54 protein-coding genes (2 of these 54 cut by a window edge) are annotated in these 55,948 nt (G+C 65.5%); 26 read left to right on the top strand and 28 right to left on the bottom strand.

The window, feature by feature from the left end; translation table 11 throughout:
* On the top strand, positions 1 to 818 hold the final stretch of the coding sequence (locus GJV37_RS16940) for a M48 family metallopeptidase (protein WP_193452765.1). It extends 1,093 nt beyond the left edge of the window; 818 of the gene's 1,911 nt are visible here — the last part of the coding sequence; its start codon lies beyond the left edge, outside the window; it ends in the stop codon at positions 816 to 818.
* Positions 819 to 1,319: 501 nt separating this feature from the next.
* The gene (locus GJV37_RS16935) at positions 1,320 to 1,694 is read left to right on the top strand and encodes a 5-carboxymethyl-2-hydroxymuconate Delta-isomerase (protein ID WP_170859114.1); all 375 of its coding nucleotides are present in this window, start codon (positions 1,320 to 1,322) and stop codon (positions 1,692 to 1,694) included.
* A gap of 60 nt (positions 1,695 to 1,754) precedes the next feature.
* On the opposite strand, the gene GJV37_RS16930 is transcribed toward GJV37_RS16935, so the two are convergent.
* From GJV37_RS16930 to GJV37_RS16920, 3 genes are all read right to left on the bottom strand, one after another.
* On the bottom strand, positions 1,755 to 3,134 hold the full coding sequence (locus GJV37_RS16930) for an amino acid permease (RefSeq protein WP_051445677.1): 1,380 nt from the start codon (positions 3,132 to 3,134) through the stop codon (positions 1,755 to 1,757).
* A gap of 325 nt (positions 3,135 to 3,459) precedes the next feature.
* Complete coding sequence (locus tag GJV37_RS16925; RefSeq protein WP_170859116.1) at positions 3,460 to 4,137, bottom strand: class I SAM-dependent methyltransferase; 678 nt, start codon at positions 4,135 to 4,137, stop codon at positions 3,460 to 3,462.
* 62 nt (positions 4,138 to 4,199) lie between these two features.
* Positions 4,200 to 4,445: a hypothetical protein gene (locus GJV37_RS16920; protein ID WP_024765560.1), complete on the bottom strand. Its 246-nt coding sequence runs from the start codon at positions 4,443 to 4,445 to the stop codon at positions 4,200 to 4,202.
* 230 nt (positions 4,446 to 4,675) lie between these two features.
* Between GJV37_RS16920 and GJV37_RS16915 the strand changes: the two genes are divergently transcribed.
* On the top strand, positions 4,676 to 7,792 hold the full coding sequence (locus tag GJV37_RS16915) for a transglycosylase domain-containing protein (protein ID WP_193452764.1): 3,117 nt from the start codon (positions 4,676 to 4,678) through the stop codon (positions 7,790 to 7,792).
* A 181-nt stretch (positions 7,793 to 7,973) separates the two neighbouring features.
* On the opposite strand, the gene GJV37_RS16910 is transcribed toward GJV37_RS16915, so the two are convergent.
* From GJV37_RS16910 to GJV37_RS16900, 3 genes are read right to left on the bottom strand one after another with little or no spacing between them, the layout of a single operon-like run.
* Positions 7,974 to 8,195: a VF530 family protein gene (locus GJV37_RS16910; RefSeq protein WP_170859118.1), complete on the bottom strand. Its 222-nt coding sequence runs from the start codon at positions 8,193 to 8,195 to the stop codon at positions 7,974 to 7,976.
* 39 nt (positions 8,196 to 8,234) lie between these two features.
* On the bottom strand, positions 8,235 to 8,543 hold the full coding sequence (locus GJV37_RS16905; protein ID WP_084359646.1) for a DMT family transporter: 309 nt from the start codon (positions 8,541 to 8,543) through the stop codon (positions 8,235 to 8,237).
* Entirely contained in the window at positions 8,543 to 9,181 is a 639-nt protein-coding gene (locus GJV37_RS16900) for an FMN-dependent NADH-azoreductase (protein ID WP_193452763.1), read from the bottom strand. The genes GJV37_RS16905 and GJV37_RS16900 overlap by 1 nt, the downstream gene beginning before the upstream one ends.
* Positions 9,182 to 9,332: 151 nt before the next feature.
* Here GJV37_RS16900 and GJV37_RS16895 point away from each other — a divergent pair, with 151 nt between their 5' ends.
* Positions 9,333 to 10,247, top strand: a complete 915-nt coding sequence (locus tag GJV37_RS16895) for a LysR substrate-binding domain-containing protein (RefSeq protein WP_193452762.1) — start codon at positions 9,333 to 9,335, stop codon at positions 10,245 to 10,247.
* 160 nt (positions 10,248 to 10,407) lie between these two features.
* Positions 10,408 to 11,601 (top strand): sugar transporter, encoded by a 1,194-nt coding sequence (locus GJV37_RS16890; RefSeq protein WP_193452761.1) that lies wholly within the window; start codon positions 10,408 to 10,410, stop codon positions 11,599 to 11,601.
* A 137-nt stretch (positions 11,602 to 11,738) separates the two neighbouring features.
* On the opposite strand, the gene putP is transcribed toward GJV37_RS16890, so the two are convergent.
* Together putP and GJV37_RS16880 are read right to left on the bottom strand one after the other, a co-directional pair.
* Positions 11,739 to 13,256, bottom strand: a complete 1,518-nt coding sequence (gene putP / locus GJV37_RS16885) for a sodium/proline symporter PutP (RefSeq protein WP_193452760.1) — start codon at positions 13,254 to 13,256, stop codon at positions 11,739 to 11,741.
* A 786-nt stretch (positions 13,257 to 14,042) separates the two neighbouring features.
* Positions 14,043 to 14,792, bottom strand: a complete 750-nt coding sequence (locus GJV37_RS16880) for a helix-turn-helix transcriptional regulator (RefSeq protein WP_193452759.1) — start codon at positions 14,790 to 14,792, stop codon at positions 14,043 to 14,045.
* A gap of 249 nt (positions 14,793 to 15,041) precedes the next feature.
* On the opposite strand from GJV37_RS16880, the gene GJV37_RS16875 reads away from it, so the two are divergent.
* Positions 15,042 to 17,090, top strand: coding sequence for a TonB-dependent receptor (locus tag GJV37_RS16875; protein ID WP_193452758.1), 2,049 nt, complete (start codon positions 15,042 to 15,044; stop codon positions 17,088 to 17,090).
* Positions 17,091 to 17,093: 3 nt separating this feature from the next.
* Here GJV37_RS16875 and GJV37_RS16870 read toward each other — a convergent pair whose 3' ends face one another.
* On the bottom strand, positions 17,094 to 17,957 hold the full coding sequence (locus tag GJV37_RS16870) for an ATP-binding protein (protein WP_193452757.1): 864 nt from the start codon (positions 17,955 to 17,957) through the stop codon (positions 17,094 to 17,096).
* Between the two features lie 84 nt (positions 17,958 to 18,041).
* On the opposite strand from GJV37_RS16870, the gene GJV37_RS16865 reads away from it, so the two are divergent.
* From GJV37_RS16865 to cmoB, 8 genes are all read left to right on the top strand, one after another.
* Positions 18,042 to 18,836: an AraC family transcriptional regulator gene (locus GJV37_RS16865; protein WP_024765552.1), complete on the top strand. Its 795-nt coding sequence runs from the start codon at positions 18,042 to 18,044 to the stop codon at positions 18,834 to 18,836.
* Between the two features lie 129 nt (positions 18,837 to 18,965).
* The gene (lon, locus tag GJV37_RS16860; RefSeq protein WP_084359651.1) at positions 18,966 to 21,365 is read left to right on the top strand and encodes an endopeptidase La; all 2,400 of its coding nucleotides are present in this window, start codon (positions 18,966 to 18,968) and stop codon (positions 21,363 to 21,365) included.
* A 558-nt stretch (positions 21,366 to 21,923) separates the two neighbouring features.
* The gene (locus tag GJV37_RS16855) at positions 21,924 to 22,319 is read left to right on the top strand and encodes a protease inhibitor I42 family protein (protein ID WP_024765550.1); all 396 of its coding nucleotides are present in this window, start codon (positions 21,924 to 21,926) and stop codon (positions 22,317 to 22,319) included.
* A gap of 107 nt (positions 22,320 to 22,426) precedes the next feature.
* A complete protein-coding gene (locus GJV37_RS16850; protein WP_084359652.1) occupies positions 22,427 to 23,101 on the top strand; it encodes a lysoplasmalogenase in 675 nt (224 codons plus the stop codon).
* A gap of 1 nt (position 23,102) precedes the next feature.
* Entirely contained in the window at positions 23,103 to 23,849 is a 747-nt protein-coding gene (locus GJV37_RS16845; RefSeq protein ID WP_193452756.1) for a substrate-binding periplasmic protein, read from the top strand.
* Positions 23,850 to 23,936: 87 nt separating this feature from the next.
* A complete protein-coding gene (locus tag GJV37_RS16840; RefSeq protein ID WP_026078837.1) occupies positions 23,937 to 24,509 on the top strand; it encodes a hypothetical protein in 573 nt (190 codons plus the stop codon).
* A gap of 113 nt (positions 24,510 to 24,622) precedes the next feature.
* A complete protein-coding gene (cmoA, locus tag GJV37_RS16835) occupies positions 24,623 to 25,363 on the top strand; it encodes a carboxy-S-adenosyl-L-methionine synthase CmoA (protein WP_024765547.1) in 741 nt (246 codons plus the stop codon).
* Positions 25,360 to 26,328 (top strand): tRNA 5-methoxyuridine(34)/uridine 5-oxyacetic acid(34) synthase CmoB, encoded by a 969-nt coding sequence (cmoB, locus tag GJV37_RS16830; RefSeq protein ID WP_170859126.1) that lies wholly within the window; start codon positions 25,360 to 25,362, stop codon positions 26,326 to 26,328. Before cmoA ends, cmoB begins: the two co-directional genes overlap by 4 nt.
* Before the next feature lie 97 nt (positions 26,329 to 26,425).
* Here cmoB and pdxJ read toward each other — a convergent pair whose 3' ends face one another.
* The 12 genes from pdxJ to rpoE all read right to left on the bottom strand — a co-directional run bounded on the left by pdxJ (position 26,426) and on the right by rpoE (position 36,990).
* Positions 26,426 to 27,169: a pyridoxine 5'-phosphate synthase gene (pdxJ, locus tag GJV37_RS16825; protein WP_024765545.1), complete on the bottom strand. Its 744-nt coding sequence runs from the start codon at positions 27,167 to 27,169 to the stop codon at positions 26,426 to 26,428.
* Positions 27,162 to 27,866, bottom strand: a complete 705-nt coding sequence (recO, locus tag GJV37_RS16820) for a DNA repair protein RecO (RefSeq protein ID WP_024765544.1) — start codon at positions 27,864 to 27,866, stop codon at positions 27,162 to 27,164. Before recO ends, pdxJ begins: the two co-directional genes overlap by 8 nt.
* An 88-nt stretch (positions 27,867 to 27,954) precedes the next feature.
* Entirely contained in the window at positions 27,955 to 28,896 is a 942-nt protein-coding gene (era, locus tag GJV37_RS16815; RefSeq protein WP_193452755.1) for a GTPase Era, read from the bottom strand.
* Complete coding sequence (gene rnc, locus GJV37_RS16810; protein WP_024765542.1) at positions 28,889 to 29,581, bottom strand: ribonuclease III; 693 nt, start codon at positions 29,579 to 29,581, stop codon at positions 28,889 to 28,891. Before rnc ends, era begins: the two co-directional genes overlap by 8 nt.
* Positions 29,578 to 29,955: a DUF4845 domain-containing protein gene (locus GJV37_RS16805; protein WP_170859127.1), complete on the bottom strand. Its 378-nt coding sequence runs from the start codon at positions 29,953 to 29,955 to the stop codon at positions 29,578 to 29,580. The genes rnc and GJV37_RS16805 overlap by 4 nt, the downstream gene beginning before the upstream one ends.
* 141 nt (positions 29,956 to 30,096) lie before the next feature.
* Positions 30,097 to 30,951 (bottom strand): signal peptidase I, encoded by an 855-nt coding sequence (gene lepB / locus GJV37_RS16800; protein WP_170859128.1) that lies wholly within the window; start codon positions 30,949 to 30,951, stop codon positions 30,097 to 30,099.
* Positions 30,952 to 30,956: 5 nt separating this feature from the next.
* Positions 30,957 to 32,756, bottom strand: a complete 1,800-nt coding sequence (gene lepA / locus GJV37_RS16795; protein ID WP_024765539.1) for a translation elongation factor 4 — start codon at positions 32,754 to 32,756, stop codon at positions 30,957 to 30,959.
* 148 nt (positions 32,757 to 32,904) lie between these two features.
* On the bottom strand, positions 32,905 to 34,335 hold the full coding sequence (locus GJV37_RS16790; protein ID WP_038803782.1) for a DegQ family serine endoprotease: 1,431 nt from the start codon (positions 34,333 to 34,335) through the stop codon (positions 32,905 to 32,907).
* A gap of 36 nt (positions 34,336 to 34,371) precedes the next feature.
* Entirely contained in the window at positions 34,372 to 34,827 is a 456-nt protein-coding gene (locus tag GJV37_RS16785; RefSeq protein WP_170859129.1) for a SoxR reducing system RseC family protein, read from the bottom strand.
* On the bottom strand, positions 34,824 to 35,768 hold the full coding sequence (locus GJV37_RS16780; RefSeq protein ID WP_024765537.1) for a MucB/RseB C-terminal domain-containing protein: 945 nt from the start codon (positions 35,766 to 35,768) through the stop codon (positions 34,824 to 34,826). Before GJV37_RS16780 ends, GJV37_RS16785 begins: the two co-directional genes overlap by 4 nt.
* Positions 35,769 to 35,789: 21 nt before the next feature.
* On the bottom strand, positions 35,790 to 36,374 hold the full coding sequence (locus GJV37_RS16775; RefSeq protein WP_024765536.1) for a sigma-E factor negative regulatory protein: 585 nt from the start codon (positions 36,372 to 36,374) through the stop codon (positions 35,790 to 35,792).
* A 31-nt stretch (positions 36,375 to 36,405) separates the two neighbouring features.
* Positions 36,406 to 36,990 carry an RNA polymerase sigma factor RpoE/AlgU gene (gene rpoE, locus GJV37_RS16770; protein ID WP_024765535.1) on the bottom strand — a complete coding sequence of 195 codons (585 nt, stop codon included), beginning with the start codon at positions 36,988 to 36,990 and terminating at the stop codon, positions 36,406 to 36,408.
* 460 nt (positions 36,991 to 37,450) lie between these two features.
* Here rpoE and nadB point away from each other — a divergent pair, with 460 nt between their 5' ends.
* A complete protein-coding gene (nadB, locus tag GJV37_RS16765; RefSeq protein ID WP_024765534.1) occupies positions 37,451 to 39,067 on the top strand; it encodes an L-aspartate oxidase in 1,617 nt (538 codons plus the stop codon).
* Here nadB and GJV37_RS16760 read toward each other — a convergent pair.
* Together GJV37_RS16760 and GJV37_RS16755 are read right to left on the bottom strand one after the other, a co-directional pair.
* A complete protein-coding gene (locus tag GJV37_RS16760) occupies positions 39,036 to 39,488 on the bottom strand; it encodes a protein YgfX (RefSeq protein WP_084359658.1) in 453 nt (150 codons plus the stop codon). The genes nadB and GJV37_RS16760 overlap by 32 nt on opposite strands.
* On the bottom strand, positions 39,472 to 39,726 hold the full coding sequence (locus GJV37_RS16755; RefSeq protein WP_024765533.1) for an FAD assembly factor SdhE: 255 nt from the start codon (positions 39,724 to 39,726) through the stop codon (positions 39,472 to 39,474). The genes GJV37_RS16760 and GJV37_RS16755 overlap by 17 nt, the downstream gene beginning before the upstream one ends.
* A 169-nt stretch (positions 39,727 to 39,895) precedes the next feature.
* On the opposite strand from GJV37_RS16755, the gene ygfZ reads away from it, so the two are divergent.
* Both ygfZ and GJV37_RS16745 read left to right on the top strand, forming a co-directional pair.
* Entirely contained in the window at positions 39,896 to 40,831 is a 936-nt protein-coding gene (ygfZ, locus tag GJV37_RS16750; RefSeq protein ID WP_065083966.1) for a CAF17-like 4Fe-4S cluster assembly/insertion protein YgfZ, read from the top strand.
* A gap of 45 nt (positions 40,832 to 40,876) precedes the next feature.
* Positions 40,877 to 41,713, top strand: coding sequence for an HDOD domain-containing protein (locus GJV37_RS16745; protein ID WP_193452754.1), 837 nt, complete (start codon positions 40,877 to 40,879; stop codon positions 41,711 to 41,713).
* 75 nt (positions 41,714 to 41,788) lie between these two features.
* On the opposite strand, the gene GJV37_RS16740 is transcribed toward GJV37_RS16745, so the two are convergent.
* A complete protein-coding gene (locus GJV37_RS16740; protein ID WP_024765530.1) occupies positions 41,789 to 43,195 on the bottom strand; it encodes a sensor histidine kinase in 1,407 nt (468 codons plus the stop codon).
* Positions 43,188 to 43,859, bottom strand: coding sequence for a response regulator (locus GJV37_RS16735; protein ID WP_193452753.1), 672 nt, complete (start codon positions 43,857 to 43,859; stop codon positions 43,188 to 43,190). The genes GJV37_RS16740 and GJV37_RS16735 overlap by 8 nt, the downstream gene beginning before the upstream one ends.
* Positions 43,860 to 44,146: 287 nt before the next feature.
* On the opposite strand from GJV37_RS16735, the gene GJV37_RS16730 reads away from it, so the two are divergent.
* From GJV37_RS16730 to GJV37_RS16715, 4 genes are read left to right on the top strand one after another with little or no spacing between them, the layout of a single operon-like run.
* Entirely contained in the window at positions 44,147 to 45,436 is a 1,290-nt protein-coding gene (locus GJV37_RS16730; RefSeq protein WP_024765528.1) for an OprD family porin, read from the top strand.
* Between the two features lie 29 nt (positions 45,437 to 45,465).
* Positions 45,466 to 46,443, top strand: coding sequence for a Bug family tripartite tricarboxylate transporter substrate binding protein (locus GJV37_RS16725; protein ID WP_084359661.1), 978 nt, complete (start codon positions 45,466 to 45,468; stop codon positions 46,441 to 46,443).
* Between the two features lie 49 nt (positions 46,444 to 46,492).
* The gene (locus GJV37_RS16720) at positions 46,493 to 46,960 is read left to right on the top strand and encodes a tripartite tricarboxylate transporter TctB family protein (protein WP_038803784.1); all 468 of its coding nucleotides are present in this window, start codon (positions 46,493 to 46,495) and stop codon (positions 46,958 to 46,960) included.
* 10 nt (positions 46,961 to 46,970) lie between these two features.
* Positions 46,971 to 48,491 carry a tripartite tricarboxylate transporter permease gene (locus GJV37_RS16715; protein ID WP_084359662.1) on the top strand — a complete coding sequence of 507 codons (1,521 nt, stop codon included), beginning with the start codon at positions 46,971 to 46,973 and terminating at the stop codon, positions 48,489 to 48,491.
* Positions 48,492 to 48,571: 80 nt separating this feature from the next.
* On the opposite strand, the gene ung is transcribed toward GJV37_RS16715, so the two are convergent.
* The 3 genes from ung to GJV37_RS16700 form a co-directional block, all read right to left on the bottom strand.
* Positions 48,572 to 49,264: a uracil-DNA glycosylase gene (gene ung / locus GJV37_RS16710; RefSeq protein WP_065083962.1), complete on the bottom strand. Its 693-nt coding sequence runs from the start codon at positions 49,262 to 49,264 to the stop codon at positions 48,572 to 48,574.
* 54 nt (positions 49,265 to 49,318) lie between these two features.
* Positions 49,319 to 49,885, bottom strand: a complete 567-nt coding sequence (locus GJV37_RS16705) for a hypothetical protein (protein WP_170859133.1) — start codon at positions 49,883 to 49,885, stop codon at positions 49,319 to 49,321.
* 95 nt (positions 49,886 to 49,980) lie between these two features.
* Positions 49,981 to 50,901 (bottom strand): AraC family transcriptional regulator, encoded by a 921-nt coding sequence (locus tag GJV37_RS16700; protein WP_051445676.1) that lies wholly within the window; start codon positions 50,899 to 50,901, stop codon positions 49,981 to 49,983.
* A 122-nt stretch (positions 50,902 to 51,023) separates the two neighbouring features.
* Between GJV37_RS16700 and GJV37_RS16695 the strand changes: the two genes are divergently transcribed.
* The 5 genes from GJV37_RS16695 to GJV37_RS16675 all read left to right on the top strand — a co-directional run.
* A complete protein-coding gene (locus GJV37_RS16695) occupies positions 51,024 to 52,187 on the top strand; it encodes an isobutyryl-CoA dehydrogenase (RefSeq protein WP_065083960.1) in 1,164 nt (387 codons plus the stop codon).
* Positions 52,188 to 52,311: 124 nt separating this feature from the next.
* The gene (locus GJV37_RS16690) at positions 52,312 to 53,130 is read left to right on the top strand and encodes an enoyl-CoA hydratase (RefSeq protein WP_065083959.1); all 819 of its coding nucleotides are present in this window, start codon (positions 52,312 to 52,314) and stop codon (positions 53,128 to 53,130) included.
* Between the two features lie 10 nt (positions 53,131 to 53,140).
* Positions 53,141 to 54,244: an enoyl-CoA hydratase/isomerase family protein gene (locus tag GJV37_RS16685; RefSeq protein ID WP_065083958.1), complete on the top strand. Its 1,104-nt coding sequence runs from the start codon at positions 53,141 to 53,143 to the stop codon at positions 54,242 to 54,244.
* A gap of 134 nt (positions 54,245 to 54,378) precedes the next feature.
* Positions 54,379 to 55,263: a 3-hydroxyisobutyrate dehydrogenase gene (gene mmsB / locus GJV37_RS16680; RefSeq protein WP_024765519.1), complete on the top strand. Its 885-nt coding sequence runs from the start codon at positions 54,379 to 54,381 to the stop codon at positions 55,261 to 55,263.
* Between the two features lie 123 nt (positions 55,264 to 55,386).
* Positions 55,387 to 55,948 carry the 5' portion of an NAD(P)-dependent oxidoreductase gene (locus tag GJV37_RS16675; protein WP_193452752.1) on the top strand. Its footprint extends 80 nt past the window's final position, so the window shows 562 of its 642 coding nt (coding positions 1-562); it begins with the start codon at positions 55,387 to 55,389; its stop codon lies off the right edge, out of view.

Genomic DNA, 55,948 nt, shown 5'->3' with positions numbered 1-55,948 from the left:
TCACCGGCCAGCCGTACCAGCCCAGCGCCGTGGACGTGGCAGTGGCCGCCGTCGGCGCACCCACCATCGCGCACCTGCAGGAAGCCCGCAGCACCCTGCAACGCCTGGACGAGCGCCTGCAGCGCGCCGCCCATGACAGCGAAGGCGCCGAAGCGCTGGTCTACGGCCTGCTGCTGGATAGCGACCCCGGCCTGCGGGCGCGCCAGCTGGAAGCGATCAAGCAACGCCTGAACCTCAGCCTGGCGCTACAACTGGACCTGCTGGAGGAGTCGCTGCTTCGACTCGATCCGGGCCAGCGCCTGCCCCTGCTCGACCTGGCCATGCCGGCGCTCAAGCAACTGGACGCCAAGGCCTTCCTCGCCCTGCGCGAGAACATGGCGCTACTGATCAAGCTGGACGGCAAGGTCAAGCTGCTGGAATGGACGCTGCTGCGCATCATCGAGCGCAACCTGCGGCCGGGCAGCGGCAAGATCAGCAACGTGGCACTGGCGGACCTGTCCGAAGCCTGCGCAACGCTGCTGGCCTTCCTCGCCCGCGTTGGCGAAACCAGCGACCTGCAGACCGAGCAGGCGTTCGCCGATGCCTGGAGCGGCCTGCCCTTCGCCCCCCGGCCGCTGCCGGGCGCCGCCAGCCTGCGCGAGCTGGAAACCGCACTGAAGCAGCTGGAACAACTGCGCCCGCTGCAGAAGCCGCAACTGCTCAAGGCGCTGGCGCGCTGCATCGAGCACGACGGGCGCATCACCGCTGGCGAAGCGGAGCTGATGCGCGCGGTGGCGGATATCCTGGATTGCCCGATGCCGCCGTTGCTGGCGACCTGAAGCGCCCTCAATCCAATCTGTAGGAACGAGCTTGCTCGCGAAACCGATTCCGCAACGGAGTCCGTTCGCGAGCAAGCTCGCTCCTACATAAAAGCCCCTCGCTCTGGTTCTGGTTCTGGCTTTAAAGGATTTCCAGAGAAACATCCGCACGCTCCGGAATGCCCCTTTCAGGAGGCCTCGTTGAAGCGGAGTTTCAGGGGTTGAGCGACATGGATGTCGCGAGAGCCACGATGGGCCAGGGATGGCCCGTCGTGGCGTGCCCCTGAAACTTCGCTTCAACGAGGGAATTTTTCGCCCCAAGCGAAAAACCGGATGGAGGGGCAAGCGCTTTGGTTACTTTCTGGCGTTTGAGAAAGTAACTCGCCCGAGGGGGCGAAACCCAATACATCCGAACACACCGAAGCGACGCAGAAACACCCAACCCCAACTAAGTAATCACCCGTATGTCCCGAGCAAACAAGTCGCTCTAGGATGGCCCCACCTGCGCTCCGGACAAACTCAATGCCCCACATCGCCATCGACTACACCGCCAACCTCACCAACGACCTGCTGTCCCTGGAACTGCCTGAAAAACTCCATGAAGCCGCAAAAGGCCTGGGCGTGTTCCCCAGCAACGGCCTGCGCACCTTCGCCCGCGCCATCGACCAGTTCCACGTTGGCGCCAACACCCGGGACGAAGCCTTCATCAACATCCAGATCCGCATCGCCCCTGGCCGCCCCGAGGAGTTGCGCCAGCGCATCGTCGACACCCTGTTCGCCACCGCCGAACAGACCCTCGCCGAACTCATCGAAAAACGCCCCATCGGCCTGCAACTGGAAATCACCGAACTCGATCGCAGCCTGACGCGCATGGCCGGCAGCCTGCCCACGGCGTAATCACCCAGCAAAAGAAAAGGGCCTCCGAAGAGGCCCTTTTTTCAATCGTTCAACCGCACATCAGGCGCGACTGGCGACGCTGCCCTGCTCCTTGGGAGCAAGGTTGAGCGCAAAGTACAGCACCGTCAGCAGCACCAGGAAGGCCGGGCCGATATACAGCGCGATGCGCGTATCTTCGAAGAACGCCATCAGCACCACTACCAGCACCAGGAAGGCCATGGCCAGGTACGAGCTGATCGGGTACAGCCACATCCTGAACTGCAGCTTGCCGGCTTCGGCAGCGCTCAGCCCGCGGCGGAATTTCAACTGCGCCAGCAGGATCATCGCCCAGGTCCAGATGGCACCGAAGGTGGCGATGGAGGTCACCCAGGTGAACACCTTCTCGGGCACCAGATAGTTCAGCAGCACGCCCAGCAGCAGCGCGAAGATCGACAGCAGCAGCGCATTGCGCGGCACGCCGCCGCTGGAGGTCCTGGCGAACACAGCCGGGGCCTGGCCATGCTGGGCGAGGCTGTAGAGCATGCGGCCGGTGCTGAAGATGCCACCGTTGCAGGACGACAGCGCGGCGGTGATCACCACGAAGTTGATGATGCCGGCGGCGGTCTTGATGCCCATGCGCTCGAAGGTCATGACGAAGGGGCTGCCCTGGGTGCCGATCTCGTTCCACGGGTAGATCGACATGATCACGAACAGCGCGCCCACGTAGAACAGCAGGATGCGCCAGAACACCGAGTTGATCGCGCCCGGGATGGTCTTCTGCGGGTTCTTCGCTTCGCCGGCGGTGAGGCCGATCATCTCCACGCCCAGGTAGGCGAACATCACCATCTGCAGCGACATCAGCACGCCGGTGATGCCGTGGGGCATGAAGCCGCCGTTGCTCCAGAGGTTGGAGATGCCGGTGGCGATACCGCCGTTGCCCAGGCCGAAGAAGATCATGCCGGCGCCGGCCAGGATCATGGCGACGATGGTGACGATCTTGATCAGGGCGAACCAGAACTCGAACTCACCGAAGGCGCGCACGGCGATGAGGTTGATGGTGCCCATGCTCGCCAGCGCGGCCAGCGCCCAGATCCAGCGCGGCACGTCGGGGAACCAGATGCCCATGTAGATGGCCACCGCGGTGATCTCCGCGACGCAGGTCACCAGCCAGAGGAACCAGTAGTTCCAGCCGGTCAGGTAACCGGCCAGCGGGCCGAGGTAGTCCTGGGCGTAGCGGGCGAACGAGCCGGCCACGGGATTGTGCACGGCCATCTCGCCGAGGGCGCGCATGATCACGAGGATGGCGAGACCGCCAATGATGTAGGAAAGCATGATGGCCGGGCCGGCCATCTGGATGGCCTTGGCGGAGCCGAGGAACAGACCGACGCCGATGCAGGCGCCCAGGGCCATGAGACGGATGTGCCGCTCGTTGAGATCCCTTTGGAGATCGTGGGACGACATGGTGATGCAACCTCATTTTGTTCTTGGGAAATATCAGCCGAGGACTCTAAGTGCAGTCGGGATGCGGAACCGCCGAAAAGGCTTCGCCACCGCGCCGGGCGGCACGGAGGGAGAAGTGTCTGGCAGTTCCAGGACGGCACACCGGAAGAGGCTGCCCGCTCTTGTGAAGCGGACGTGGGCATTGCGGGAGGACCACGGCTGAGGTCGCGGGCGAGTGTTACACAAGTAGGAGGGAATCGTCTGCACCACCAAGGTGCAATGTGACCAAAGGGATAGCGGCGTATCGCCACATCTTCCCGCGCCACCAGGGCCGGTGTAGAGCGGTTCAGCCGCCCAGCGGCTGAAACTCCAGCAGCAGCGAGCAGGGCTTGCCGGTGTCCGGATGACGAGGCTCGCGCAGTTGCCGCAGGCGCCAGCCGCTGGCGGCCAGCAGCGCCAGCCAGGACTCCAGGGTGCGGAAGAACCAGGGCATCGGTGCGCTGAACTCACCGTCGAAGGCAGCGAAGTCTTCCAGGCGCCAGCCGTCCACATAGGGCGCGTCACCGCAGGCGGCCCACGGATGCACGGTCTGGATCAGCAGCCGCCCGCCGGGATTGAGCCGCTCGCGAAGTACGCCGAGCAATGGCGCGAGGTACTCGTCGAGCAAGGCGAAATTGCACACCAGGGCGTCGAACTGGCCGAGTGAATCTCCGGCTTCGATGAGTCCCGCGTAATCCATCACTTCATAGCGCCCACCGCCCGCCATCTGCGCGGCTTCAATGAGCGGTGCGGAAGCATCCACGCCGACACACTCGCTGCCCTTCTCGGCCAGCGCACGACACAACCAGCCTTCGCCGCAACCGATATCCAGCACACGGCGTGCCGGACCTTCGGCAATCGCGGCGAGGATCGCCGCGTCGGTGACCAGCCGTCGGCTCTCGATGCGCTGCTCGCGCACCGCGCGGGTCCAGGCATCGGCGTTGGCCTGCCAGCTCTGGCGGATTCGGGCGTCGTGGTCGGTCATGGCGATATCCGTGAGTGGGGAGAGGCGATCGCGGATCAATCCGCTCCTGTGCCGGTGACGGGCTACGGCGTCCTCAACGACTTGGGCACCGCCAGCCCCTTGGGCGGCGGCGTCTGCGGCAACGCCTTGCGGCACCCGGCATCACTGAACGGTCCGCCGATCTTCTGCCAGCCACTGCCCGGTGATGTCTGCTGGCAGGTATAGGCGCCATCGAGCTTGCTCTGCCATTTATAGAAGGGCATCGGCGCGGCGGCGAGGTTCAACGAAACGCCCAGCAGCGCGATCAGGGGCAAAAAGTACGAACGCATCGGCGGCCATTCCTGTCCAAATAATCACATTCCACCTGCTGGCCGTCGGCAAATCAATCCGGCGAGCCACGAACGGCACCTGGCGGCGCGCAGATTTTTCGCCGCCAACTACGCTGGAACTTAGGAAAGCCGCAGGTTAGGGGCTTTCGCGGCGCCGGGAGGGGCGTCGGCCATCACGTGGGCGGAGTTCGCTACCTGGGCTGTCGTACAAGCATGGGCGGGGCGTGAATATGGGCAACTCGAAGCATTCCGGTACGCAAGTGGCAGGCCAACCGGGAAGTCCGGGGCCCGGCCTTTCCCCCCAGAAAGTGCATCACCACCGCTTCCTTCTTCTCTTCCTGTTTCTCCTGCCTTTGCTTGCCGCCATGGGTGCGGCGCTGCTGTATGAGGCGCGCACCTCCAAGCTGCAGGCGCGCGAGCTGGCACGCTACGCCACCGGCCTGACCTGGCGCCTGGAACAGGGCAGCACCGACGATGTGGTTTATCCACAAGGCGGCCCCTTCGATCGGCGCCTGGGCTATCAGCAGTTGCCGACCTTCCTGGGCCGCCTGCACGAGCGCAACTTCGTCACCCTGAGCCAGGCGCGCTTCTCCGATCCGCTGATGCAGTACACCGGCCACGGGATGTTCCCGCCCTACCCGGAGAAGGCCCAGGCCGGCGTCGATATCGCCGACTGTCGCGGCCTGCCGATCTACAACTTCCGCTACCCGCAGCGGCTCTACGCCAACTTCGAGAGCATCTCCCCGGCCATCGTCAACAGCCTGCTGTACATCGAGAACCGCGACCTGCTCGATCCCGACCGCCCCTACCTGAACCCCGCCATCGACTGGAGCCGCTTCACCCAGGCCTCCGTGGCGCAGGTGGGCAAGCTGGTCGGGCTGGGCAACCACGCCCCCGGCGGCAGCACCCTGGCCACGCAGATCGAGAAGTACCGCCATTCCGAGGATGGCCGCACCAACTCCATCACCGACAAGCTGCGGCAGATGGCTTCGGCCAGCGTGCGCACCTACCAGAACGGCGCGGAGAACATGGCCGCACGGCGCAACGTCGCCCTCACCTACCTCAACTCCGTACCGCTCTCGGCGCAGCCGGGTTACGGCGAAGTGAGCGGCCTGCCCGATGGCCTGTGGATCTGGTACGGCGCCGACTACCAGCAGGTCAACAAGCTGCTCAACGCCCCGCCCGGCTCCGGTGCGGAGCTTGCCGCGCAGGGCAAGGCGCTGCGCCAGGTCGTTTCGCTGATGATTGCCCACCGCCGACCTTCCTGGTACCTCGCCCGTGGCCGCGACCAGTTGGCCGTGCTAACCGACAGCTACCTGCGCCTGCTCGCGCAGAACAACGTGATCGCCCCGGAACTTCGCGACGCGGCGCTCAAGCAGAAGCTGGTATTCCGCGATCCGCGCAGCGAGCCCAGCTTCACCCCGCTGGAAAACAACAAGGGCATCGGCCTTGCGCGCACCCGCCTGGCCGGCATGCTCGACGTACCGCTGTACGACCTCGATCGCTTCGACATGAGCTTCACCACGACCCTGCAGCATGAACTGCAGGAGCAGGTCACCGGCTACCTGCGGCACCTGTCCGACCCGGCCTTCGCCGAGCAGATCGGCCTGTTCGGCGAGCACCTGCTGTCCAAGGACAAGACCAGGGACGTGCGCTACAGCTTCACCCTGTTCGAGCGCACCCCCAGCGGCAACCGCGTGCGCGTGCAGACCGACAGCACCGAGCAGCCCTTCGACATCAACGAAGGCAGCAAGCTGGAGCTGGGCTCGACCGCCAAGCTGCGCGTGCTCGCCACCTACCTGGAAACCATCGCCGACCTGCACCAGCAGTACGCGCCGATGACGGTCGCCGAGCTGAAGAAGGTGGACATCGAACCGCTGGACATCCTCAGTCGCTGGTCCATCGATTACCTGATCGCCGCCAAGGACCGCAACCTGCCGGACATGCTCGCCGCCGCACTGCAGCGCAAGTACTCCGCCAGCCCCTATGAAAGCTTCTTCACCGGCGGCGGCGTGCACACCTTCAGCAACTTCCGCAAGGAGGACAACGGTCGCATTCCGACCCTGCAGGACGCGCTGCGCGAATCCATCAACCTGCCCTTCGTGCGCCTGCTGCGCGATCTGGTGCGCCACGACATCTACGCCAACGAAGGCAGCAAGGTTGCGGTGCTGGCCGACGACAAGGACCCGCGCCGGCAGGACTACCTGGACCGCTTCGTCGACAAGGAAAGCCAGGTCTACCTGTTGCGCTTCTGGCAGAAATACAAGGGCAAGGACAACGACGACCGCCTGAATACCTTCCTCGATGGCCTGCGCGCCTGGCCGGTGCGGCTGGCGGCGATCCATCGCTACCTGCAGCCCCAGGCCGATCTGCCGACCTTCACAGCCTTCCTGCAGGACCGCCTGAAGCAGGGCAAATACGCTGGCGACAAGCTCACCGACAAGCGCATCGAGGACCTCTACACCCGCTATGGACCGGGCGCCTTCGACCTCAATGACCAGGGCTACGTCGCCCGCGTGCACCCGCTGGAACTGTGGCTGCTGGGCTACCTGCAACGCCAGCCGGCGGCGACCTTCGCCGATGCCGTGGCCGCCAGCGGCGCCGAACGCAAGCAGGTCTACGGCTGGCTGTTCAAGTCGCGGCACAAGTACGCCCGCGACAAGCGCATCCGCATCATGCTGGAGGTGGAAGCCTTCCTCGACCTGCATGAACAGTGGAAGCGCCTGGGCTACCCGTTCGACCACCTGGTGCCATCGCTGGCCACCGCGCTGGGCAGCTCCGGGGACCGCCCCGCCGCGCTGGCGGAGCTGATGGGGATCATCCTCAACGATGGTGTGCGCCAGCCGACCCTGCGCATCGATAGCCTGCACTTCGCCGCCGCCACGCCCTATGAGGTCACCCTCGGCCCGGAATCCAACAATGGCCGCCAGGTGATGCGTTCGGAGGTCGCCCAGGCTCTGCGCACTGCGCTGTCGCAGGTGGTGGACGCGGGTACCGCACGGCGCTTGTCAGGCACCTTCAAGCTGGCCAATGGCAACGCACTGGTGATGGGCGGCAAGACCGGCACCGGCGACAACCGCATCGAGAGCGTGACCCGCAGCGGCTGGGTGAAGAGTTCCAAGGCGATGAACCGCACGGCGACCTTCGTCTTCTACATCGGCCCACGCCACTTCGGCACGCTGACCGCCTACGTGGCCGGCAGCGAGTCGGACAACTTCAAGTTCACCTCGGCACTGCCGGTACAGGTGCTCAAGGGCATGGCGCCGATGTTGTCGAGCTACCTGGAGCCCGGGATCAGCACCGGCTGCCAGGAGCGCCTGGATAACCTGCGGGTGAGCTGGCGGTAGGCGCTGCTGCATAGATCGGTTTCGCCCCCTCACCCCAGCCCTCTCCCTGGGGTGAGGGCTGGGGTGAGGGGATAGCCCAGATGCCTGAACCTGTAGGAGCGAGCTTGCTCGCGAACCGCTTCATGCCATGGGTAACCGGCCAGATTCGCGAGCAAGCTCGCTCCTACGAAGAGCCGCTCTGTCACTTGCCCTGCACGCTCTTCACGTACAACGTCTCGACCTGTTCCCGCGCCCAGGGCGTACGGCGCAGGAAGGTCAGGCTGGACTTGATGCTCGGGTCGTTCTTGAAGCAGCGGATATCGATGCGCTTGGCCAGCCCGTCCCAGCCGTACTGCGCTACCAGCTGGGTGAGGATCGCCTCCAGGGTCACGCCATGCAGCGGGTTCTTCGGTTTGTCGGTCATGTCGGTGTCGTCGTGCGGAGAATGCGCGGCACCTTAGCATCAGGCCCGCAGCCCGGCCACGCCGGCGATGATCAGGGCGACCGACGCCAGCTTGGTCAGCGTCAGCGCCTCGCCCAGCAGCAGGAAGCCGAAGAACACCGTGCCCAGGGTACCGATGGCGGTCCAGATCGGGTAGGCGATGCTCACCGGCAACTGGCGCATCGCCAGGGTGAGGAAGAAGATCCCGCCGATCACCGCGAACACCGTCACCACGGTCGGCAGCGGCCGGGTGAAGCCCTCGGCGTACTTCATCGACACCGCGAACATCACCTCGAACACCGCCGCCACCATCAGCATCGCCCAGGCCATCACGCACGCGCCCACTCGCTCTCGGCGAGGTCGGCCAGGGTTTGTTCAGCCTGTTGATAGGCAGCGCGGAAGGCCTCGGGATTGCCCTCCTCGCCCTCGGCGGCGATCACCTGTACGTCCTCGATGCCAAGGAACCCCAGCGCCACACGCAGCCACGCGTCGGCATGGTTCATCCACTCCAGCTCACCGCCCGGCCCCATGCCGGCGCCACCGCGGCTGGTGATGATCAGCGCCTTGCGGCCCTTGAGCAGCGGCTCGTATTCGGCCTCGCCATCCTTGATGTGCAGGTCGAAGGTGCGGCCGATACGGACGATCTGGTCGACCCAGGCTTTCAGGCCGCTGGGCACGCTGAAGTTGTACATGGGCGTGGAAATCACCAGCAGGTCGTGGGCAAGCAGCTCGTCCACCAGCTCATCGCTCAACGTCAGCTCCGCCTGAAGTTCGGCCGGACGATGCTCGCGCTGCGGATGGAAGGCCGCGGCGATGAAGCCTTCGCTGACGTGGGGCAGATTGGCTCGGCCCACTTCGCGGTGAGTAATGTCCGCGGACGGCAGGGCAGCGAGGAAGCCCTCGGCCAGGCGACGGGAATGGGAACGCTCGGCACGCGGGCTGGCGTGAATGGCAAGAATACGGTTCATCTGTGACTCCTTCGGTTCGACTTGTTCCAGGTGATTCATCCGTTACACTGGATTTCCACCCTGCTTGCCATCCACGGTATTTTCCGGCGGCTCCCCGGACAACTGAGGGAAACTGCACCCAGATGAGTTCAACTCATCCATGGAGATTTCGATGTTCGCCAACCTGCCCCTGCCCGCCCTGCGTACCTTCGAATCCGCTGCGCGCCAGCTGAGTTTCAAGGGCGCCGCCGAGGAACTGGCGGTGACGCCCACGGCGGTATCGCACCAGGTCCGCGCGCTGGAGGAATGGCTGGGCCTGCCGCTGTTCGAGCGCCTGCCACGCCAGGTGCGCCTGACCGAGGCCGGCGAGCGGTTGTTCCGCAGCCTGCACGGCGCGCTGCTGGAGGTCTCGCACTCAGTGGACAGCCTGCGTCCGCAGCGCAACGCCAGCAGCCTGACGATCTCCACCACCCCCGCGTTCGCGGCGCTCTGGCTGGTGCCGCGCCTGGGGCGCTTCTATGCGCGCCATCCGCACATCCGCCTGCGCCTGGACAGCCAGTGCGAACTGCTCGACCTGCAACAGGACGCCAGCGTCGATCTCGCGATCCGCTACGGTTTCGGCGAGTACCCGCGCATGCACAGCCAGTTCCTCTTGGCCGAACGCTTCGCCGTGTATGGCGCGCCGGCACTGGTGGCGACCGCCGACGTGGACGTGCCGGAGATGATCAGCGTGCGCTGGTACAACTCCGAGCTCTACGAGCGCGGCTGGAAGGCCTGGTGCGCGGCAGCCGGTGAAGAATGCCTGCTGACCCAGGCGGTACAGCGCGAGTACGAGGAGGAGTTCTACGCCCTGCAGGCGGCCATCGCCGGCCAGGGGCTGGTGCTGGCCAGTTCACTGCTGGTCTCGGAGAGCGTGGAGAAGGGACTGCTGGTGCCCTATCGCCCGGAGATCAACGTCCCTGGTGCCAGCTACACCGCGCTCTGCGTGCCCGGCCGCGAGCGCCATCCACCAGTGCGCGCGTTCCTCGACTGGCTGGCCGAGGAAGTGGCGCAGGCGGCCGATCCGCTGATCGACAACGCCGCCTGAGCCTGCCGCTGCGCCCGCGCAAGCGTCCCTTTGCCGTGCGCGGGCCGGGATGCGTGGTTAGAATTGCACTCCGCCGCAACAACAATTCTTCTTTGCCAGGGACGCGCTACAAGCGTGATCCCAAGGCACGGCCTGAGCCCCCTCTCACCTCAGGATTCCCATGACAACCGCGCAAGCCCCCCGTACCGGCAGCTGGCTGAACGTCATCGCCCTGGCCATCGCCGCCTTCATCTTCAACACCACCGAGTTCGTCCCCGTGGGCCTGCTCAGCGATATCGGGCGCAGTTTCGACATGCGTCCGGAACAGACCGGCCTGATGCTCACGCTGTACGCCTGGGTGGTGTCGCTGGCCTCGCTGCCGCTGATGCAGCTGACCCGCAACATGGAACGCCGGCGCCTGCTGGTGGTGATCTTCTGCCTGTTCATCGTCAGCCATGTGCTCTCCGGCTTTGCCTGGAACTTCACGGTGCTGATGATCAGCCGTTTCGGCATCGCCTTCGCCCACGCGGTGTTCTGGTCGATCACCGCCTCGCTCGCGGTGCGCGTGGCACCACCGGGCCAGCAGGCGAAGGCCCTCGGCCTGCTGGCCAGCGGGACCATCCTGGCGATGGTGCTGGGCATTCCGCTGGGCCGCGTGCTGGGTGAAGCGATGGGCTGGCGCACCACCTTCCTGGCGATTGCCGGCGTCTCGGTGGTCGTGGTGCTCTGGCTGGCCCGCGCGCTGCCGCTGCTGCCCAGCCAGAACTCCGGGTCGCTGCGCAGCCTGCCGCTGCTGCTGCGCCGCCCGGCGCTGGTGTCGATGTATGTGCTGACCGTGCTGGTGATCACCGCGCAATTCACCGCCTACAGCTACATCGAACCCTTCGCGCGGGAGATCGCCGCACTGGACAGCCAGAAGACCACGCTGCTCCTGCTGCTGTTCGGCGGCGCCGGGATGTTCGGTTCGATCCTCTTCAGCCGCTACAGCGAACGCTTCCCGCGCGCCTTCCCGTGCATGGCCATCGCCGTGCTCGGCGGCTCGCTCCTGCTGCTGATGCCGCTTTCCCATTCGCCCACGGCGCTGCTGGGCCTGAGCCTGTTCTGGGGCGCGGCGATCCTCTGCTTCGGCCTGGCGCTGCAGGCCAAGGTCCTGCAACTGGCCCACGACGCCACCGACGTGGCCATGGCGATGTTCTCCGGCCTGTACAACGTTGGTATCGGCGGCGGCGCGCTGCTGGGCAGCCGCGTGGCGGTGGGCATGGGGCTGGAGTGGATCGGCTATGTCGGCGGTGCGCTGGCGGTGGTCGGCCTGCTGCTCTGCCTGTTCGCCTGCTGGCGCTATGCGGCGGCGATGAGTGGCAACACCTCGCGTTGATCACCCCACGCCGGCGCTGCCGTTTCTCGTAGGCGCATAACGCGCCAGCATCATCCGCCCTGCGGCACCACAAGAACGTCAGAAACAAAAAGGCCGCCCCCCCTTTCGAGGCGCGGCCTTTTTCATTCAGCTCAGGATCAGCGGCTGGTCACAACAGCACCGGCCGGCTGAGTCGCCTCGGCGTATTCCGCCTCGGCTTCCTCGAAGCGCTGGATCATCGCCTTCGACGGTGCCGAGCCGATCAGGCTGAACACCACGATGGAGAGGCTGGAGAGAATGAAGCCCGGGATGATCTCGTACAGGCCGAGCCAGCCGAACTGCTTCCAGACGATCACGGTGACCGCACCGACGATGATGCCGGCCAGCGCGCCGTTGCGGGTCATGCCCTTCCAGAGCACGGAGAACAGCACCAGCGGACCGAAGGCGGCACCGAAGCCGGCCCAGGCGTAGGACACCAGGCCCAGGACGCGGTTTTCCGGGTTGGCAGCCAGTGCGATGGACACCAGCGCCACCAGCAGCACCATGGCGCGACCGACCCAGACCAGCTCGAGCTGGCTGGCGTTCTTGCGCAGGAAGGCCTTGTAGAAGTCTTCGGTCAGCGCCGAGGAGCACACCAGCAGTTGGCAGCTCAGGGTGCTCATTACCGCGGCGAGGATGGCGGACAGCAGCACGCCGGCGATCCACGGGTTGAACAGGATCTTCGCCAGTTCGATGAACACACGCTCGTGGTTTTCACCCACCGCGCCAGCCTGCTCCGGGTGCGCCTGGAAGTAGGCGATGCCGAAGAAGCCCACGGCGACTGCGCCACCCAGGCAGAGGATCATCCAGGTCATGGAGATGCGGCGGGCAGCCGGGATCGACTTCACCGAATCGGCGGCCATGAAGCGCGCCAGGATATGCGGCTGGCCGAAGTAGCCCAGGCCCCAGGCCATCAGCGACAGCACGCCGACGAAGGAAGCGCCCTTGAACATGTCGAAGTTGGCGGCGTCCTTGAGCTCGATGGCAGCGAAGGTCGGTTCCACGCCTCCGGTGGCGAACAGCACGATCACCGGGGTGAGGATCAGCGCGAAGATCATCAGCGAGGCCTGCACGGTGTCGGTCCAGCTCACCGCCAGGAAGCCCCCGACGAAGGTGTAGGCGATGGTCGCGGCGGCACCGGCCCACAGCGCAGTCTCGTAGGACATGCCGAAGGTGCTTTCGAACAGGCGGGCGCCGGCGACGATGCCGGAGGCGCAGTAGATGGTGAAGAACACCAGGATCACCAGCGCCGAGATCACCCGCAGGATGCGGCTGTTGTCCTCGAAGCGGGTGCTGAAGTAATCCGGCAGGGTCAGCGCGTTGCCGTTGTGCTCGGTGTGCACGCGCAGGCGCCCGGCGACGAACAGCCAGTTCAGGTAGGCGCCGCAGATCAGGCCGATGGCGATCCAGCTTTCCGAGATGCCCGACAGGTAGATGGCACCTGGCAGGCCCATCAGCAGCCAGCCGCTCATGTCCGAAGCACCGGCCGACAGCGCGGTGACGAAACTGCCGAGGCTGCGGCCACCGAGGATGTAGTCGGAGAAGTTGTTGGTCGAACGATAGGCGGCCAAGCCGATCAGAACCATGGCCGCGATGTAGATCACGAAGGTGATCAGTGTTGGCGTGTTGACGCTCATGGGGGCTCCCCTACAGCTTGTTTTTATCCAGGTTCGCGGGGTATCGCGGACCCTTGACTGGCAGCCGGCGTGGTTGACGCCGACCGGTTAGCGCTTGCTCACAGGCAAACCGGGTTGCGCGTGATGCCAAACAGGCACCGAACCTCTACGCGTCCCGACGCAGGCACGCCCTCATCCTTGCTGGCGTCATCCTGCAGCCGCCGTCTCACCACGGCGACTTCCGCCCCGCTTTCGCCGGTAGGCGAGGTGCGGGGCGTTTTCCGGGCGTTGCCCGGTCATCCTTCAGGCGCCGGAGTCGGCGTCCTGCTCCCGTCGAGTTATCTCCAGCCGCACAATACGGGGCTGGCGAGGAAGCTCGTCGGCAGTGACTGAAATTGAGCACACGCACGCATGAAGAAGCGGCAGGGAGTGGCCGGCGCGCGAGGGCGCGGATTGTACAGAAAGCAGGCGATGCGGTTGCACCGGTCCGACCGGTGACGGCGCGAGGCCACGGGCAGGCGCTGCAGGCCGGGCCGTGAAGGAAGTGGCGCGGCCAGGTGCAGGCGCGCGACAGGCAAAGACAGAACCGGTGATGGGCATGGCGCCCCTCCCGCGTATCGAGCTGGCTGTTGTTCTTGGTCTGACCGGGTTGCACCTTGGAACACCAGCAACGCGGTGGGCGGACTCTATGGGTTGCACCCAAAGGAATTCTTGCTGAAAGCTCTGGAGTTCTTGCAAAAGACTCCGGCGCCCGAAGGGCAATACCTGTCCATTCGATCAGTAATTCACGGTGCGCAGGCCCGCAGTTCAGCAGCGGCGCAGGTTGCCGGGGGTCAAACCCAGGTAACGACGCATCGCGGTGGTCAATGCGCTCTGGCTGGAGAACCCACATTCCCCGGCTACGCCGACCAATGGCAGCTCGGTTTCCCGCAGCAGGCGCGCGGCGCGGTCGAGGCGCTGGCGCAGCAGGTACTGGTGCGGCGTGAGGCCGACACGGTCCTTGAACTGCGCATGGAAATGGCTCGGACTCAGGCAGGCGACCTGCGCCAGCTCCGCCACGGTAATGCGCCGGGAAAGGTGCTCGGCGATATAGCCGTCCAGCCGCTCCAGGTCCAGCGGCCCGTTGCGCGGCGCACGGTCTTCGCCGAACAGCCGCAGGTGCAATGCTCGCAGCAACACGCCGCCCAGGGCACGGGCGAGCAGCGGGTCATCGCCGTAGCGGGCGATTTCCGCCCCGGCGTAGCTGAGCAGGTTCTGGAAGTCCGCATCCAGCGTCGGGTAGCGCGGCATTTCGAACAGCCTCGCCAGCAATTCGCGGTCCTGCTCGCCGGTACCTGCCGCGGTCAGATCGACGATCAGCATCCGGTTGTCGCCCAGCCCGGCGAACTGGTGCCCGACATCTCCTGGCACCAGGCATGCGCGCATACGGCAGACCTCGCCGGCGGTACCGCCTATCTCGAACTCCGCACGGCCGCTCAGAGACATCACCAACTGGTGATGGTCATGGGCGTGCTGGTCAGCCTGGTCGGGCAACGTGGCGAGACGGGTATCGAACATGGCGCGATCTGATCAAATTTTGAGCATGGTACGAAAATTCCATCGACCTGCCCAGCCAGCAGGTGCAACCCGGCGCAACTCGGCACCGGACTCCGCACGAAATCATCTAAGCAGGAAAGTCTTGCTAACCGATGAATATGTTATGTTATAACAAATAACACTTCCCCATTTTCCTCTTCCCGCCGCCTGGCACATCCCTGACCACGAGGGAGGGGTTCGCTTTGCCAGAAGAAAAACCAGGAGTTCGTCATGTCCCCATCCCTTCCCCGTCCACGCTGGCGTTTCGCACCGCTGGGCATCGCCCTCTGCGCCGGTGCGCCTTCGCTGGCCGATGCCGCCCCCACCGAACTGGAGCCGCAGGTGATTACCGCCAACCCGCTGGGCGATTCCTCCCCCGCGGCGCCCAGCAGCGTGCTGCAGGGCGACGAACTGACCCTGCGCCAGAAAGGCAGCCTGGGCGAAACCCTCAATGGCACGCCGGGCGTGTCCTCCACCTGGTTCGGCCCCGGCGCCAGCCGCCCGGTGATCCGCGGCATGGACGGCGACCGCATCCGCATCCTGCGCAATGGCGTCGGCACGCTGGACGCCTCGTCGCTGTCCTACGACCACGCCGTGCCGGAAGACCCCAACGTGGTCGAGCGCATCGAGGTCGTGCGCGGCCCGGCCGCCCTGCTCTACGGCGGCAACGCCATCGGCGGCGTGGTCAACAGTTTCGACAACCGCATTCCCAGCGAAGCGGTGGACGGCATCCACGGCCAGGGCGAGCTGCGCTACGGCGGCTCGGACACCACCCGCAGCGCTGCCGGCGCGCTCGAAGCCGGCGACGGCAACTTCGCCCTGCACCTCGACGCCGGCTCCCGCGAGTTCAACGACTTGCGTATCCCCGGCTACGCCCACTCGGCGCGCCAACGCCAAGTGGACGGCGACGACTCGAAGCACCGCGTCAACAATAGCGACGGCCGCCAGGACAGCGGCGCCATCGGTGGCAGCTACCACTGGGATCACGGCTATGCGGGCCTGTCCTACAGCGGCTACGACAGCAACTACGGCTCGCCCGCCGAGGACGACGTACGCCTGAAGATGCAACAGGATCGTTACGCCTTCGCCTCGGAAATCCGCGACCTCGACGGCCCCTTCAGCTCGGTGAAGCTGGACGCGGCCTACACCGAGTACCAGCACAAGGAAATCGAAGACGGCGAGACTGGCACCACCTTCAAGAACGACGGCTACGAGGCGCGTATCGAAGCCCGGCATAAACCGATCGGACCAGTGGAAGGCATCGTCGGCGCGCAGGTCGCCAACAGCCGCTTCTCCGCGCTGGGCGAAGAGGCCTTCGTGCCGCATACCGAGACCGACAGTGCAGCGCTGTTCTTCCTGGAGAACTGGCAGGCCACCGAGCGCCTGGCGCTGAACCTGGGCGGTCGCGCCGAGCACACGCGCATCGACCCCAATGCCAAGGACAACGAGCGTTTCGCCGAAAACGACGGTTCACGCAGCTTCACTGCCGGCAGCCTGTCCAGCGGCGCGGTGTACAAGCTGACGCCGATCTGGTCGCTGGCCGCCACCCTCGCCTACACCGAACGCGCACCGACCTTCTACGAGCTCTACGCCAACGGCGCTCACGCGGCGACCGGCACCTATGAAGTGGGCGACGCGGACGCGAGCAAGGAAAAAGCCGTTTCCACCGACCTCGCCCTGCGCTTCGACAGCGGCCGGCACAAGGGCAGCGTCGGCGTGTTCTACAGCCGCTTCTCCAACTACATCGGCCTGCTGGCCAGCGGTCGCTACCGCGACGAGGAAGGTGCGGTGGTGGATGCCGGTGACGACGAAGCGCTGCCCGAATATCTCTACAGCGGCGTGAAGGCCGACTTCTACGGCGTCGAGGCGCAGGACCGCATCCACCTGATGGACAGCCCCTACGGCCGCTTCGATCTGGAACTGTCCGGCGACTACACCCGAGCCAAGAACAAGGACACCGGCGAAGCGCTGCCGCGCATCGCCCCGCTGCGCCTGAACAGCGCACTGCTGTGGGAATTGCAGCAGTGGCAGGCGCGGGTCGATGTGGAATACGCCGCCGACCAGAACCGCGTGCCGGAGAACGAGCTGCGCACCGACGGCTATACCACCCTCGGCGCCAGCCTCGGCTACCGCTTCGACCTGGGCGACAGCCGCTGGCTGGCCTTCGTCAAGGGCGAGAACCTGACCAACCAGACCGTGCGCTACGCCAGCTCCATCCTGCGCGACAGCGTGCCGGCTGGCGGGCGTGGCATCCAGGCGGGGGTAAAAGTGGCGTTCTAAAGGCTAAGGCCGACGCCCGGCGAAATCCCGGGCGAACTGCGCGGCGATCCGCCCGGACCGCGACCCGCGATGGGTCGCCCAGCGGATCGCCGCCTGTTCCCACTCCTCCTGCGCAACGCCGCCCAGGCCGTGGTATTCCAGCCAGCGCGCGACCGCCTCCAGGTACTGCTCCTGGCTGAAGGCATAGAAAGATATCCACAGGCCGAATCGCTCGGAGAGCGAGATTTTCTCCTCCACCGCCTCGCCCGGGTGCAACTCGCCGCTCTCGCTGCGCTGGAAGGCCAGGTTGTCCTCGGCACGTTCGGCGAGCAGATGGCGGCGGTTGGAGGTCGCGTAGATCAGCACGTTGCCGGACTGCCCGGACACCGAGCCGTCGAGCACGGTCTTCAGGCCCTTGTAGCCGGTCTCGCCATCCTCGAAGGAAAGGTCATCGCAGAACAGGATGAAGCGCTCCTGGCGATGGCGCAGCAGGTCGATGATCTGCGGCAGGTCGGCCAGGTGTTCCTTGTCCACCTCGATCAGGCGCAGGCCTTCGGCATGAAAGGCGTGCAGGCAGGCCTTCACCAGCGAACTCTTGCCGGTGCCGCGCGCGCCGGTCAGCAGCACATTGTTGGCCGGGCGACCGGAGACGAACTGGCGGGTGTTCTGCTCGATCAGCGCCTTCTGCCGGTCGACATTGCGCAGGTCGTCAAAGGCGATCAGCACCGGCTCGATCACCGGCGTCAGGCGCGGCCGGCCCTGGCGGTATTCCCAGAGATGGGCGATAGCGCCCTCTTCCAGCGCCAGCTCGGCGCGCGCCGGCAGGGATTGTTCGAGCAGACTGGCGATACGAGCCAGTTGCTCGGCGATTACGGACAGGTCGGTCATGGCGGGATCATCGAAGCAGATGGGGACTGTTCATCAGCCTAACGATGGAGGAAAGTGGTCGTCTAACGACAAACAGGCATCCAGATGCTTAAAAAGGACATTCCACCTCAAGCCGTGGAAAACCACGGCGACGAACGGGCCGCCAGTCCGGTGGCCGCTGTCGCCCTGGATTTCCCCGACGGCCATCAGGTGCCCGCGCACAGCCATCACCGCGCGCAGCTGCTCTACGCCGTGCGCGGCGTGCTGGTAGTGGGTAGCGCCAGCGGTCAGTGGGTAGTGCCGGATAACCGTGGCCTGTGGATACCCGCCGGCGTGGAGCACTGGACGCGCATGGTCGGCGACGTGCGGGTACGCACGCTCTACGTGGAGCCGGGCAGCGCCCCGCACCTGCCGCCGGATTGCTGCGTGCTGGCGGTCTCGCCGTTGCTGCGCGAGCTGATCCTGGCGGCGCTGTCGATCAGTGGCGAGGTGCTCCCCGACTCCCGTGACGGTCGCATCCTCGGCCTGATGCTGGACGAGCTGCGTGAAGACCCCATGCTGCCCTTGCACCTGCCACTGCCCGCACATCCGCGGCTGCGCGCGCTCTGCCAGGCCATCCAGGCGCAGCCCGGCGACAACGCCAGCCTTGCCGACTGGGCGGCCCGGATGAGCGTCGACAGCAAGACGGTACAACGCTGGTTCTTCGCCGAAACCGGGCTGACCTTCGGCCAATGGCGGCAGCAGGCACGCCTGCTGACTGCGCTGGAGCGGCTGGCGCAGGGCGAGAGCGTGCTCAGGGTGGCACTGGAAGTGGGCTACAGCACACCCAGCGCTTTCAGCGCGATGTTCAGCCGCCAGTTCGGCCGCCCGCCCAGCGACTTCCTGCGGTCGCGCCGCTAATCCGCTCCTAAGCTCCACTCTCACACAATGGGTTGTAACACCTTCGGATACATCCATCGAAGCAATGGGATTGAAACCCTGGGTCGGTTTCCCCATCTAGACTGTCATGTTCAATCAGTCAGGTGCCTCATGAGCGACCACGACGAGATTCACGATATTCACAGCGCCGAAGAGGTCAGCAACACCGGGCTGGTGTTGCCGGGGCAGAACCTGCCGACCACGGTGTACGTCATCCCGATCCACAACCGCCCGTTCTTCCCGGCGCAGGTGCTGCCGGTGATCGTCAACGAGGAGCCGTGGGCGGAGACGCTGGAACTGGTCGCCAAGACCGAGCACCACAGCCTGGCGCTGTTCTTCATGGAGAACCCGCCCGACGACCCGCGCCACTTCGATCCGGACAGCCTCCCCGAGCACGGCACGCTGGTGCGCGTGCACCATGCGAGCCGCGAAGGCGGCAAGCTGCAGTTCGTCGCCCAGGGCCTGTCGCGCGTGCGCATCCGCGGCTGGATCAAGCGCCACCGGCCGCCCTTCCTGGTGGAGGTGGAGTATCCGCACACTCCCAGTGACCCCAGCGATGAGGTGAAGGCCTACGGCATGGCCCTGATCAATGCGATCAAGGAACTGCTGCCGCTCAACCCGTTGTACAGCGAAGAGCTGAAGAATTATCTCAACCGCTTCAACCCCAACGACCCGTCGCCGCTGACCGACTTCGCCGCTGCGCTGACCACGGCGCCGGGGTCCGAACTGCAAGGCGTGCTGGACACCGTGCCCATGCTCAAGCGCATGGAGAAGGTCCTGCCGCTGCTGCGCAAGGAAGTGGAAGTCGCGCGCTTGCAGAAGGAGCTGTCCGCCGAGGTCAACCGCAAGATCGGCGAGCGCCAGCGCGAGTTCTTCCTGCAGGAACAGCTGAAGATCATCCAGCAGGAACTGGGCATCACCAAGGACGACAAGAGCGCCGACTCCGACGAATTCCGCGCGCGCTTGGAAGGCAAGACCCTGCCCGAGCAGGCGAAGAAGCGCATCGACGAGGAACTGAACAAGCTGTCGATCCTGGAAACTGGTTCGCCGGAATATGCTGTCACGCGCAATTACCTCGACTGGGCGACCTCGGTGCCATGGGGCCTGATGGGTGTCGACAAGCTCGACCTCAAGCACGCGCGCAAGGTTCTGGACCGGCACCATTCGGGGCTGGAAGACGTGAAGGACCGAATCCTCGAGTTCCTCGCGGTGGGCACCTTCAAGGGCGAGATCGCCGGTTCCATCGTGCTATTGGTGGGCCCGCCCGGCGTCGGCAAGACCAGCATCGGCAAGTCCATCGCCGAGAGCCTGGGGCGGCCGTTCTATCGCTTCAGCGTCGGCGGCATGCGCGACGAGGCCGAGATCAAGGGCCACCGGCGCACCTACATCGGCGCCCTGCCCGGTAAGCTGGTGCAGGCGCTCAAGGACGTCGAGGTGATGAACCCGGTAATCATGCTCGACGAGATCGACAAGCTCGGCAGCAGCTACCAGGGCGACCCCGCCTCGGCGCTGCTGGAGACGCTCGATCCGGAGCAGAACGTGGAGTTCCTCGACCACTACCTGGACCTGCGCCTGGACCTGTCCAAGGTGCTGTTCGTCTGCACCGCCAACACCCTGGACTCCATCCCCGGCCCGCTGCTGGACCGCATGGAAGTCATCCGCCTGTCCGGCTACATCGCCGAGGAGAAGCTGGCCATCGCCAAGCGCCACCTGTGGCCCAAGCAGCTGGAAAAGGCCGGCGTGCCGAAGAATCGCCTGTCGATCAACGACGCTGCCCTGCGTGCCGTGATCGAGGGTTACGCCCGCGAGGCCGGTGTGCGCCAGCTGGAGAAAGTGCTCGGCAAGCTGGTGCGCAAGTCGGTGATGAAGCTGCTGGAAGACCCGGATTCGGTGGTGAAGATCGGCGCCAAGGACCTGGAGGAATACCTCGGCACGCCAGTGTTCCGCACCGAGCAGGTGCTCTCCGGCGTCGGCGTGATCACCGGCCTGGCCTGGACCAGCATGGGCGGCGCGACCCTGCCGATCGAAGCGACGCGTATTCATACGCTGAACCGCGGCTTCAAGCTCACCGGCCAACTGGGTGACGTGATGAAGGAATCGGCGGAAATCGCCTACAGCTACATCAGTTCGAACCTGAAGAAGTACGGCGGCGAGTCGACCTTCTTCGACCAGGCCTTCGTCCACGTGCACGTGCCGGAAGGCGCCACGCCCAAGGACGGGCCCAGCGCCGGCGTCACCATGGCCAGCGCCCTGCTGTCCCTGGCGCGCAACCAGGCGCCGAAGAAAGGCGTAGCGATGACCGGCGAGCTGACCCTCACCGGCCAGGTGCTGCCGATTGGCGGTGTCCGCGAGAAGGTCATCGCGGCACGCCGGCAGAAGATCTTTGAGCTGATCCTGCCCGAACCCAACCGCGGGGATTTCGAGGAACTGCCGGAGTATCTGAAGGAAGGGCTGACGGTGCATTTCGCCAAGCGCTATGGGGACGTGGCGAAGGTGTTGTTCCCGGGCTGACTGGCTGCGCCCAGCTGATCGCGGGCATGCCCCGCTCCTGCAGCGGATTCGAGCTGTAGGAGCAAGGGGGACGCCCAGTTCTTGCTCGCGAACCCGGCGCCGCTGCGATGCGGTTCGCGAGCAAGCTCCTACACGAAAGCATGCCCTGCCCGCTGGCTTTGGCTTTGGCTCTGGCTTGAGTGGACTTCCAGAGAAACCACCACACACTCCGAACTGCCCCTTTCAGGAGGCCTCGTTGAAGCGCAGTTTCAGGGGGCGAGCGACATGGATGTCGCGAGAGCCACGATGGGCCAGGGATGGCCCGCCGTGGCGGGCCCCTGAAACTTCGGTTCAACGAGGGCATTTTTCGCCCCAAGCGAAAAACCGGATGGAGGGGGCAAGACCTTTTGGTTCCTTTTGGGGCGTTTGCCAAAAGGGACTCGCCCGAGGGGGCGAAACAAAATCTTGCAGCACACACCGAGGCAACGCTGAATCACATCCCTACAAGGCGAACACAGTCCGCTTGAAACACCGATTGCGTTATCCTGCGGCCCAACCTGTCCCCTCCCAGGAGCCGTCATGCCGTCGTACCGCACATTGCTGCCCCTCTCCCTGGTCCTGCTCGCCGGCTGCGCCGGACAGACCAAACCCGTGGTCACCCTGGAAGACGCCAGTGACTGCAAGCCACTGAAACTGCACACCGGCCAGGAACTCGTGCTGATCCTGCCGAGCAACCCCACCACCGGCTTCCGCTGGGAACTGCGCAATGCCGCCAACGGCCTGCTGCGCGCCCTGGGCCCGGAGGTTTACAGCAACCCGGAAGACGCCGGCCTGGTCGGCAGCGCCGGCGAATCCACCTGGCGCTTTCGCGTGACCGCCGCCGGCGAGGACAAGCTGGAACTGGCATACCGCCGCCCGTGGGAAGCCGAAGTCGCCCCCGCACAGACCTTCGTCTGCCCCATCGCCGTGAAGTAACGCTGCGATACCCGGCGCCATAAGCCGCTCGCGCTGACGCCTTCGGCCTGTAGGCCAGGCACCGCGCTGCGGCACAGTGGGCGCTCATTTCCTCGGGAGGGAACCCCATGCGCTGGGCACTCTTGGCACTGATCGGCGGTGCCGCCTACCTGTTCGCCGTGACCTTCGACCTGCCCGCCCTGCGCATGCTGTGCAAACCGCTGCCGGTCCTCGCCATGCTCTTCTGGATTCTCGGTACACCTGCAGACGGCTATCGCCGCTGGGTTACCGTCGGCCTGGTGCTGTCGATGCTCGGCGACATCCTGCTGGAATGGCCGATCAACGCCTTCGTGCCTGGCCTGGCCGCCTTCCTGCTTGCGCATCTCGCCTACCTGGCCGCCTACCTGGGCGACACCCGCCGCCTAGCCCCGCTAGGCCTGCTGATCGCAGGTGGCGTGGGCGGCGCCCTGTTCGCCCTGCTCTACAGCCGCGGACTCGGCCCACTGCTGTTGCCGATCGCGCTGTATAGCCTGACCATCAGTGCCATGCTCTGGCGCGCCATCGCTCGTCTCGGCGTGCCGTCGATTGCCGGTGCCAGCCGGGTGTTCGCCGCCCTGGGCGCGCTGCTGTTCGTCAGCTCCGACTCGATGATCGGCATCAACCGCTTCGTCGCTGCCTTCGACGGTTCGTCCTACGCCATCATGCTCACTTACTGGCTCGGCCAACTTGGCATCGCCGCGTCGGTCACATCCCGTCATTTCGCTCTGCCATACTCGGAAGGACAAACCGCTTCCCGGGCCTGACATGCTGCGAATCGCTTCACCGCTGCTACTCCTCTGCTCGGCGCTGGCCAGCGCCGAACCCCTGCGCCTGGCCGGTGACGACTGGTGTCCCTACCTCTGCCCGGACGACCCGGACAAGCCCGGCTACCTGCTCGAAGCCCTCGGCCAGGTCCTGCCGCAGCCGCCGTTGTTCGAACCCCTGCCCTGGCCGCGCGCCCTGCAGATGGCCCGCGAGGGGCTGGTGGATGGCGTGGTCGGCGCCTATAGCGAAGAGTCAGAAGAACTGCTGATCGGCGAGGAGCCCATCGGTTGGGTGACCATGCGCTTCTACGTGCGCAACGACAACCCCTGGACCTGGCAAGGTCCGACCTCGCTGGGCAACCAGTCCATCGTTCTGGCCCAGGGCTACTCCTACGGCCGGGAGCTGGATGCCTGGCGCGACGAACACCTTTCCAACCATGAGCAGGTTCAGGTGCTCAGCGGAGAGAAAGTCCTCGAACGCAATATCCAGAAGCTGCTGCTGGGACGCATCACGGTACTGCTGGAGGACAGCCAGATCGTCGAGCATTACCTGCATCGCCACGGCCTGTCGGAGAGCATTCAAGCCGCCGGTGAACTCGCCGATAAACGTCCCATGTACGTCGCCTTGAATCCGCGCCTGGATGGCGTGCAGGATCGCCTGGCCGACCTCGACGAAGGCCTGCGTGAACTGCGTCGCACTGACCAGTGGAAACCCCTGATGCAGGGTTATGGCATCGCCGTTGACTAGTCCCACGAAGGCATGAGAAAAGTCCGGCAGAGCCCTCTGTCATCGGCTATAGATCAATTATAAGAGACTGGGAAAAAGGGGAGCTCCATGCGTGCAGTAGTTCGCTCGATGTTGTTGCTGGGAGCCTGCCTGACTCTCTCGGCCTGTGGCAGCCTGCTGCCCAGCGAACGCGCGGAAGTGCAGTCACCATTCCTGGATTACCAGGATGCACAGAGCCGCTACAACCAGGTCGATCCTGGAAAGACCACCAAGTCGCAGCTCTATGCGCTGGGCTTCGATCCGCTGTCCCAGGGCAACGCCAAGATGCTCTCGTTCATCGACGTGCGCCTGCTCTTCGTGCAACCCAACATCCCCATCGACTACCTGCCTGACGGTCTGGTCACCTGCCTGCAGGCCAAGGACCGCTGCATCGGCTACGCCTTCGACTTCAACAAGACCGACAGCCAGCGCGTCGGCAGTTTCTGGGCCGACATCTTCAACTTCCGCAAGCGCCGCCAGGTGCAGGGCTGGTCGTTCCGCCCGGTGTTCGTGCTGATCGACGACGTGGTCGTGCACAAGACCAGCAATGGCGAGCCGAACATCCGCCGCATGGAAGACAAGAAGAACCCGCTCGGCCCGCTGCAGGGTGCCGGCGAATACTTCTCCGACCAGCTCAAGTGACCCTTATCGGCTGACGCTTGGGCGCACTTCGCGCCTCGGCTACAATGCGCGCCCCGGCAAACCGGGCGCGCCGCGCCCCGTCGCCAGTCCAGCGTAACGAGGCCCCATCCAGCGTGAGCGAATCCGACCGCATCTTCGCCCAGCCGCAAGCCCAGGTTCCCGACTTTACCTTCAACGAAGACGTGGTGCGCGTCTTCCCGGACATGATCAAACGATCGGTGCCGGGCTACCCCACCATCGTCGAGAACATCGGCGTGCTCGGCGCGCGCTTCGCCACACCGAACAGCGTGCTCTACGATCTCGGCTGCTCGCTGGGTGCCGTGACCCAGGCGTTGCGCCGCCACGTGAAGACCGACGGCTGCCGCGTCATCGGCGTCGACAATTCCGCGCCGATGATCGAACGCTGCGGCGAATACCTGCGCGCCCAGGACGCCATGCACCAGGAACTGCTGCCGGTCGAACTGATCGAGGCGGACATCCTCAAACTGGACCTCGAGCCCTGCTCGCTGATCGCGCTGAACTTCACCCTGCAGTTCATCGCCCCCGAACAACGCCTGGAGCTGCTCACCCGCCTGCATGGCGCACTGCTGCCCGGCGGCGCGCTGATCCTCTCGGAGAAGCTGCGCTTCGCCGACGAGCAGGAACACGAGCTGCTCACCGACCTGCACATCGACTTCAAGCGCGCCAATGGCTACAGCGAACTGGAAATCGCCCAGAAGCGCACCGCCATCGAGAACGTCATGCGCCCCGATACCCTGGAAACCCACCGCGAGCGCCTGCTGGCCGCCGGTTTCTCCAAGGTCGTGCCCTGGTTCCAATGCCTCAACTTCGCATCCCTGATTGCCCTGCCATGATCGAACGCTTCGACCTCGACCGCCTCGGCCTTGAACTGGCCGGCACACCGCTGGAATCCTGGGCGGCCACGCTGCCCGCGCAACTGGCCGCCAAGGTCGACGACGGCCATGGCGACCTGGAACGCTGGCTGGCCGCGGTGGATCATCTGCCCGAACTGCAACCTGCCGCCGTCGAACTGCGCGAGCGCTTCAATCTGGAAGGCGCCTGCGACGAGGCCACCCGCGACCAGCTCAAGCTCGCCCTGCAAGGGCTGATCCCATGGCGCAAGGGACCGTTCCACCTGTTCGGCGTGCACATCGATACCGAATGGCGCTCGGATTGGAAATGGGAGCGTGTCTCGCCGCACCTCGACCTGACCGGCAAGCGCGTGCTGGATGTCGGCTGCGGCAACGGTTACTACCAGTGGCGCATGCTCGGCGCGGGCGCTCGCAGCGTGGTGGGCGTCGATCCGAACTGGCTGTTCTTCTGCCAGTTCCTCGCCATGAAGCGTTACCTGCCAGACCTGCCGGCGTGGCACCTGCCCTTCGCCCTGGAAGACCTGCCCGAAAAGCTGGAAGGCTTCGATACCGTGTTCTCCATGGGCGTGCTCTACCATCGCCGCTCCCCCATCGACCACCTGCTCGCGCTCAAGGATTGCCTGCGCAAGGGGGGCGAACTGGTGCTGGAGACCCTGGTGGTGGAAGGCGACGTGAACACCGTGCTGGTGCCCGAGGACCGCTACGCGCAGATGCGCAACGTGTGGTTCCTGCCGTCGGTGCCGGCGTTGGAGCTGTGGCTGCGCCGCGCGGGCTTCACTGACGTGCGCAGCGTGGACATCAGCCGCACCTCGGTGGAAGAACAGCGGGCGACCGAGTGGATGCGCTACCAGTCGCTACCGGATTTCCTCGATCCGGAAGATCACGGCCGCACCATCGAAGGCCTGCCGGCGCCGCTGCGCGCCACGCTGGTGGCACGCAAGCCCTAAATCTCGACAGCTTCGCGAGCAAGCTCGATCCTACGAAGAGCAGTGCTCCTTGTAGGACCGAAGGAGGCGTCTAGCCCTTGCTCGCGAACCACCCCAATCAGCGATTGGCCGCCGCCACGATCAGCGCCTTCATCTCGGCAACAGCCTGCTTGAAGCCCACGAACAGCGCGTGAGCGACGATGGCGTGGCCGATGTTCAGTTCGTTGATCCCGGCAATCGCCGCCACCGGCTCGGCGTTGTGGTAATGCAGGCCGTGGCCGGCGTTGACGATCAGGCCATGGGACAGGCCGAATTCCACGCCATCGCGAATGCGCGCCAGTTCATGGGCCGCTTCGGCCGGGTTGTGCGCGTCGGCGTAACGACCGGTGTGCAGTTCGACGGCCGGCGCACCGATGCGTGCCGAGGCCTCGATCTGAAGCGGGTCCGGGTCGATGAACAGCGACACTTCGCAACCAGCGGCCGCGAGGCGCTGCACCGCTTCGCGGATGCGCGCTTCCTGGCCGGCGACGTCCAGGCCGCCCTCGGTGGTCAGTTCCTGGCGGGTTTCCGGGACCAGGCATACATGGGCCGGACGGATGATCTCGGCGAACTTCATCATCTCCTCGGTCACACCCATCTCGAAGTTCATGCGCGTCTGCAGCACTTCGGCGAGCACGCGCACATCGCGGTCCTGGATGTGCCGGCGATCTTCGCGCAGGTGCACGGTGATGCCGTCGGCGCCGGCTTCCTCGGCGTCCAGCGCGGCTTTCACCGGGTCGGGATAACGGGTGCCGCGGGCCTGGCGCAGGGTGGCGACGTGGTCGATGTTCACGCCGAGCAGGATACGGTTGGCTTCAGTCACGGGAGTTGTCCTTGCGATTCATGAAGAGCTCGCGGCTGACCAGCGGTCGGCCGCCAAGATGGGGTGCCAGCGCCTGACGCATCAGGCGCTTGGCCGCCGCCAGGGCGCCCGGCGCGCTCCAGTCGGCTTCGGCCATGGCCAGCAGGTCGGCGCCGTGGAACAGGCCCGGCTGCAGGCTGCCGACCGGCTCGAGGCCCGAGTCGGGCAACAGGCGATAGAGACCGTCCGGCGCAACGCTCTGGCCGACGATATCGGTGTCCAGGGAAAAACCATAGCCCAGGTCGTCCAGCAGCCGCCATTCGAAGGAGCGCAGCAACGGCTCCAGCGGATTGCCGGCGGCCAGCAGCGGCAGGGTCGCGAGGTAGTGATCGAACAATGCGGGATGCGGATCCTCCGCCGGCAGCAGGCGGATCATCAGCTCGTTCAGGTACAGGCCGCTGAACAGCGCCTCGCCACTGAGCAGGTTGGGGATGCCGTTGGGTTCCAGGCGCACGACGTTCTTCAGCTCACTGCGTCCGCGGAACTCGACCTCCAGCGGCACGAACGGCCGCGCCAGCGCACCGGCCCTGCCCCGCGCGCCGCGCAGCACAGCACGCAGACGCCCCAGCGGGGTGAAGAAATCCACCAGCGCGCTGGTTTCCTTGTAGGGACGGCTGTGCAGGACGAAGGCGGCTTGGGCAGTGGAAGCGAGGCTCATGGCGCTACGCCTGGAGTGGAAGTCGGGAGGTGAGCGCCCTCAGGCGCCCGAAGGGTGCGCCCCGCAAAAGGTCGCGGGGCGCCGAGGGTCAGAGGTCGCCGTAGCCCAGCGAACGCAGTGCGCGCTCGTCGTCGGACCAGCCGCCTTTCACCTTCACCCAGAGATTGAGCATGACCTTGGAATCGAACAGCACTTCCATGTCCTTGCGCGCGTTCTGGCCGATGCTTTTGATGCGCTCGCCCTTCTCGCCGATGATGATCTTCTTCTGGCCGTCACGCTCGACCAGGATCAGCGCATGGATATGCAGGATAGGACCGTCCTGCTTGAATTCCTCGATCTCCACGGTGACCTGGTACGGCAGCTCCGCGCCCAGCTGGCGCATGATCTTCTCGCGCACCAGCTCGGCAGCGAGGAAACGGCTGCTGCGGTCGGTGATCTGGTCTTCCGGGAAGAAGTGCTCGCTCTCCGGCAGGCGCTCGGCCACCAGGGATTCCAGCACATCGAGATTCTGCCCGTGCTGGGCAGAGATCGGCACGACTTCGGCATTGGGCAGCTGTTCGGCCAGCCACTTCAGGTGCGGCAGCAACTCGCCCTTGTCTTCCATGCGGTCGACCTTGTTCACCGCCAGCAGGACCGGGCAACTCACGCATTTGACCTTGTCGTAGACCATCTGGTCTTCGTCGGTCCAGCGGTTGCGATCGACGACGAAGATCACCACGTCGACGTCCTTCAGCGCGGCGCTGGCCGAACGGTTCATGTAGCGGTTGAGGGCCTTGTCGTTGTCCTTGTGCAGGCCGGGGGTGTCGACATACACCGCCTGCACGTCACCCTCGGTCTTGATACCCAACAGGGTGTGGCGGGTGGTCTGCGGCTTGCGCGAGGTGATCGCCAGCTTCTGCCCGAGGATGTGGTTGAGCAGGGTCGACTTGCCGACGTTGGGGCGGCCGACGATGGCCACATAGCCGCAACGAACGACTCCTGCTTCATCGTGCTCGGATGGGTCGTGCTGGTCTTGCTCGTGCTCACTCATGGCCATTCTCCACGCCCAGGGCTGCCAGCGCGGCGGCGGCGGCCACCTGCTCGGCGATACGGCGGCTGCCGCCGTGCCCGTGGGTCTTGTCATTCAGCAGGGCCACCTCGCACTCGACGAAGAAGGTGCGGCAGTGCGGCTCGCCCTGGATATCCACCACGTCGTAGCGCGGCAGTTCGCACCCGCGGGACTGCAGGAACTCCTGCAGGCGGGTCTTGGGGTCCTTGTTGGTATCCACCGGGGTCAGCTCACGCAACTGCGGGCCGAGCCAGGCCATGATCCGCTCGCGGGCGGAATCCATGCCGGTGTCCAGATAGATGGCGCCGATCAGCGCCTCCATGGCGTCAGCCAGAATCGACTCACGGCGATACCCGCCGCTCTTCAGCTCGCCCGAGCCCAGTCGCAGGTAATCCCCGATTTCGAAACCGCGGGCCAGCAGGGCCAGCGTCTCGCCTTTCACCAGGCGCGCACGCAAGCGCGACAGCTGGCCTTCACGGGCCTGGGGGAAATGGGTGAACAGGGCTTCGCCAATGACGAAGTTGAGGATGGCGTCACCGAGGAACTCCAGGCGCTCGTTATTGCGCCCGGCGAAACTGCGATGGGTCAGCGCCAGGACCATCAGGTCCTGGTCGCGGAAGGTGTAGCCAAGCTTGCGCTCGAGTCGATCCAGGCTGTTGTTGCTCACGGCATTCGTACACGGAATTCTTTGTCAAATTTGACCACCAGGTCGATGTTCTGCACCAGTGGCTCGCGTCTTTCATATTTCAGGTGAGCACGGAACTCATTGTTCTCGAGCTTCACGTCCAGGGCATCGTCGAGGTTGAGGCCACGGATGCTGTTGATGGACATCGCCTTGCCTACGTAAGCGTAAAACTCGGGGACAGTGCGCACTTCTGCGGCCTTGTCGGTTTCCACCGAGGTGATGGCCTTTTCGATGGCGTAGTAGTCCATGTAGTGCGGGAAAAGCTTGAACGCAGCACTGGCCAGGAACGCCACGACGGCGAGTACCACCAGCCAACCCAGCAACGACATCCCCTTCTGCGAACGTGCGTACGTCATATCGACCTCATGTCGGTATCTTTCTTATTTGCCCGCCAACCGCGGCGGGTCCAAGTGAAGCGGGGCTGCCTCGCTCCCCGCGTGCAGCCCCGCCTTTTTTAGCATCGCTCCAACCTTGCCGGCCCGAAGCGTCTCACAAGTTTAGTGAATCACGCCGACTCGCGAGAAATTCGGCAGATTGCGCATCTTCGGATCCGGCCAGCTCATCCAGACTGCGAACGCCTTGCCGACGATATTGCGATCCGGAACCATGCCCAGCAGGTCCTTCGGAATCTTCGGATCGTTCCAGTAACGGCTGTCGTTGGAGTTGTCGCGGTTGTCGCCCATCATGAAGTAATGGTCGGCCGGCACTTTCCACTGCTTGCCGGGCTCGATGCGGAAGCGGGTCATTTCCTTGCGGATCATGTGCTCCACGGCGCCCAGCTTCTCCTGGTACAGGGTCACGCTGCCCAGGGTGCCCGGCTCCTCGCCCACCAGCGACTCGGCCACGGCCTGGTCGTTGATGTACAGGCGCTTGTCGCTGGTGTAGCGAATGGTGTCGCCCGGCACGCCAATGACACGCTTGATGTAGTTGATGTTCGGATCGCTGGGGTAGCGGAAGACCATGACATCGCCGCGCTGCGGGTCACCCACCGGGATCACCTTGGTATCCAGTACCGGAAGGCGGATGCCATAGGCGAACTTGTTCACCAGGATGAAATCGCCCACTTCCAGGGTCGGCTTCATCGAACCCGACGGAATCTGGAACGGTTCCACCAGGAACGAACGCAGCACCAGCACGATGAACAGCACCGGGAAGAACGACTTGCCGTATTCGACCAGCACCGGTTCCTTGTTCAGCTTCTCCAGCACTGCCGGATCGGCTTCGCTGACGGAGCCTTCATAGGCGGAAATGGCCGCCCGGCGACGCGGTGCGAACAGCACCAGGTCCACCAGGGCAAGAACGCCGCACACTGCGACGGCAATCACCAGCAACAGCGGGAAATTCAGGGTCATAGGGTTCAACTGTCCACTTTGAGCACAGCGAGGAAGGCTTCCTGCGGAATCTCCACGCTACCGACCTGCTTCATCCTTTTCTTACCGGCCTTCTGCTTTTCCAGCAGCTTGCGCTTACGACTCACGTCACCACCGTAGCATTTGGCCAGCACGTTCTTCCTGAGCGCCTTGACCGTCGAGCGGGCGATGATCTGCCCGCCGATGGCCGCCTGGATCGCGACGTCGAACATCTGCCGCGGAATCAATTCCTTCATCTTCTCCACCAGCTGACGGCCCTTATAGGGGGCATTGTCGCGGTGGACGATCAGGGCAAGGGCGTCGACCTTCTCGCCGTTGATCAGTACATCGAGACGAACCAGGTTGGCCGGCTCGAAGCGATCGAAGCTGTAGTCCAGCGAAGCATAGCCACGGCTGGTGGACTTCAGGCGGTCGAAGAAGTCCAGCACCACTTCGTTCATCGGCAGGTCATAGATCACCTGGACCTGGCCGCTGAGGAAGTGCATGTCACGCTGGACACCGCGCTTCTCGATGCACAGGGTAATGACGTTGCCCAGGTGCTCCTGAGGCACAAGAATCGTCGCGCGGCAGATCGGCTCACGCATCTCGTCGATGGAGGAAAGATCGGGCAGCTTGGATGGGTTGTCGACATAGAGGATGTCGCCATTCTTCTGCACGATCTCGAAAATCACGGTCGGCGCGGTGGTGATCAGGTCCAGGTCGTATTCGCGCTCCAGGCGCTCCTGGATGATCTCCATGTGCAGCATGCCGAGGAAGCCGATGCGGAAGCCGAAGCCCAGGGCCTCGGAGCTTTCCGGCTCGTACTGCAGGGCGGCATCGTTCAGGGTCAGCTTCTGCAACGCTTCGCGGAAGTCCTCGAAGTCATCGGAGCTGACCGGGAACAGGCCGGCGTAGACCTGCGGCTTGATGCGCTTGAAGCCTGGCAGCACGTCCACATCGGGTGTGTTGTTCAGAGTCAGGGTGTCGCCCACCGGGGCGCCGAGGATGTCCTTGATGCCGGCGATGATGAAGCCTACTTCACCAGCCTTGAGGTCCGGGGTCTCGGTGTGCTTGGGGGTGAACACGCCGACGCTGTCCACCTGGTGGACCTTGCCGGTGGACTTCACCAGGATCTTGTCGCCTTTCTTGACCCGGCCGTGCTTCACCCGCACCAGCGAGACCACGCCCAGGTAATTGTCGAACCAGGAGTCGATGATCAGTGCCTGTAGCGGCGCATCAATCTCGCCTTCGGGCGCAGGAATGGCAGTGACCAGCCGCTCCAGCACATCTTCCACGCCCATGCCGCTCTTGGCCGAACAGGCCACGGCGTCGGTGGCGTCGATGCCGATGATGCTTTCGATCTCGTCCTTCACGCGGTCCGGGTCAGCCTGCGGCAGGTCCATCTTGTTCAGCACGGGCATGACTTCCAGCCCCTGCTCGATGGCGGTGTAGCAGTTGGCGACCGACTGCGCTTCCACGCCCTGGCCTGCGTCCACCACCAGCAGCGCGCCTTCGCAGGCGGCCAGCGAGCGGCTGACTTCGTAAGTGAAGTCGACGTGGCCGGGGGTATCGATGAAGTTCAGTTGGTAGGTCTTGCCATCCTTCGCCTTGTAGTGAAGGGTGACGCTGTGCGCTTTGATGGTGATGCCGCGCTCACGCTCCAGGTCCATGGAGTCCAGCACCTGGGCCTCCATCTCGCGGTCGGACAGGCCGCCGCACATCTGTATGAAGCGGTCTGCCAGCGTCGACTTGCCATGGTCGATGTGGGCGATGATGGAGAAATTGCGGATATGACTAAGGTCACTCACGGCTGAACACACTCGGAAGGCTGAAGGCGGCGGTCCGCCGAAAAATAGCCGGGAAGTTTACCTGAATACAGCCAGGGGCGTCACGCCGAGCCGGACGGTCAGGCATGAAAAAGGGCGGTCGAAACCGCCCTTTTCTGGTGCGCCGGCCTTACTCGGTCAGCTTGAACGTGATGAAGCTCGCACGCCCCTGGCGCAGCACGCGCATGGAAATCGAACGATCCTTCGGCAACGCCTTGGCGATTTCGCTGAATGTTTTCGAGGAATCCACTGCGCGGTTGTTCAGGTGTGTGATGACATCTCCCGGACGCAGGCCGATCATGGCCGCCGGACCGCCCTGCACTTCCTTGATGACCACGCCGCCCTTGATATCCAGGGACTTGCGCTGCTCAGAGGTCAGTTCCGCCACGGTCACGCCCATGCGGTTGCTGCTGCGCTCGGCACCTTTGCCTTCGACGGCGGCGATTGCGTCGTCATCCTCGGGCAGGCTGCCAATGGTCAGACTCAGGGTCTGGCGCTTGTTGTCACGAATGACCTCCAGGGACGCCTTGTCGCCCGGCTTCATGTTGCCCACCAGGTGCGGCAGGTCGGCGGACTCATTGATGGTCTGGCCATTCAGGCTCAGGATCACGTCACCCACCTGCAGGCCGCCCTTGGCTGCCGGACCATCTTCCACCAGCTGCGCGACCAGCGCGCCGGCCGGCTTGTCGAGACCGAAGGACTCGGCCAGATCCTTGTTCACTTCCTGGATCACCACACCCAGCCAGCCGCGATTGACCTTGCCGCCAGCCTTGAGCTGATCGGCGACGTTCAGCGCCACATCGATAGGGATCGCGAACGAAAGCCCCATGAAGCCACCGGAGCGAGTGAAAATCTGCGAGTTGATGCCTACCACTTCACCCTGCAGGTTCAGCAGCGGGCCACCGGAGTTACCCGGGTTGATCGCCACGTCGGTCTGGATGAACGGCACATAGTTCTCGTTCGGCAGGCTGCGGCCCTTGGCACTGACGATGCCGGCCGTCACCGAGTGATCGAAGCCGAACGGCGAGCCGATGGCCAGCACCCACTCGCCGACCTTCAGCTTGTCGGAATCGCCCAGCTTGAGCGTCGGCAGGCCCTTGGCGTCGATCTTCAGCACGGCCACATCGCTGCGCGGATCGGCACCGACCAGCTTGGCCTTGTGCTCGCTGCGATCGGACAGGCGCACGAGAATCTCGTCGGCGTCGGCGACCACATGGTTGTTGGTCAGGATGTAGCCATCATCGGAAATGATGAAGCCCGAACCCAGGGACTGAGCCTCGCGCTGCTGGCCACGGGGAGCCTGCCCCTGACCGCCCTGGCCACGAGGAATGCTGCGCTCGAAGAATTCGCGCAGGCCCGGCGGCAGGCCGTCGAGGTCCGGAATGCCCATCTGCGCGCTGGAGCGATCAGGAAGCTTCTGGGTGGTACTGATGTTGACCACCGCCGGCGAGGCTTTCTCGACCAGCGGCGTAAAATCCGGTAGTTCAGCTCGCGCGGTGACCGACAGGCTAAGGGCCAGCAAGGCGACCAGCGCAGCCATGCTGCGTTTCAGGGTTTGCATTGACTACAGCTCCCGTGATGTTGATTGGGAAGATCACTAAACCGGGCCGGGCGGCCCACCGACCAGCGCACGCAGCACAACCGGTTGCATCGCCGGATCATCCGTATGGCGTCGCGTGTAGTGACGCACCAGCAGCCAGGCCAGCAGGAAACCCGCCAGCCCGGCCACGATGATGAGAGGCTCCCCCAGATCGAGGCCCGCCGCCAGGAGCGCCAGCGTGAACAGCCCGATCAGAGGAGACAGATAGAAAAGCAGGGCACTCTTGAGCAGCAGGCCTTCATCCATACCCAGCACGACTTCGTCGCCGGGCGCCAGCGCCAATGAAGACGTGACCCGCATTGCGCCGCGCCGACGCACAACACCCAACTGACGCAAGAGGCCCTGGCCGCAACCGGCACTGACCGAGCACCCCGAGCAGGTGGAGTGGCGCAGCGTTTCGACCTGGACGGATCCAGAATCGACCGCAATCACCCTCCCCCGCTCTTGGATCACTGTGGCTGGGCTCCAGTTGGCCGCATGGACAACGCCACGCGCTCGGCCGTGCCACTGGGGATTTCACCGACCACGGTCACCATGGTGCCGCCATCGTCACCGGCGTACCGCCTCGACACCACCGTGGTCGGGCCCAGCTGGGTGCGGGCATCGTCGACCTTGGCGCCGTGCAGCGGTTCAAGAAACACCGAGAAGCGCGCCAGCCCATCGCCATAGGCGAGACACAGGACCTGGTCATTGGAGACCGGGCTGCGCTCCTGCAGCGTGCTATTCAGGGTAAAGCCCGGCGGCACCCATTCCGAATGCCAGGTGGTCTTCACTTCAGCGACCTTGGTTTCCTTCACCGGCTTGCAGGCCGCGCTCGGCTGGAGCGCTCCGTCGTCCGGCGCCTCCATGTCGATACGGGTGAACTGCAGGCGCTCGATGATCTGGCCCTTGTCGTTGAGCAGCAGGGACTTGAGCGGCAGCCCTGTTTCCTTGTCCAGGTGCAACTCGAACCCGTAGCGATGCTGATCTCGCGGGATGACCGCCAGCACCACCGCCGGGCGGTCGGCGATACGCGACTCGCCGGCGACGCGAACATCATAGTAAGCGGACAGATCCGTCGGATTGAGCTTGCGGGCCGGCCACAGCTCGCCGGTCGACACCTGTCCGGACATGCCGCCACCTACACACTGGGTGGCACCATCGACACGCACCACTTCCTGGCGCGGCCCATCGACCTGGACAAGATGCTCGCGAACCGAGCCATCACTCTCCACCCGATGCCAGACATCGTGGGTGGTGAAGGCTCCACTGCGTTCGTAGATGAATGTACCCTGGAAGTTCTGTTGCTGATCAGCCTCGGAAAGGCGCTTGATCCAGTCCAACGCATCAGCGGCCTGGACTGGCAATGCCAGCAGACCGCCGAGGAAGAACAACAGTGCTGTCGTAGCGCGCATGTCGCTCCTTAAGGTCGCAAATCAGCGGCTTTCCAGGCTCGCGGCGCGTGCGTAGGGCAGGGCGCTGTCGGTGCCGCTGACGGCGGACTGCTGCGCATGCTGACGCAGGTAACCCGGAAGACGCTGCTCGTGCCAGGTGGTCTGCCCGCCCTGGGCATTGGTGATCACCTGCGGCGCCTCGTCCTGAGTGTAGCCTGCCAGTACCGCCGGGCCTTGCACTTGCGGCAGGGCAATCTGCGGAGTGGCGCCTTGCTGGGCAAGGCCGTTGGCAACACTGTCATCCTGGTGGTACATGCGCACACCGGCCAGCACAGCCAGGGTCACCGAGGCGGCGACTGCCAGGCGGCCGACATTGCGCCAGGGATTACGACTGCGCGGGGCCGGCACGGCCTCGTCGGCCAATGCGGCGGATACGGCAGCCGCAATATCCAGCTTGGGCATGGCCGGCTCGCGGTGCATCACCGCACGGGCCAGTTGGTAACGGGACCAGGTGGCCCGCAATTCGGCGTCCTCGCCGCAGGCTGCAAGCACACGCCGCAGCTCCAGCTCATCCGCTTCGTTATCCATAACAGCGGACAGCGATTCCTGCAGGGCTTCACGACTCATAGCGGTACCTCTCTTGGCTTCTGCCGCTGTATCAGACTTCATCATGCAACAAAGGCTGCAAAGCTTTGTCGATCGCTTCCCGCGCACGGAAGATCCGTGAGCGGACGGTTCCCACCGGACACTGCATCACGGTGGCGATATCTTCGTAACTCAGGCCTTCGAACTCGCGCAGGGTCAACGCCGTGCGCAGATCATCGGGCAACTGCTGGATGGTGCGATGGACCGTTTCCTCGATCTCATCCCGCAGCATGGCTCTTTCCGGCGACTCGATGTCCTTCAGGGCATGATCGCCATCGAAGAACTCCGCGTCCTCTGCCGTGACATCGCTGTCCGGCGGCCGCCGACCGCGCGCAACCAGATGGTTCTTCGCGGTGTTGATGGCGATACGGTACAGCCAGGTATAAAAGGCACTGTCACCGCGGAAGTTACCCAAGGCGCGATACGCCTTGATGAATGCTTCCTGCGCGACGTCCTGGGCTTCCTGGGCGTCGTGCACGAATCGCACGATCAGCCCCAGAATCTTGTGCTGGTACTTCAGCACCAGCAGGTCGAATGCCCGTTTATCTCCGCGCTGTACCCGTTCAACCAGTTGCTGATCCGTTTCCTGGGTTAGCATGAATGCTCCTCTGAAAACCTGGAGGAGCTTCGAGCACCCTGGTGAATCGTCCTGCCAAGATAGACTCGGGTCTTTTGCAAAAGTTCTCCCCTCCAAGCATACGCCGCACAGTTTTTTCACATTGGCGGCAACCGGACCCCGACATGCGTCCGGAGCCCGTCAAATTCAACTGTACCGGGCGGAACACCCGCTCCCCTTCCGCGCAATGTCAATCTGCGCGCAAAGCTGATTGGGTATTCCGCGTTCGAACCGGAACGCCTGAAAAAGTTCCGGTGAATTGCTGTGATCCTGCAATGACCTAGACGCCGCCTCTGACGTCCGCCAGGCTGGCTTCAGCGGTGAGGAATGCCTCCGGCCCTGCGACTGCCGCCCACCGCACGCGCATTCGGTGTCATCGGTTCGCCAGTATTGTGCCGTGGCCCCCTTCTATATACTAGGGCGCCATTTTGTGGAGCCGGGTATGAGTCAGCATTTCCAGCACGATGTCCTAGTGATCGGCAGCGGGGCCGCCGGCCTGACGCTGGCTTTGACGCTGCCCTCGCACCTGAAGATCGCCGTACTGAGCAAGGGCGAGCTTTCCCAGGGTTCCACCTTCTGGGCCCAGGGCGGCGTCGCTGCCGTGCTGGATGACACCGATACCGTGGAGTCCCATGTCGAGGACACCCTGGTCGCTGGCGCCGGCCTGTGCCGCGAAGACGCGGTAAAGTTCACTGTCGAGCATAGCCGCGAAGCCATCCAGTGGCTGATCGAGCAGGGCGTACCCTTCACCCGCGACCATGAGCCGGGGCGCGAGGATGGCGGCTTCGAATTTCACCTGACGCGAGAGGGCGGCCACAGCCACCGTCGCATTATCCATGCCGCCGACGCCACCGGTGCGGCGATCTTCAATACGCTGCTGGAGCAGGCGCGCCAGCGGCCGAATATCGAGCTGCTGTCGCAGCGGGTCGCCGTCGACCTGATCACCGAGCGAAAACTGGGGATGAACGGCCAGCGCTGCCTGGGGGCCTACGTGCTGGATCGCGCCACCGGCGAAGTCGACACCTTCAGCGCGCGCTTCACCGTCCTTGCCTCCGGCGGCGCCAGCAAGGTCTATCTCTATACCAGCAACCCGGACGGCAATTCCGGCGACGGCATCGCCATGGCCTGGCGCGCCGGCTGCCGGGTCGGCAACCTGGAGTTCAACCAGTTCCACCCGACCTGCCTGTACCACCCGCAGGCCAAGAGTTTCCTGATCACCGAGGCGTTGCGTGGCGAAGGCGCCCTGCTCCGCCTGCCCAACGGCGAACGCTTCATGCCGCGCTTCCATGCCCTGGGCGAACTCGCCCCGCGCGACGTGGTGGCCCGCGCCATCGACCATGAGATGAAGCGCCTGGGTATCGACTACGTCTATCTGGACATCAGCCACAAGCCGGCCGAGTTCATTCGCGAGCACTTCCCCACCGTCTACGAACGCTGCCTGGACTTCGGCATCGACATCACCCGCGAGCCCATCCCGGTCGTGCCTGCGGCGCACTACACCTGCGGCGGCGTACTGGTGGACGAGCATGGCCATACCGATGTGCCGAACCTCTACGCCATCGGCGAAACCACCTTTACCGGCCTGCACGGCGCCAACCGCATGGCCAGCAACTCGCTGCTGGAGTGCTTCGTCTACGCCCGTTCCGCCGCCGCCGACATCCTCGCCAAGCTGCCCAAGGAGCAGGCCCCGGTCGCGCTGCCCTGCTGGGACGCCAGCCAGGTGACCGACTCGGACGAAGACGTGATCATCGCGCACAACTGGGACGAACTGCGGCGCTTCATGTGGGACTACGTGGGCATCGTGCGCACCAACAAGCGCCTGGCCCGCGCCCAGCACCGTGTGCGCCTGCTGCTGGACGAGATCGACGAGTTCTACTCCAACTACAAGGTCAGCCGCGACCTGATCGAACTGCGCAACCTGGCCCAGGTGGCCGAGCTGATCATCCTCTCCGCCATGCAGCGCCGCGAGAGCCGCGGTCTGCACTACACGCTGGACTATCCGGACCTGCTGCCCGAGGCCCGCGACACTATCCTGGCGCCGTCCACCTATTGCGGCTGAACCTCAGCCGCACCCGCAGACGCCGGTGCAACTCCGGCGCCAGGGCATCGGCGGGGACGCAGACGCTGCGCGCCAGCCAATCGCCGGGGCGGCGGAAACGCAGGACGATCAACCTGGGCAGCGCCAGGCTGTCCGGCATCAGCTGCACCGACTGGAAGCCTTCCCGCTCGCTCCACAGCTGCCAGCCCTCGGCGTTGTGGCGCAGCGCACGCACCGAATCCGGCGCGCGCAATAGAATCTGCCGCGGCACAACCCAGCAGGCATGCAGCAGGCCGAGACTCAGGCCGAGCGTTTTCCAGTGAAGGGGAATGTCCGCGAGCAGCAGCGCCAGGACGGCACCGAACTGCGCGGAGAGATAGGCCGCCAGCAAACCGATGGACGGTTGCCAGCGGCACTCGAAGGGGTCACTTCGGCTGGACACGGTCCAGGATCATGCGAACGATGATGCGCAGGTCGGCATCTTCCGGTTCGCCGCGCTGCATGAACCAGCCGAACATGTCCTGGTCCTCGCACTCCAGCAGCTTGCGGAAGCGCGCCTGATCATCGGCGGGCAGGCCCGGGTAGACTTCCTGGACAAAGGGCACCAGCAGGACGTCCAGTTCCAGCATGCCGCGGCGGCTGTGCCAGAAAAGGCGTTTGAGTTCGGTTTCGTCGGTCATCTGCGGGCACCTCGATTAACAGCGGGCGAATACGTGTTGTCGCTCGCGAAGTCGACGGACGGCGCGAGCCGAGCGGCATTATACGCATGCTCGACTCCCCCGGCACCCGCTGACAAGGCGGGGCCTGAGCTCTATCATGAGGCCCCTAACTTTCTTCCAGCGAATCGTGATGACCGACTCTGCTTTCTACACCGAACTCAATCACGAAGGGATTCTCGCCGTCCGTGGCGCGGACGCCGCCAAATTCCTCCAGGGCCAGCTGACCTGCAATCTCAATTACCTCAACGCCGAGTACTCCAGCCTCGGCGCCCGTTGTACGCCCAAGGGCCGGATGACCTCCAGTTTCCGCATCCTCGCCGAGGGCGAAGGCTTCCTGCTGGCCATGGCCAGGGACCTGCTGGACAGCCAGTTGGCGGACCTGAAGAAGTACGCCGTGTTCTCCAAGGCCACCCTCTCCGATGACAGCAGCCAGTGGGCGCGCTTCGGCCTGAGCGCTGCGGACGCCGTTCTGGCCGAACTGAAGCTGCCGCTCTCCGGTGAAGCCGACCAGGTAGCGCGGGCCGACGGCCTGATCGCCATCGGCCTCGGCCAGGGCCGAGTCGAACTCTGGGTGCCGGCCGAGCGTGCCGCTGCCATTGCCGAGCTGCTGCAGGCCCACCTGCCCCACGCCGAACTCAACGACTGGCTGCTCGGCCAGGTGCGTGCCGGCGTCGGCCAGGTGTTCGGCGCCACCCGCGAACTGTTCATCCCGCAGATGATCAACCTGCAGGCCGTGGGCGGCGTGAGCTTCAAGAAGGGCTGCTACACCGGCCAGGAAATCGTTGCGCGCATGCAGTACCTGGGCCGCCTCAAGCGCCGCCTGCACCGTCTGAAACTCAACAGCGGCGAACTGCCGGAGCCGGGCCGCGAGCTGTTCTCGCCGGTGCACTCCACCAGCGTCGGCGAGGTGGTACTGGCCGCCCGCGCGGCCGATGGCGTAGAGCTGCTCGCCGTGCTGCAGGACGACGCCGCTGCCGACGGCAATGTGCGTCTGGGTGAAGACCAACCGCTGCACCTGCTGGATATGCCTTACGTTCTGGACAGCGACCGCGAGATCCAGCGCTGAATTCCGTGCCGGGCGGGGAGCCCGGCTTTCCCTGAAGGACACTTCATGAGCAAGCTTGCCGAAAAAGTACAACAGGAACTGCTACGGGCCATCGACAACGATGAGCTGGTGCTGCCGACGCTGCCCGAAGTCGCCCTGCGCGTGCGCGAAGCGGCCGAAGCCCCGGACATCAGCATCCAGGATCTGGCCAAGGTGATCGGCAACGACGCCGCCCTGACCGCGCGCATCATCAAGGTGGTGAACAGCCCCCTGCTGCGCACCAACAAGGAAATCAACGATCTGCAGATGGCGATCAGCCGACTGGGGATCAACTACACCTGCAACCTGGCCACCGGTCTGGCCATGGAGCAGATGTTCCAGGCCACCTCCGACGTGGTAGACCGCAAGATGCGCGAGGTATGGACCAAGAGCACCGAGATCGCTGGCATCTGCCACGCCCTGTGCCGCCACTACACTCGCCTCGCGCCGGACCAGGCGACCCTCGCCGGCCTGGTGCACCAGATCGGCGTGCTGCCGATCCTCACCTACGCCGAGGAGCACAGCGAGCTGCTGGCCGACTCCATCAGCCTCAACCACGTGATCGAGCGCATCCACCCGATCATCGGCGACCGCATCCTCAAGGCCTGGGACTTCCCGGCGCCGATCGCCGCCGTGCCGGGCCAGCACCTGGACTTCAGCCGCGACTCGGCCAAGGTCGATTACGTCGACATCGTCCAGGTCGCCACCCTGCAAAGCTACCTCGGCAGCCAGCATCCCTACACCGAGCTGGACTGGGCAATCATCCCGGCGTTCGCCAAGCTGGGCCTGGACCCGAAGGCGGACGTGAAGGAAGACGAAGACCTCTCCGCCGCCATGGAAGCGGCCATGAGCATGTTGCAATAACGGCATTGAGCTTGGCAGGGCTGCTCCTGCCCAGCGCTGAAACCCGCCCTTGCCGGCGGGTTTCGTGTTTCTGGCTCAGGCGTTTTCCGCCGGGAAGGTCACCCGCACCAGCAGCCCGCCCAGCTCGCCCTGGCCCAACTCGATGCGGGCACGATGCGCGCTGCAGATCTCGCCGACGATGGCCAGGCCCAGGCCGGTGCCCTGCTGGCGGCGGCGGTAGAAGCGGCGGAAGACCTTGTCGTGCTCTTCCGGCGGGATGCCGGGGCCATCGTCCTCGACCTCCAGTTCTGCCGGCGAACGCACGCGGATGATCACGTTGCCATCTGCCGGAGCGTGGGCGATGGCGTTATCCACCAGGTTGCTGAGCAGTTCGTTGAGCAGCGTCGGGTCGCCCTTCACCCAGGCCGGTTCATCCGCTTCCAGCGCCAGCGCCACGCCGCGCGAATAAGCCAGGGGCGCCAGCGCCAGGCCGAGTTCGCGGGCCAGTTGGCCCAGTTCGATGCGCTCTCCTGCTCCTTCGGCAATGGCGCGGGCACCACTTTCGACGCGAGCCAGCGACAGCAGCTGATTGGCCAGCCCGGTCACCCGGTCGGTGTTCTGCACGGCCTCGACCAGCGTCGTGCGCCATCGCTGCGGGTCTTCCTCGCGCAGGCCCAGCTCCAACCGCGCCTTGAGCGCGGCCAGTGGCGTACGCAGTTCGTGGGACGCCTCGGCGATGAACTGCGACTGCCGGTCGAACAGCCCGCGCAGACGCACGGTGAAGTGGTTGAGCGCCGCCACCAATGGGCGCAGTTCCTTCTGCACACGGACTTCCGGCAGCGGGCGCAGGTCGTCCGGCTGGCGCTCCTCCACCGCTTCGCGCAGGCGATCCAGGGGGCGAAGGCCGGCGCTCACCGCGTACCAGACCATCATCAGCGCGGCGATGGCCGACAGCGCCAGGTTGAGCAAGGTGTCGGCGAGCAGGTTGCGCGCCAGCCGCTCCCGCGCGCCCATGGTTTCGGCGACGCGGATTTCCGCCATGCCGTTGACCGTCGGCTGGCTCACCGGCTGCAACAGGCTGACCACCCGCACGCCCTGCCCTTCGTAGGTGGCGTCATAGAACTTGGCCAGCGCCGGGTAATCGTCGGTGCGCGGGGTGGTCGGCAGCGGTGCCGGCAGGTTCTCGTAGCCGGAGATCATTTTCCCCTGGGGGTCGATCACCTGGTAGAAGATCCGCCCGGCGCTGTCGTACTCGAAGCTGTCCAGCGCCACGTAGGGCACGTTGGCGCGCAGGGTGCCGTCGCTGGCGTAGAGGCCGTCGGCGATGTCCCGCGCGGACGCCAGCAGCGTTCGGTCATAGGCTATGTCGGCGGCGTGGCGGGCACGCCAGTACGTGGCCGCGCTGCCGATCAGCAGCAGCACCAGCAGCAGGCCGCCAAGGCGCCAGAGCAGCCGCCCGCGCAGGCTTCCCGTGCCGGGAAAGCGCCAGCGCCGTTCAGCCATCCTGGGCTTCCAGCAGGTAGCCCAGGCCACGGAAGGTGACGATACGCACCGAGCTGCCCTCGAGCTTCTTGCGCAGGCGATGCACGTAGATCTCGATGGCATCGGCGCTGGCATCCTGGTCCAGGCCGAACACCTGCGCCGCCAGTTGTTCCTTGCTCATCACCCGCCCCGGTCGCGCGATCAGCGCCTCCAGCACGGCCTGCTCGCGGGAAGTGAGGTTCATCGCCTGCTCGGCGAGAGTGAAGCGCCGCGCGCCGAGGTCGTAGACCAGTTCGCCGCAGCGCTGCTGCTGTTCACCGCCGAGCACACTGCGGCGCAGCAGGGCCTTCACCCGCGCTTCCAGCTCGGTGAGTTCGAAGGGTTTGGCCAGGTAATCGTCGGCGCCCAGGTTCAGGCCGTGCACACGGTCACGCACCTCGCCACGGGCAGTAAGCATCAGCACGGGCAGCGTCTTGCCGCGCTCGCGCAGGCGCGTCAGCACCTGGAAACCGTCCAGCCGCGGCAGGCCGACATCGAGGATGGCCAGGGCGTAGTCCTCGCTGGCCAGGGCCAGGTCGGCGGCCACGCCGTCCTGCAGCAGGTCCACCGTCCAACCCGCGCCCTTGAGCGCCTGGGCGACGCTCTCGCCAAGCTGCGGATGGTCTTCAACCAAGAGGATTCGCACGTGGGACTACCCCTTCGGACTACAGGTTCGGGCCGGCAGTTTACCCATCCGCGAGCCGCTGTGAATGGGGGAAATTCGCTGAAATCACTGTGAAAGGAGACTGAAAGCCTGGCGAAAGCTTAGCCCGTTAGCATCGCCGACGAGCCGCCTCCCAACCCCGTTCTTTTCAGCGCCGACTGCCCAGGCGCAACGGCGGGAGCAGCGGACTCGGCGACGGCAAAGACCGTCAACAGAGCGGAAGGCGGCGTGGTGCCCTTTCGCGACAACAACAAGAACGGAGACCACAGATGCCCACCGCCCAGCCTTTGGCTGCACCGGCTTTTGCCAAGCCCAACTCCCGCTGCCTGACACCCGCCCTGCTGGCTTTCGCCGGGGTCGCGCCGCTGTGCGATGCCGCCGGCTTTGTCGAAGACAGCAGCGCCACGCTCAGCACCCAGAACATCTATTTCAACCGCGATTTTCGCGACGGCGCCGGCCAGTCCAAGCGCGAAGAATGGGCGCAGGGTTTCATCCTTGACTTCCAGTCCGGCTACACCCCCGGCACCATCGGCGTCGGCCTCGACGCCATGGGCATGCTCGGCCTGAAGCTCGACTCCTCGCCGGACCGCACCGGCACCGGCCTGCTGCCCACCCATGACGACGGCCGCGCCGCCGACGAATACAGCAAGCTGGGTCTGACCGCCAAGTTCAAGGCCTCCGAGACCGAGCTGAAGATCGGCAGCCTGATTCCCGACCTGCCCACCCTGCAGCCCAACGACAGCCGCCTGTTCCCGCAGACCTTCGAGGGCGGCCTGCTCAACTCCACCGACCTGCCGGGCCTGAACTTCACCGGCGGGCGTCTGGAGAAAGTGAAGGACCGCGACTCCACCGACTACACCGACCTTGCGCTGAACAACAAGAACCGCCGCTTCTCCGGCGGCAGCGCCGAAGGCAAGCACTACGACCTGGCCGGCGGCGACTACAAGTTCACCGACCACCTCACCGGCCGCTACCACTACGCGCAGCTGGACGAGGTCTACCGCCAGCACTTCGTCGGCCTGCTCGCCGCCTATCCGCTGGGCCCAGGCAAGTTCAGCGCGGATGTGCGCCTGGCCATCAGCGACGACCAGGGCGAGGCGCGCGGCGGCGAAATCGACAACCGCGCCTTCAACGGCATGCTCGGCTACGCCCTGGGCGCCAACAAGTTCAGCCTCGGCTGGCAGCAGATGAGCGGCGATAGCGCCTTCCCCTACATCGATGGCAGCAACCCCTATCTCGTCAACTTCGTCCAGGTCGGCGACTTCGCCGAGACCGACGAGCGCTCCTGGCAAGTGCGCCACGACTACGACTTCGCCGGCCTCGGCATCCCCGGCCTGACCCTGATGAATCGCTACATCAGCGGCGACAATGCCAAAATCAACGGCATGGACGGTCACGGCAAGGAATGGGAGCGCAACACCGACATCAAGTACGTGATCCAGAGCGGCCCGCTCAAGGACGTGGCAGTGCGCGTGCGCAACGCCACCTACCGTTCGAGCTTCGCGCGGGACGCCGACGAGACGCGTATCTACCTCAGCTACTCCCTGGCGATCTGGTAAACCGACAACAACAAGAGAGGCATCGCACCATGTCCACCGTCCTGCGCAACCTGACCCTGGCCGGCGCCACCCTGCTCGCCGCCAGCCAACTGATGGCCGAGCCCAAGCGCCCGGAATGCATCGCCCCGGCCTCTCCCGGCGGCGGCTTCGATCTCACCTGCAAGCTGGCGCAGAGCGCCCTGGTGGACGAGAAGCTGCTGACCAAGCCGATGCGCGTCACCTACATGCCCGGCGGTGTCGGCGCCGTGGCCTACAACGCGGTGGTCGCCCAGCGTCCGGCCGACGGCAACACCATCACCGCCTTCTCCAGCGGCTCGTTACTGAACCTGGCCCAGGGCAAGTTCGGCCGTTTCGACGAGAACGCCGTGAAATGGCTGGCCGCCGTAGGCACCAGCTACGGCGCCATCGCGGTGCCCAGCGACTCGCCGTACCAGAACCTCGGCGACCTGGTCGCTGCGCTCAAGGCCGACCCGGGCAAGGTAGTGATCGGCTCCGGCGGCACCGTCGGCAGCCAGGACTGGATGCAGACCGCGCTGATCGCAAAGGCCGCCGGCATCGATCCGAAGCAGCTGCGTTACGTCGCCCTGGAGGGCGGCGGCGAGATCGCCACGGCGCTGCTGGGCGGGCATATCCAGGTGGGCAGCACGGACATCTCCGACTCCATGCCGCACATCCGGGCCGGCAAGATGCGCATCCTCGCGGTGTTCGCCGAGGAGCGCCTGAAGGATGAAGGCATGGCCGACATCCCCACCGCCAAGGAGCAGGGCTTCGACATCGTCTGGCCGGTGGTGCGCGGTTTCTACGTCGGGCCGAAGGTGAGCGATGAGGACTACCAGTTCTGGAAGGCCTCCTTCGACAAGCTGCTGGCTTCCGAAGACTTCGCCAAGCTGCGCGACCAGCGCGAGCTGTTCCCCTTCGCCATGACCGGCCCGGAGCTGGACGCCTACGTGAAGCAGCAGGTCGCCCAGTACAAGCAGCTGGCCCGCGAGTTCGGCCTCATCCAGTAACGCCCCGTGCGGCGCCGCCTTCAGCGAAGGCGGCGCCAGGAGACTCCCCATGTCCCGTACCAGCCTCTTCCAGCGGCTGTTCGCCGGCGCCTGGCTGTTCGCCTGCGTCGCCTTCGCCCTGATCGCCTGGCAACTGCAAGCGCCCTTCTCCTACGAACCGGTCGGCCCGCGCGCCTATCCGCTGCTCTGCCTGGGCTTGATGGCTGCCGGCCTCGCCTGGCTGATCGTGCGGCCCACACCGATCAAGCGCGAGGACGACGAGCCCGCGCTGGAAGGCGCGCTGCTGGCCAAGGTGGTGCTCTGCGTCGCGCTGCTGGCGGTCTACGCCGGGCTGTTCGAGCCGCTGGGCTTCATCCCCGCCAGTGCCCTGGTCGGCACCTTCATCGCGCTGATCTACGGCGGCCGCCCGGTGGCCAGCGTGGTCACTGCCACGCTGCTCGCCATCGGCCTCTACGTGCTGTTCGACCGCACCCTGGACGTCCCGCTACCGCTGGGCATCCTCGATCCCCTGCTCTGAGGACTGAATCATGGATACGTTGAGCTACCTCGGCCAGGGCTTCGGTGTTGCCCTGACCCCCTACAACCTGATCACCGCGCTGATCGGCACCCTGATCGGCACCGTCGTCGGCCTGCTGCCGGGCCTGGGCCCGATCAACGGCGTGGCCCTGCTGATCCCGGTGGCCTTCGCCCTCGGCCTGCCGCCGGAGTCGGCGCTGATCCTGCTGGCCGCCGTGTACCTGGGTTGCGAATACGGCGGACGGATTTCCTCGATCCTGCTGAACATCCCCGGCGAAGCCTCCACCGTGATGACCACCCTCGACGGCTACCCCATGGCACGCAACGGCCTGGCCGGCGTGGCCCTGTCGCTGTCGGCCTGGAGCTCCTTCATTGGCGCCTTCATCGCCACCTGCGGCATGGTGCTGTTCGCCCCGCTGCTGGCGAAATGGGCGATCGCCTTCGGCCCGGCGGAATACTTCGTGCTGATGGTCTTCGCCATCGTCGCCCTGGGCGGGCTGGCCGGCGACCGGCCGCTGAAGACGCTGCTGGCAGCGCTGCTCGGGCTGTTCCTGTCCAGCGTCGGGATCGACGCCAACAGCGGCGTGTACCGCTTCACCTTCGACAATATCCACGTCTCCGACGGCATCCAGTTCGTGGTGCTGGTACTGGGTCTGTTCTCGGTCAGCGAAATCCTCCTGCTGCTGGAGAAGACCCACCACGGCCACAAGATGGTCGAGGCCAGCGGACGCATGCTGTTCAACGCGAAGGAAGCGGCCTCGGTGGCGGTGGTCAACCTGCGCTGCGGCCTGCTCGGCTTCATCATGGGCGTGCTGCCCGGCGCCGGCGCAACCCTCGCCAGCGCCGTGGCCTACATGACCGAGAAGAAGATGGCGGGCGAGTCGGGCAAGTTCGGCAAGGGCGACCTGCGCGGCCTGGCCGCCCCGGAAACCGCCATCGGCGCCTCCGCCTGCGGCGCCCTGGTGCCGATGCTGACCCTCGGCGTCCCCGGCTCGGGCACCACGGCGGTGATGATCGGCGCGCTCAGCCTGTACAACATCACCCCCGGCCCGCTGCTGTTCCAGGAACAGCCGAACATCGTCTGGGGCCTGATCGCCTCGCTGTTCATCGCCAACGTCATGCTGATCATCCTCAACGTGCCGATGGTCCGGGTGTTCACCCGCATCCTCTCGGTGCCGAACTGGGCGCTGGTGCCGGGCATCGCGATCATCACCGCCATCGGCGTGTACGCCGTGCACGCCACCACCTTCGACCTGTTCCTGATGGTCGCCATCGGCATCCTCGGCTACATCCTGCGCAAGCTGGACTTCCCACTCTCACCGCTGCTGCTGGGCTTCATCCTCGGCGGGCTGATGGAGCAGAACCTGCGCCGCGCGCTGTCCATCTCCAACGGTGAACTGGGCATCCTCTGGTCCAGCCCCATCGCCATCGGCACCTGGGCACTGGTCGCGCTGATGCTCGGCCTGCCGCTGCTCCGCGCCTGGCGCAAACGCGCCCGCCGCTCCCGCGAGGCGCTGGCTGACGCCGCGTAAAAGCAACCACGCTCGCCGCGTCGAGACGCGCGGCGACTTTCAAGGCCCGCCGTCGTGCGGGCCTCTTTTTGGGTAAGCGATCAAACCGGCGGCAGCGACCAGTCGATGGGCGGAAGGCCGTGCTGTTCGAGGAACTTGTTGGTGCGGCTGAAGTGGCCGTTGCCAAGGAAACCACGGTAGGCCGACAGCGGGGACGGGTGCGCGGACTTGAGCACCAGATGCTTCTGCGCGTCGATCAGCTTCTGCTTGCTCTGGGCATGGGAGCCCCAGAGCAGGAATACCAGGTTTTCACAGCGCTGGCTGACCACTTCTATCACCTTATCGGTGAACGGGCCCCAGCCCGACTGGGCGTGGGAACCGGCGCGAGCCTGCTCCACGGTCAGCGAAGTATTGAGCAGCAGCACGCCCTGCTCGGCCCAGTGCTGCAGACAACCATGATTGGGAATCGGAATGTTCAGATCGCGTTGCAGCTCTTTATAGATGTTCTGCAGCGACGGCGGCGTCGGCACTCCCGGCTGCACCGAAAAGCACAGGCCATGGGCCTGGCCGGGGCCGTGGTACGGGTCCTGGCCGATGATCACCACCTTGATGCGCGCAAGCGGCGTGGTGTTCAGCGCGTTGAAGATCAGCGGGCCGGGCGGGAAGATCACCTTGCCGGCGGCCTTCTCCGCGCGGAGGAATTCGCCCAACTGCTTCATGTAGGGCTTCTCGAATTCCTCGTGGAGGGCTTCTTTCCAGCTGGGTTCCAGCTTGATCCGATCTTCGTTGGTCATGGTGCGTCTGCCTGGTGAAACGAACCGGCACGCTAAGCAAGCGCCCCGGTCAAGTCAAGGCGCCTTGCGCCGCACCGCCCACCAGCCCGGCAAACGCGGCACACCGCTGCCCAGGCCGGCGAGCATCCACACGACCACGGCAAGGGTCAGACCCAGGTGAAACAGCTCACGGCGTGGCACACCGGCCAGTTCACCGCGGGTACCGATCAGCAGGCCGCTGCCGATGAACAGCAGCGCGCCGAGCAGGGCCAGCAGATGTCGCCGCGAGCGCCCCGGCCAGGCGATGACCAGAAGTGCAACGAGGTTGGTCAGCAGCGTGGCCTGGGACGGCAGCATCACCAGCGCCATGCACGCCAGCAACACCAGCGCGCGCTGCAAGGGCGAACCGGAGAGCCGCCCCAGCGCGATCAGCGGCAAGCCGACCGCACCGGAGAGCACGCTCGCCAGATGATGGGGTTCGGCCAGCACTGCGGCGCCACCGTACTCCAGCGCCCCGAGAAACGCCGCAGCGCCCATCGACACGAAGCCCAACGCCCGCCAACCCTGTTGCTCGCGCAGGGCGAGCCAGGCGGCGATGCAGCAGGCCAGGGTCAGCAGCAGTTCGGCGATTACGGGCAGCATGGGGCATTCCTTTATTGTCGTCGCCGCAGACTAGCGAGCCTCGACTCGATCTGCACGGTGTCACACGCCATCCCGGTAGACGCCGCGCGTCAGGCTCAACCGGTATGCAGCGCCCGGTAGTGACTGGGCGCCATGCCTACCACGCTCTTGAACAGCCGCGAGAAGTAGTACGGATCGGCGTAGCCCAGCTGCTCGGCGACCTGGCGCACTTCCAGGTTGCCCTGGTCGAGCAGGCGACAGGCGTGGGTCATCTTCAGCCGGATGAAATCCTGGATCGGCGCCTGGCCGGTCAGCGCGCGGTAGGTCTTGGCGAAGTGGAAGCGCGACAGGCGGAACTGCGCGGCCAGCTCGTCGAGGTTCAGCGCGTCGTGCAGATGCTCGCGCATCATCGCCTGCACTGCCTCCACGTCCAGCACCCGGCCGGACTTCAGCCGCGCCCGCGCCGGGCGCAGGGCCAGGGAAGTCAGCAGGCTCTGCAGCAGATGGGCGGCATGGATGAAGTGCGGCAGGCTCAGGCCCTGGCGGCGCAGGGCCAACAGTGCGTCGAACTCGCCCAGAAGGCGTGGCTGCACACCCACGCGCAGGCGCGGCGACTTGCCCAGCGGGCGGAGGAAATCCTCCGCCAGCCGGCCTTCCAGGTGCACCCAGAAGATCGACCAGGGCCGCTGCGGATCGGCGCCATAGGCATGGGCACGGCCCTTGGGCAGCACCAGCAGGTCACCGCTGGAGACCTCGAATCGTCCATCTGCTGTTTCCAGCCAGCCTTGCCCGGCGCTGCAGTAGATCAGCAGGTGATCGTCCGGGCTGTCCCGCTCCATGCGGTGCCCCACGGCTGCCGGGTAGTAGCCCAGGGCCAGTGGATAGCAGGCCTGCCCCAGCGGATGGCGGTCCAGCGCGCGGCGCAGGCGTGGCGGAGTGATGAAGCGCACGCCCTGCTGTGGCAGCGGCCAGGTGGAAATGAGCGGGCGGGACACGGCTGGCCTCCGGAATCGGCAATGCCAAGATCGTCCATCCATTGCCCAAGATCGTCAATCCACAGCCGCGGGCGCAACCGCTATAACCGGAAGTCTCCAAGCGAAAAGAACGCGTGCCGCCACGCACGCCGCTGTAGCCGACAAGAATAAACAGAGGTAGCTGCATGCATTTCGATCTGTCCGAAGAACAACGCCTGCTGGTGGACAGCGCCCGCGCCTTCGCCAGCCGCGAACTGGCGCCCCACGCCGCCGACTGGGACCGCCAGCACCACTTCCCGGTGGAGGTCATCCGTCGCGCTGCCGAACAGGGCTACCTGGGCCTGTACATCGCCGAAGAGGACGGCGGCCTGGGCTTGTCGCGGCTGTCCGCCTCGCTGATCTTCGAGCAACTGGCCGCCGGCTGCGTCGCCACCACCGCCTACATGACCATCCACAACATGGCCAGCTGGATGCTCGCCAGCTTCGGCGACGCCGCGCTCAAGGAGCAATGGCTGCCGGGGCTGATCGGCGGCGAGTTGCTGGCGTCTTATTGCCTTACCGAACCCGACGCCGGCTCCGACGCCGCGCGCCTGCGCACCCGCGCCAGGCGGGATGGCGACGACTACGTGCTCGACGGCGCCAAGACCTTCATCTCCGGCGCCGGCAGCACCGACGTGCTGATCGTCATGGCGCGCACTGGCGAGGAAGGCGCGAAGGGCATTTCCTGCTTCCTGGTGCCGGCCAACGCCGAGGGCATCCGCTACGGCCGCAACGAGGACAAGATGGGCTGGAAGGCCCAGCCGACTCGCACCATCACCTTCGAAGGCGTGCGCATTCCCGCCGGCAACCGCATCGGGCCGGAAGGCCAGGGCTTCGTCTATGCCATGAAGGGCCTGGACGGCGGCCGCCTGAACATCGCCAGTTGCTCCCTCGGCGCGGCCCAGGCGGCGCTGGAGCAGTCGCTGCGCTACGTCGAGGAACGCAAGCAGTTCGGCAAGGCGCTGGCCGAGTTCCAGGCATTGCAGTTCAAGCTCGCCGACATGCTCACCGACCTCACCGCCAGCCGGCAGATGGTGCGCCTGGCCGCGCACAAGCTGGACCACAAGGACGGCGAGGCGACGCTGTATTGCGCCATGGCCAAGCGCTTCGCCACCGACCGCTGCTTTGTGTTGTGCAACGAGGCGCTGCAACTGCACGGCGGCTACGGCTACCTCAACGACTACCCGCTGGAGCGCTGGGTGCGCGACAGCCGCGTGCACCAGATCCTGGAAGGCACCAACGAGATCATGCGGGTGATCGTTGCCCGCCGGCTGCTGGAGCAGGGTGGGATGCTGGATCGTCTGCTCTGATCCGCACCCCACCAATCACTGGAAAAACCGCCCGCCTGCGCGGGCGCAATCGAACAGATCGGACATGGACGCGCCCTGCCGCGCGCACCTAGAGTCCATGCCCAAGACCGCCAAGGAGATGCCCATGAGCAACGCCCTCGAGCCCTACAAGCCCGGAGTCTTCGACCTGACCCACAAGCTGACGGTGGAAAAGCACGGCCACACCGCACTGATCACCATCAACCACCCGCCGGCCAACACCTGGGACCGCGACTCGCTGATCGGCCTGCGCCAGGTGATCGAGCACCTGAACCGCGACGACGACATCTACGCCCTGGTGGTGACTGGGCAGGGGCCGAAATTCTTCTCCGCCGGCGCCGACCTGAACATGTTCGCCGACGGCGACAAGGCCCGCGCCCGCGAGATGGCCCGCCGCTTCGGCGAAGCCTTCGAGGCGCTGCGCGACTTCCGTGGCGTCTCCATCGCCGCAATCAACGGCTACGCCATGGGCGGCGGCCTGGAGTGCGCGCTGGCCTGCGACATCCGCATCGCCGAGCGCCAGGCACAGATGGCCCTGCCCGAAGCTGCCGTGGGCCTGCTGCCCTGCGCCGGCGGCACCCAGGCGCTGCCGTGGCTGGTGGGCGAAGGCTGGGCCAAGCGCATGATCCTCTGCGGCGAGCGCGTGGATGCCGAGACGGCGCTGCGCATCGGCCTGGTCGAGCAGGTCGTCGACACCGGCGAGGCACGCGGCACGGCCCTGCTGCTGGCGGCCAAGGTCGCGCGCCAGAGTCCGGTGGCGGTGCGCACCATCAAGCCGCTGATCCAGGGCGCCCGCGAACGCGGCCCGACCACCTGGCTGCCGGAGGAGCGCGAGCGCTTCGTCGACCTGTTCGACGCCGATGACACCCGCGAAGGCGTGAACGCCTTCCTGGAGAAACGCGATCCGCACTGGCGCAACCAATAAGGCCCCGACCATGAATGTGATGTTCGAAGAACGCCCCGGCCTGCACGGCTTCCGCATTGGCGTGGTGACGCTGGACGCGGAGAAGAGCCTGAACGCCCTGAGCCTGCCGATGATCGAGGCGATGAACCATCAACTGCGCGCGTGGAAGGACGACCCGCAGATCGCCTGCGTGGTGTTGCGCGGCAACGGCGGCAAGGCCTTCTGCGCCGGCGGCGATGTGCGCAAGCTGGTGGACGCCTGCCGCGAGCAGCCCGGCGAGGTTCCCGCCCTCGCCCGCCGCTTCTTCGCCGACGAATACCGCCTGGACTACCTCATCCACACCTACGGCAAACCGCTGATCTGCTGGGCCCACGGCTACGTGATGGGCGGCGGCATGGGCCTGATGCAGGGCGCCGGCGTGCGCATCGTCACGCCCAGCAGCCGCCTGGCCATGCCGGAAGTGAATATCGGCCTGTACCCGGATGTCGGCGCGAGCTGGTTCCTCGCCCGCCTGCCCGGCCGCCTCGGCCTGTTCCTCGGCCTGACCGCCACGCAGATGAACGCCCGCGACGCACTGGACCTGGACCTCGCCGACCGCTTCCTGCTCGATACCCAGCAGGAAGACCTGATCGAAGGCCTGGTGCAACTGAACTGGCGCGAACAGGCCGACGTGCAACTGCACAGCCTGTTGCAAGCGCTGGAAAACGAAGCCCGCGGTGAATTGCCGGATGCCCAGTTGCTGCCACGCCGCGAGCGCCTGGATGCGGTGCTGGACAGCGCCAACATCGCCGAGGCCTGGCACGCCCTCACCGCACTGGCCGATGACGAGGACACGCTGATCGCGCGGGGAGCGAAGACCCTCGCCTCGGGCTGCCCGCTGACCGCTCATCTGGTCTGGGAACAGATCCGCCGCGCACGCCATCTGTCGACTGCCGAGGTGTTCCGCATGGAGTACGCGATGAGCCTGAACTGCTGCCGCCACCCGGAGTTCCCGGAAGGCGTGCGGGCCCGGCTGATCGACAAGGACAACACCCCGCACTGGCACTGGCCGGATATCGCTGCCATACCTGATGCTGTGGTGAATGCGCACTTCGACGCCACCTGGGAGGGCGAGCATCCGCTGGCGGATCTTTAGCCGCCGCTGCCGTCCTCTGTAGGAGCGAGCTTGCTCGCGAACCAGCCCAGCAGCGAATCCGTTCGCGAGCAAGCTCGCTCCTACAAAGAGCAAAAGCGCTGGAGTGCCCTGCGGTCCAACAGGAGGAAACCAGCATGCAAACCATCGCCTTCATCGGCCTCGGCCACATGGGCGCCCCCATGGCCGCCAACCTGATCAAGGCAGGCTACCTGCTGCGCGTGTTCGACCTGGTGCAGAGCGCCATCGACGGCCTGGTCGTCCAGGGTGCCAGCGCCGCCCGCAGCGCCCATGACGCGGTAGACGGCGCCGACGTGGTGGTCACCATGCTGCCGGCCAGCGGGCACGTCGAGGGGCTGTACCTGGGCAACGAGGGCCTGCTGGCGCACATTGCCCCCGGCACCCTGGTGCTGGAGTGTTCCACCATCGCCCCCGCCTCGGCACGCAAGGTCCACCAGGCTGCGGCCGAGCGCGGTATTCCCATGCTCGATGCACCGGTCTCCGGCGGCACCGGCGGCGCCATCGCCGGCACCCTGACCTTCATGGTCGGTGGCGACGCCGAGGTGCTCGAACGCGCCCGCCCGGTGTTCTCCGCCATGGGCCGGAACATCTTCCACGCCGGCGGCGACGGAGCCGGGCAGGTCGCCAAGGTGTGCAACAACCAGTTGCTCGCCGTGCTGATGATCGGCACCGCCGAATCCCTCGCCCTCGGTGCCGCCAATGGGCTGGACCCTGCCGTGCTGTCGGAGATCATGCGCCGCAGCTCCGGCGGCAACTGGGCGTTGGAGGTGTACAACCCCTGGCCCGGTGTCATGGAGAATGCCCCCGCCTCACGCGGCTACACCGGCGGCTTCATGACGTCGCTGATGACCAAGGACCTGGGTCTGGCGCTGGAAACGGCGCAGGTCAGCGGCAACAGCACGCCCATGGGCAGCCTGGCACTGGCGCTGTATCGCCTGCTGGTGAAACAGGGCCATGGCGAGCAGGACTTCTCGGTGGTGCAGAAACTCTTCGATAACTGACCTTATTGTGAAGCCACGCTTACGAGTGCATGGCGTGAGGGTGGCTTTATCCACAACCGCGCCGGGTCGAAGATGAATCACCTGCCGCCAGCGCGCGGCGATTTCTCCCACAAAGGTGATTCCATGAACATTGCCCTGATCGGCGCGACCGGCCACGTTGGCCACTACTTCCTCGAAGAAGCCCTGCGCCGCGGCCATAGCGTGACCGCGCTGGTGCGCGACCCGGCGAAGCTGCCGGCGCGCGAAAACCTCAAGGTGGTCCAGGCCGACATCTACGACCCGGCCCAGGTCGTCCGCGCCGTGGCCGGGCAGGACGTCGTGGTCAGCGCATTCAATGCCGGCTGGGGCAACCCGGATATCCGTGGCGCCCACGCCAAGGGCAGCCGCGCCATTCTTGACGGCGTGAAGGCGTCCGGTGTGAAGCGCCTGCTGGTACTCGGCGGTGCCGGCAGCCTGGAAATCGCCCCCGGCCAACGTCTGGTGGACAGCCCGGAATTCCCCGAGCAATGGAAACAGGGTGCACTGGGCGCCGCCGACGCGCTGGACCAGTTGCGTGCCGAGAAGGAACTCGACTGGGCTTTCCTCAGCCCGGCGATGCTGCTCGACGGCGAAACCCGCACCGGCAGCTTCCGCATCGGCGGCGACCAGGTGTTGTTCGATGGCAACGGCGAGAGCCGCATTTCCC

Origin of the sequence: Pseudomonas nitroreducens, from assembly GCF_010994165.1 — a bacterium.
Classification (GTDB): Bacteria; Pseudomonadota; Gammaproteobacteria; order Pseudomonadales; family Pseudomonadaceae; genus Pseudomonas; species Pseudomonas nitroreducens.
The sequence above is the reverse complement of the archived record's forward strand: the minus strand, read 5'-3'. Positions and strand labels throughout refer to the sequence as shown.

What these genes read in the sequence shown, in the direction of transcription:
- GJV37_RS16935 (WP_170859114.1), top strand. Translation starts at nt 1,320, where the DNA reads ATGCCCCACATCGCCATCGACTACACCGCCAACCTCACCAACGACCTG.
- GJV37_RS16930 (WP_051445677.1), bottom strand. Translation starts at nt 3,134, where the DNA reads ATGTCGTCCCACGATCTCCAAAGGGATCTCAACGAGCGGCACATCCGT.
- GJV37_RS16925 (WP_170859116.1), bottom strand. Translation starts at nt 4,137, where the DNA reads ATGACCGACCACGACGCCCGAATCCGCCAGAGCTGGCAGGCCAACGCC.
- GJV37_RS16920 (WP_024765560.1), bottom strand. Translation starts at nt 4,445, where the DNA reads ATGCGTTCGTACTTTTTGCCCCTGATCGCGCTGCTGGGCGTTTCGTTG.
- GJV37_RS16915 (WP_193452764.1), top strand. Translation starts at nt 4,676, where the DNA reads ATGGGCAACTCGAAGCATTCCGGTACGCAAGTGGCAGGCCAACCGGGA.
- GJV37_RS16910 (WP_170859118.1), bottom strand. Translation starts at nt 8,195, where the DNA reads ATGACCGACAAACCGAAGAACCCGCTGCATGGCGTGACCCTGGAGGCG.
- GJV37_RS16905 (WP_084359646.1), bottom strand. Translation starts at nt 8,543, where the DNA reads ATGGCCTGGGCGATGCTGATGGTGGCGGCGGTGTTCGAGGTGATGTTC.
- GJV37_RS16900 (WP_193452763.1), bottom strand. Translation starts at nt 9,181, where the DNA reads ATGAACCGTATTCTTGCCATTCACGCCAGCCCGCGTGCCGAGCGTTCC.
- GJV37_RS16895 (WP_193452762.1), top strand. Translation starts at nt 9,333, where the DNA reads ATGTTCGCCAACCTGCCCCTGCCCGCCCTGCGTACCTTCGAATCCGCT.
- GJV37_RS16890 (WP_193452761.1), top strand. Translation starts at nt 10,408, where the DNA reads ATGACAACCGCGCAAGCCCCCCGTACCGGCAGCTGGCTGAACGTCATC.
- putP (WP_193452760.1), bottom strand. Translation starts at nt 13,256, where the DNA reads ATGAGCGTCAACACGCCAACACTGATCACCTTCGTGATCTACATCGCG.
- GJV37_RS16880 (WP_193452759.1), bottom strand. Translation starts at nt 14,792, where the DNA reads ATGTTCGATACCCGTCTCGCCACGTTGCCCGACCAGGCTGACCAGCAC.
- GJV37_RS16875 (WP_193452758.1), top strand. Translation starts at nt 15,042, where the DNA reads ATGTCCCCATCCCTTCCCCGTCCACGCTGGCGTTTCGCACCGCTGGGC.
- GJV37_RS16870 (WP_193452757.1), bottom strand. Translation starts at nt 17,957, where the DNA reads ATGACCGACCTGTCCGTAATCGCCGAGCAACTGGCTCGTATCGCCAGT.
- GJV37_RS16865 (WP_024765552.1), top strand. Translation starts at nt 18,042, where the DNA reads ATGCTTAAAAAGGACATTCCACCTCAAGCCGTGGAAAACCACGGCGAC.
- lon (WP_084359651.1), top strand. Translation starts at nt 18,966, where the DNA reads ATGAGCGACCACGACGAGATTCACGATATTCACAGCGCCGAAGAGGTC.
- GJV37_RS16855 (WP_024765550.1), top strand. Translation starts at nt 21,924, where the DNA reads ATGCCGTCGTACCGCACATTGCTGCCCCTCTCCCTGGTCCTGCTCGCC.
- GJV37_RS16850 (WP_084359652.1), top strand. Translation starts at nt 22,427, where the DNA reads ATGCGCTGGGCACTCTTGGCACTGATCGGCGGTGCCGCCTACCTGTTC.
- GJV37_RS16845 (WP_193452756.1), top strand. Translation starts at nt 23,103, where the DNA reads ATGCTGCGAATCGCTTCACCGCTGCTACTCCTCTGCTCGGCGCTGGCC.
- GJV37_RS16840 (WP_026078837.1), top strand. Translation starts at nt 23,937, where the DNA reads ATGCGTGCAGTAGTTCGCTCGATGTTGTTGCTGGGAGCCTGCCTGACT.
- cmoB (WP_170859126.1), top strand. Translation starts at nt 25,360, where the DNA reads ATGATCGAACGCTTCGACCTCGACCGCCTCGGCCTTGAACTGGCCGGC.
- recO (WP_024765544.1), bottom strand. Translation starts at nt 27,866, where the DNA reads ATGAGCCTCGCTTCCACTGCCCAAGCCGCCTTCGTCCTGCACAGCCGT.
- era (WP_193452755.1), bottom strand. Translation starts at nt 28,896, where the DNA reads ATGAGTGAGCACGAGCAAGACCAGCACGACCCATCCGAGCACGATGAA.
- GJV37_RS16805 (WP_170859127.1), bottom strand. Translation starts at nt 29,955, where the DNA reads ATGACGTACGCACGTTCGCAGAAGGGGATGTCGTTGCTGGGTTGGCTG.
- lepB (WP_170859128.1), bottom strand. Translation starts at nt 30,951, where the DNA reads ATGACCCTGAATTTCCCGCTGTTGCTGGTGATTGCCGTCGCAGTGTGC.
- GJV37_RS16790 (WP_038803782.1), bottom strand. Translation starts at nt 34,335, where the DNA reads ATGCAAACCCTGAAACGCAGCATGGCTGCGCTGGTCGCCTTGCTGGCC.
- GJV37_RS16780 (WP_024765537.1), bottom strand. Translation starts at nt 35,768, where the DNA reads ATGCGCGCTACGACAGCACTGTTGTTCTTCCTCGGCGGTCTGCTGGCA.
- GJV37_RS16775 (WP_024765536.1), bottom strand. Translation starts at nt 36,374, where the DNA reads ATGAGTCGTGAAGCCCTGCAGGAATCGCTGTCCGCTGTTATGGATAAC.
- rpoE (WP_024765535.1), bottom strand. Translation starts at nt 36,990, where the DNA reads ATGCTAACCCAGGAAACGGATCAGCAACTGGTTGAACGGGTACAGCGC.
- nadB (WP_024765534.1), top strand. Translation starts at nt 37,451, where the DNA reads ATGAGTCAGCATTTCCAGCACGATGTCCTAGTGATCGGCAGCGGGGCC.
- GJV37_RS16755 (WP_024765533.1), bottom strand. Translation starts at nt 39,726, where the DNA reads ATGACCGACGAAACCGAACTCAAACGCCTTTTCTGGCACAGCCGCCGC.
- ygfZ (WP_065083966.1), top strand. Translation starts at nt 39,896, where the DNA reads ATGACCGACTCTGCTTTCTACACCGAACTCAATCACGAAGGGATTCTC.
- GJV37_RS16745 (WP_193452754.1), top strand. Translation starts at nt 40,877, where the DNA reads ATGAGCAAGCTTGCCGAAAAAGTACAACAGGAACTGCTACGGGCCATC.
- GJV37_RS16740 (WP_024765530.1), bottom strand. Translation starts at nt 43,195, where the DNA reads ATGGCTGAACGGCGCTGGCGCTTTCCCGGCACGGGAAGCCTGCGCGGG.
- GJV37_RS16730 (WP_024765528.1), top strand. Translation starts at nt 44,147, where the DNA reads ATGCCCACCGCCCAGCCTTTGGCTGCACCGGCTTTTGCCAAGCCCAAC.
- GJV37_RS16725 (WP_084359661.1), top strand. Translation starts at nt 45,466, where the DNA reads ATGTCCACCGTCCTGCGCAACCTGACCCTGGCCGGCGCCACCCTGCTC.
- GJV37_RS16720 (WP_038803784.1), top strand. Translation starts at nt 46,493, where the DNA reads ATGTCCCGTACCAGCCTCTTCCAGCGGCTGTTCGCCGGCGCCTGGCTG.
- GJV37_RS16715 (WP_084359662.1), top strand. Translation starts at nt 46,971, where the DNA reads ATGGATACGTTGAGCTACCTCGGCCAGGGCTTCGGTGTTGCCCTGACC.
- ung (WP_065083962.1), bottom strand. Translation starts at nt 49,264, where the DNA reads ATGACCAACGAAGATCGGATCAAGCTGGAACCCAGCTGGAAAGAAGCC.
- GJV37_RS16705 (WP_170859133.1), bottom strand. Translation starts at nt 49,885, where the DNA reads ATGCTGCCCGTAATCGCCGAACTGCTGCTGACCCTGGCCTGCTGCATC.
- GJV37_RS16700 (WP_051445676.1), bottom strand. Translation starts at nt 50,901, where the DNA reads ATGGATGGACGATCTTGGCATTGCCGATTCCGGAGGCCAGCCGTGTCC.
- GJV37_RS16695 (WP_065083960.1), top strand. Translation starts at nt 51,024, where the DNA reads ATGCATTTCGATCTGTCCGAAGAACAACGCCTGCTGGTGGACAGCGCC.
- GJV37_RS16690 (WP_065083959.1), top strand. Translation starts at nt 52,312, where the DNA reads ATGAGCAACGCCCTCGAGCCCTACAAGCCCGGAGTCTTCGACCTGACC.
- GJV37_RS16685 (WP_065083958.1), top strand. Translation starts at nt 53,141, where the DNA reads ATGAATGTGATGTTCGAAGAACGCCCCGGCCTGCACGGCTTCCGCATT.
- mmsB (WP_024765519.1), top strand. Translation starts at nt 54,379, where the DNA reads ATGCAAACCATCGCCTTCATCGGCCTCGGCCACATGGGCGCCCCCATG.